This window comes from Novosphingobium sp. SG754 (assembly GCF_013149315.1).
GTDB lineage: Bacteria > Pseudomonadota > Alphaproteobacteria > Sphingomonadales > Sphingomonadaceae > Novosphingobium > Novosphingobium capsulatum.
In genome coordinates this window covers 510,526-568,196 of the sequence record NZ_JABGCC010000001.1, presented here as the reverse complement: position 1 = coordinate 568,196, position 57,671 = coordinate 510,526, and the positions used below count along the sequence as shown (strand labels likewise).

Here is a 57,671-nt window from a genome sequence, read left to right as displayed (position 1 = left end):
GGTGTTGGTCACTTCCACGCTCAAGCCCTGGCGCGTGCGCAGAATGTCTCCCGGACGGAAAGCGTTGCCGGAAATGGCATTTTCCACTGCCGGGACCAGCAGATGCAACCGCACCGGCAGGTTTTGCCCCATGATCAGTCCGGCCAGCGCCAGGGCATGGGCCGCGCCGCCCATATCCTTTTTCATCAGCGCCATGCCCGAGGCCGGCTTGATATCGAGGCCGCCGGAATCAAAGCACACGCCCTTGCCCACCACGGCCACGCGGGGATGGCTTGGGTTCCCCCATTCCAGCTCGATCAGGCGCGGGGCATGGCTGCGCGCGGCGGCGCGGCCCACCGCGTGGACCATCGGATAGTCCCGCTCTAGCACGTCGCCGGCAATCACATGGATCGTGGCGTGGTGCGCCTTGGCCAGCGCGCGGGCTTCGGCCTCCAGTTGCGCCGGGCCCATGTCTTCGGCGGGGGTATTGACCAGATCACGCACCATGGTGACCGCCGCCGCTTCGGCCAGGGCCAGCGGCAGGGCGCGCACCGCGCTGGTCAGCAGCACGCGCGGGCCGGGCTCGCTGCCCTGGCTGCGATAGCGATCGAAACGGTATTGCGCGGTGATCCACCCATGCAGCGCGGGGGCAGCATCGCCCACGCCGGCCAGGCGATAGGTGCCGGCAGGCAGCCGCTCTGCCGCGCGGGCCAGGCACCAGGTGCCGAGCTTAGCGCGATCGGCGACGCCCGCCACCGCCAGCCAGCCATCGCCATCCCCCTCGGGCACGACGGCCACCTCGCCGGCAGCGCCAGCAAAGGCTTGTGCGGTCAGCAGCGCGCGCGCCTGGCCGCTGCGGGCGCGCAACCAATCGGGCAGGCCTGCCTTGTCGACAATGTGCAGGGCAATCGCGCTCTGGTCGCGATCGGGCTGGATCAACGCGTTCTTGTCGGTCATCTTGGACCAGACCTTGGCGCAGGACGGCGCCAAGATCGAGAGGAAAATGCCGCGCGATGCCCCTTATGCCAGCCCCCCGCCACTCTGCCCTGCTGCCTGCCCTGATGACCCTGGCCATGCTTGCCGCCTGCAACCACCAACCGGCAACGCCCGCCCCGGCCAGCCAGGCCGCGCCGGCCGACACGACCACGACCACGGCCACGGCCAGCGCCACCACCAGCCACGCCAGCGCCCAGGCAACGCAATCCTCCACCGCCGGGCATGCGGTGAAGGAAAGCACCGATGCCTATGAATTCAGCTATTCCTGGCCTGCCGCGGCCGATGCCCAGCCCGCTCTGCGCGCCCGCCTGGCGGCAGACGAGGCCGCCCAGCGCGCCACGCTCAAGCACGATGCCGAGCAGGGGCAGAAGGAAGCGGCGCGCGACAAGTATCCGTTCCATGCCTTTGGCCATTGGCAGGAATGGCAGGTTGTCGCCGACTTGCCCGATTGGCTCAGCCTGTCGAGCCTGGTCGGCAACGACAGCGGCGGCGCCCATCCCAACTATGGCTATGCCGCGATCCTGTGGGACAAGCGCGTCGGCCAGGCCCGCAATGCGCTAGACCTGTTCACCGCCCGCGCCGCGCTCACCGGCGCGATCCACGCCGATTTCTGCAAGGCCCTGGACGCGCAACGCGCCAAAAAGCGCGGCGGCCATGCCAGCCTGGGCGGCGACAGCGGCTTTGACGCCTGCGTCGATCCGCTGGCGCAAACCGTGATCCTGGGATCGCGCGGCAAGAAGGCGTTCGACCGCATCGGCTTCCTGATCGCGCCCTATGAAGCCGGGCCTTATGCCGAGGGATCATACGAAGTGACGCTGCCGGTCACGCCGGCGGTGCTGGCGGCGGTGAAGCCGGAATGGCGCGGGGCGTTTGCTGTGCAATAAAGTGCGGCTCGCATCTACTGTGGTTGTTATGCCCACAAAGTAGCTGGACCCCGGATCAAGTCCGGGGTGACGATAGTCTTTATGGTGATTTTTTCTTCGTCACCCCGGACTTGATCCGGGGTCCAGCTATCTGCTTCGCCTATCCGTTGCGATCTTCCCACACAAAGCCAAGAACGAGATGCCTGCTTCGTGCCTTCGTGGCTTCGTGTGAAAATATCCTTCTAGCCGGAAGGTCCACGCCGCTAACCCACTCCCACGATCCAACCTCGCAATTTCGCGCGCGCCCCGCTATATCGTGGCGATGACCGAATATGTGACCGTTGACGACACCGAAACCGTCCTGCGCGACGGAACGATCAAGCTCCATGGCCCCGCCGGGTTCGAGGGCATGCGCAAGGCCGGGCGCCTGGCGGCCGAGATTCTCGATGCCGTGGCGCCGCTGGTGCAGCCGGGCGTGACCACCGCCGCGATCGATGATCTCGTGCGCCAGATGACGCTGGATGCCGGCGCGGTGCCGGCGACGCTGGGGTATCGCGGCTATGCGCATTCGTGCTGCATCTCGATCAACCACGTGGTGTGCCACGGCATTCCGTCGGACAAGACCTTCAAGGACGGCGACATCGTCAATATCGACGTGACGCCGCTGCTCGATGGCTGGCACGGCGATACCAGCCGGATGTATCTGGTTGGTGACGTGCCGTTGAAGGCGCGCCGCCTGGTCGACGTGACCTATGAGTGCCTGATGATCGGCATCGAGCAGGCCAAGCCTGGCGCCCGGCTGGGTGATATCGGAGCGGCGATCCAGGCCCATGCCGAAAAGCAGCGCTATGGCGTGGTGCGCGATTTCTGCGGGCACGGCCTGGGCCGCCTGTTCCACGATGCGCCCGAAGTGGTGCACGCCGCGCGCGCCGGCACCGGCCCGGTGCTCAAGCCCGGCATGTTCTTCACGATCGAGCCGATGATCAATCTGGGCAAGCCCGCCGTGAAAATCCTCGACGATGGCTGGACGGCCGTGACGCGCGACCGTTCGCTGTCTGCTCAGTTCGAACATTCGATCGGCATCACCGAAGACGGCTGCGAGATTTTCACCACCAGCCCCAAAGGCCTGCACAAGCCGCCCTACGCCGCCTGATCCGCTGCGCTGCACAGGCAGGGGCTGCCCAAAAAACAGGCAACCCCTGCCTTTTATTTAAGCACTTTTCCGTCGCATCTGCGCAACAACCCGCATGATTTTGCACAGGGTTGGGTTGCATTCTTTCTTTCCCCCTGAATTTCCCGCTTTCGCACCGGGCGGCAATGGCCTAGGGCACTGTGCTTAACAGTGGCACGATTCTTGTTAGGATCGGGTCTGCGGACACGAGGAACATGCGCCTGCCCACACTTTCGTGGTGCAGCGCGGCATCAGGTGCAGGGGTCAGGAACCGGTGAAGAAGATCGAAGCGATCATCAAACCCTTCAAGCTCGACGAAGTGAAGGAAGCGCTGCACGAAATCGGCGTTTCGGGCATCACCGTGACCGAAGCCAAGGGTTTCGGCCGCCAGAAGGGCCATACCGAGCTCTATCGCGGCGCGGAATACGTCGTCGATTTCCTGCCCAAGGTGAAGCTCGAGGTCGTCGTGGCCGACGCCCTGGTGGAGCGCGTGGTGGAAGCCGTGGCGGCTGCTGCACAGACCGGCCGCATCGGCGATGGCAAGATCTTCGTGATCCCCATCGAAAGCGCCCTGCGCATCCGCACCGGCGAACGCGACAACGACGCGATCTGAACGAATTTCGCCGCAGCGTGCGCCTGGTCTCCACCCTGGGTGGAGGGCAGACCGGCGGTGCGGCGGGTGAAGCGGGGGTGGCCTTGGGACGGGCGGCCTCCTTTTCCAACCACCCCTGAAGCCCGCGTCTTTATCCAGCGGGCAAACAGAAGGACCAGCGATGGCAAGTGCAAAGGACATCCTCGCCCGTATCAAGGAAGAGGAAATCGAGTGGGTTGATCTCCGCTTCACCGACCCCAAGGGCAAGTGGCAGCACCTCACCATGGTGTCGTCGGTCCTGGGCGAAGACGAACTGGAAGACGGCCTGATGTTCGACGGCTCGTCGATCGAAGGCTGGAAGGCCATCAACGAGTCGGACATGATCCTCAAGCCCGACCTCGACTCGGTCTATGTCGATCCGTTCTCGGCCACGCCGATGCTGATCATCAACTGCGACATCGTCGAACCGTCGACCGGCGAACTCTATTCGCGCGATCCGCGTTCGACCGCCAAGCGCGCCGAAGCCTTCCTCAAGTCGACCGGCATCGGTGACACCGTCTATGTCGGCCCGGAAGCGGAATTCTTCCTGTTCGACGACGTCAAGTTCTATGACGGCTATGACGGCAACGGCTTCAAGATCGACGACATCGAGCTGCCGACCAACTCGAACAAGGACTACGAAGCCGGCAACCTGGCGCACCGTCCGCGTGCCAAGGGTGGCTACTTCCCCGTCGCCCCGGTCGACAGCTGCGTCGACATCCGCGGCGAAATGGTTTCGACCATGCTCGAAATGGGCCTGCCCTGCGACAAGCACCACCACGAAGTGGCCGCCGCGCAGCACGAACTGGGCCTGACCTTCGGCACCCTGGTGCAGACGGCCGACCGCATGCAGATCTACAAGTACGTCGTGCAGCAGGTCGCGCAGGCCTATGGCAAGACGGCCACGTTCATGCCCAAGCCGATCATGAAGGACAACGGCTCGGGCATGCACACCCACATCTCGATCTGGGATTCGGGCAAGCCCCTGTTCGCTGGCAATGGCTATGCTGGCCTGTCGGACATGTGCCTGTACTTCATCGGTGGCGTGATCAAGCACGCCAAGGCGCTGAACGCGTTCACCAACCCCACCACCAACAGCTACAAGCGCCTGGTGCCGGGTTATGAAGCGCCGGTGCTGCTGGCCTATTCGGCCCGCAACCGTTCGGCCTCGTGCCGCATCCCCTATGGCGCCGGCGCCAAGGCCAAGCGCGTGGAATTCCGTTTCCCCGACGCGATGGCCAACCCCTACCTCGCCTATGCCGCGCTGCTGATGGCTGGCCTCGACGGGATCAAGAACAAGATCCACCCGGGCGAAGCCATGGACAAGAACCTCTACGATCTGCCGCCGGCCGAACTCGCCGCCGTGCCGACCGTGTGCGGTTCGCTGCGCGAAGCGCTGGACTCGCTGGCCGCTGACCACGACTTCCTGCTCGATGGCGGCGTGTTCACCAAGGACCAGATCGAAAGCTACATCGAACTCAAGTGGCCCGAAGTGTTCCGTTGGGAAACCACGCCTTCGGCCGTCGAATTCGACATGTACTACAGCTCGTAAGCGAGTTGGCCTTGCCGCAGCGATGCGGCAGGCACGAAAGACAGACGCCCGGACCCAAGCGGTCCGGGCGTTTTTCGTGTCCGCCATGCTGCATTGCGAAAGTTATCCACAGCCAGGATGAATGCAGGATAAACGGCCCGGCGCGAGCGGTGAAGCGTGGGAACCCCCGGTTCCAGAATCCGCCGCAAACCCTAAGGTGCAGGCCATGCTTCGCACCGCACTCACCGCCCTGGCCGCTTTCGCTTCGCTTGCTGCACTGCCGAACGTGGCCCATGCCCGGCTCCAGTGCGTGACCTATGCCCGCCAGGTTTCCGACGTTCAGCTTTCGGGCAATGCGCGCGATTGGTGGGGCAATGCGGCTGGCACTTATGCCCGCGGGCAAGAGCCCAAGGCCGGTGCCGTCCTCGCATTCCGCGCTTCACACTCCATGCCCTATGGCCACGTCGCCGTGGTCAGCAAGGTGGTCGATGCCCGCCACGTGATGATCAACCATGCCAACTGGTCGCGCCCCGGCATGGTCGAACGCGGCGTGATGGCGGTTGACGTGTCGGCCGCTGGTGACTGGTCGGAAGTGCGCGTGTGGTACGGCCCGACCCAATCGCTCGGCATGCGCCCCTCGCCCGCCTTTGGCTTCATCTATCCGCACGGCGCACCGGCCAGCGCCGCCCCGGTTACCCAGACCGCCGCGATCGAACTGGCCATGGTGGACAAGGCACAGGGCTGATCCCAACCCTACGCCGAAGCAACAAAGCCGCCCGTTTAGGGCGGTTTTTTGTTGGCCGGGGTGTTTGGGTTGGCGCGATCAAGCAGCGGGACCCCGGATCAGGTCCGGGGTGACGCTAAGTGTCTAGCGCCTATGTGAATTTCGTCACCCCGGACTTGATCCGGGGTCCCACTATTCTGCGCCAGCCACTGGCCCTTGGCACAGAAAACCGCATAGTCTGCACTCCCCCTCCGACGGACCTGCGGTCCGCCACCTCCCCCACGGTGTGAGGGAGGATCCTGGGCGTCAGATCGCCTGCTGCATGTGCTGGGCGGCGTTGCGGGCCAAAAGAGCGCAGGCCTGATCGGCCGGCAGCGCGGGCCAGAACAGGTGCCCTTGCACGAACTCGCACCCGGCGGCGTGGACCAGGCGGCGTTGCAGCTCGGTTTCCACCCCTTCGGCCACCACTTTCATGCGCAGGGTCTGCCCCAGCGCGACGATTGCCCCCAGGATCGATTGCGCATCGAGGTCGCTTTCGATGTTCTGCACGAACGAGCGATCGATCTTGATGCGGTCGAACTGGAACGAGCGCAGGTAGCTCAGCGAGGAATAGCCGATGCCGAAATCATCCAGCGCGATGCGGAAGCCCATGTCCTGAAGCGTCGTGAGCGTTTGCGCCACATGGTCGCTGCGATCGAGCATCACGCCCTCGGTCACTTCCAGGATCACCCGCTGCGGCGAGATGCCGGTTTCCTGCACCAACGCCGCGATCGTTTCGATAAAGCCCTGGGCCATGATCTGGATCGGCGAAAGATTGATCGAGATATCGGCGGCAGGCCAGTGCCGGCACTGCATGAACACACGGCGCAGCATCCAGGTGCCTAGCGGCACCATCAGCCCGGACTGTTCGGCAATCGGCACGAACACGCCCGGCCCGATATCGCCGCGCTCGGGGTGCGGCCAGCGCAACAGCGCCTCGAACCCTTCGATCTGCCACGTGGCGAGATCGACGATCGGCTGGAAGTGCGCCTCCAGTTCGTCGTTGGCGATGGCGCGGCGCAGTTCCAGCTCCAGTTCGCGCGCCAGCCGCTCGGTAGCGTCCATGCCGTTAGTATAGCAGCGATAGCGCGCGCGGCCGCCCTGCTTGGCCCGATAGAGCGCAATGTCGGCACGGCGCAGCAGTTCGGCGGCATCGTCGGTTTGCCCCGGCCCCCAGCTGATCCCGCATGAGCATGTCACGCCCAGGCTGTGCCCAGCGATGATGAACGGCTCGGCCATCAGGCCCACGATCTGACGCCCCAGCGCATTGGCCGCACCCAGCCCGCCCGTGGTGCGCCGCAGGACCACGAACTCGTCGCCGCCAAACCGTGCGATGAGGTCAGTCTGCAGCAATCCGCCGCGCAGGCGCTGCGCCACTTGGGTGACCAGTTCGTCGCCCACATGGTGCCCCATCGTGTCGTTCACGGTCTTGAACGCATCGAGATCGATATAGCCCACGAACACATCGCCCTGGCCGCCTGCCTGACGCTGGCGGTTGGCATCGGCCAGTTCCTCGCGCAGGCGTTCGGCAAAGTGCAGGCGATTGGCCAGGCCAGACATGGGATCATGCAGCGCGTTGTATTGCGCCTGGGCTTCGCTCAACTGCAGATGCTGCGTGGTGGCGCGCATACGCCGCACGATCATCACGCCACCGGCCAACACCGCCAGGAACAGGAAAATCCAGGTGGCGAGCAGCGGCGCCGTGCCGCGCCAGATGGCTGGCCCGGGCAATTGCGGCGTCCACACGAAGAAGCCCACCCGCGTGCCATCGGCGCTGAAGCGCGGCAGGGAATTGACCGTGCTCAGCGGCGGCAGCGTGCGCACGAAGTGAAAATCGGGCAGCAGCAGATCGGCCGCCAGCGCGTGCAGCACGCGATCATCGACCAGGCGCAGCGAAACGAGATAGCGCGGCTCGGTCGTGAGCAACGCATAGTTCCGATCGGGTACGATGGCCGCGGCGGTCAACAGCATCAGCCGGCCGTCATGCCAAACCAGCGACGACCCCCACCGCGAAAGCGGCGCGCCGCGCGCATCGAACGGCCACAGCGCCCCGCCCACGCGGCGAAACTGCGCCACCTGGCCATAGACGCGGCGGTTGCTGCGCGCCTGGGACAAAACCGATTCCACCTGCCAGCGCGCCTTGGCATAGGGATAGTCGGGCATCACCTGGCCGTGCCGCCAGCCGCGCACCAGCGTGCCGTTGGGTTCGACCAGCATGGTCTCTTCGGCGCCCTGGTTAGTCCACGGGAACACGCCCAGTTCGCGGTCCATCCATGGCAGATCAGTGTGCCGCACGGCATGCTGGACCGAATCATCCCACACCAGTTGCCCGGTCTGGCCGATGATTACCGTACGCACCCGCGTATCGAGATAGCGCGCGACCATCTCGCGCTCATCCTTGCGGGTAAAGGCATCGGCCACATGGATGGAATGATTGAGCGCTGCCATTAGCGCGCCCGACAGGGCCAGCAGTGCCGCGAACGTGGCACCGACAATCCAGCCCGTGCGCTGTTCCTCGCTCAACCTCGTGTCCCCCGGCCCGTGGATCTGGCGCGTCACGCACCAACCACTTGGGAAGCGTGGAGGAATATTACCAATAAATGGTTAGCGCCCGCCCCAAGCCTACGGTGAATCGCCTATTCCCGACGATTTTCAAATTCGGGAACCAGCCCTTTGGTGCACCGTTTACCAGCCACACAAGGATGCCAATCCGCGCCACCGCCACAGGCGGGGCGCCACCCGTTCCAGGAGCCCCGCCATGCTTTTGACCATCGCTCTCGTTCTGCTCGTGCTCTGGGCGCTGGGCGTCTTCGCCTTCAAGGTGACCGCCGGCGTCATCCACATTCTGCTGGTGCTCGCCCTGATCATCGGTCTGGTGCAGCTGTTTACCGGCCGCCGAACCGTCTAACAGACGCTCGTTTCCGGATAAGGCGCCGTGCATTGCCGTTTGGTGGTGCACGGCGCGAAACCCTATCCATTCTGCACAAACCCTCCGCTTGCCATCGCCGCCTGCGCTCCCTAAAAGTTAGCCTACCTAACTTATTGATTGGAGAAGCGCGATGCGCGAACGCCTTCAGCATTATATCGATGGCCAATGGGTCAACAGCCAGGGCGGCCGCCGCCACGAGGTGATCAACCCGGCGACGGAAGAACCCTGCGCCGCGATCACGCTCGGCACTGCTGCAGACGTTGACGCTGCCGTGGCCGCTGCGCGCCGCGCCTTCAAGACCTTCAGCCGGACGACTCGCGAAGAGCGCCTTGCGCTGCTCGACCGCGTCGTTGCGGAATACAAGAAGCGCATCCCCGATCTGGCCCACGCCATGGCCGAGGAAATGGGCGCGCCGTTGAGCTTTGCCAGCACGGCCCAGGTTGGCGCCGGAATCGGTGGGTTCATGGGGACCATCGCGGCCCTCAAGAACTTCCAGTTCGTGGAAGACAATGGCGCCTTCAAGGTGGCCCACGAGCCGATCGGCGTGGTCGGCCTGATCACCCCATGGAACTGGCCGCTTAACCAGATCGCGCTCAAAGTGGCGCCAGCTCTGGCCGCCGGCAACACCATGGTGCTCAAGCCTTCGGAAGAATGCCCCACCTGCGCCGCCATTCTCGCTGAAATCATGGACGCCGCCGGCGTGCCCGCAGGTGTGTTCAACCTGGTTCAGGGCGATGGCCCCGGTGTGGGCACGGCGATCAGCAGCCATCCCGATATCGACATGGTCAGCTTCACCGGCTCAACCCGCGCCGGCATCATGGTGGCCAAGGCGGCGGCTGACACGGTCAAGCGCGTGCACCAGGAACTGGGTGGCAAGTCGCCCAACCTGGTGCTGCCCGATGCCGATTTTGCCAGCCAGCTGCCGGCGACTGCCTCTGGCCCGCTGGTCAATTCGGGGCAAAGCTGCATCTCCCCCACGCGCATCCTGGTGCCGCGTGAACGCCAGGCCGAGGCCGCCGCGTTCGTCAAGGCGATGTATTCCGCCGCCAAAGTCGGCAATCCACTGGAGGAAGGCAGCCACCTCGGCCCGGTGGTCAACAAGGCGCAGCACGACAAGATCCGCGACCTGATCCAGTCGGCGATCGACGAAGGCGCCACGCTGGAATGCGGCGGCCCTGACCTGCCGGCCGAGGTCAACCGCGGCTATTACATTGCGCCCACGCTGTTTTCCAATGTCACGCCGGACATGCGCATTGCCAAGGAAGAGATCTTTGGCCCGGTGGCCACGATCATCCCCTATGACAGCCTGGACGAGGCGATCGAGATCGCCAACGACACCAGCTATGGCCTTTCGGCCTGCATCACCGGCGATCCGGCCAAGGCGGCAGACGTGGTTCCCGCCCTGCGCGCCGGCATGGTGGCGATCAACAACTGGGGCCCCACCCCCGGCGCCCCGTTCGGCGGATACAAGCAATCGGGCAATGGCCGTGAAGGCGGGCTCTATGGCCTGAAGGACTTCATGGAAATGAAGGCGATCAGCGGCTTGCCTGCGTAATCTGCATTCCGGCCAGAGCCACGCGTGATCGTGCGGCTCTGGCCATGCCAACACCGGCCGGCGATTTCAGGTGGTGGACTTGCGCAGTTCGCTACCCAGCCGGTCGATCGCCGCCTTCATCTGCTGCAAATCGCCCAAGGGCATGTCGAGCGCGGACAGCACATCGAGCGGCACGCATTCCACCTGGGCCACCACCGCTGCGCCGGCCGGGGCGAGTGCCACGCGAACCACGCGCTCATCCTCCGCGTCACGCCGGCGCACCACCAGCCCGGCAGCCTCCATCCGCTTGAGCAGCGGCGTGAGGGTGTTGGATTCCAGGAACAGGACTTCGCCCAGTTCGCCCACGGTGCGGTCTTCCGCCTGGGCCAGGGCCACCAGCACCAGGTATTGCAGATAGGTCAGGCCGTGGGGTGCCAGCAGTTGCTTGTAGAGCCGGTTGAACGCCAGTTGCGCCGCATAGACCGAAAAGCACAGCATGTTGGCAAAGGGTTTGTCAGCCGTGCCGGTGGCCAAGGGTGGTCCGCCGGCCGCCATCTGTGCCGCCAGCTCGGCAGCCGCCTGGGGGCCGGAAAGCGCGGTATCGAGCGGGTCTGACGGGGTCTGTTCCATATCGACAAGATAAATCGCGTGCGATCAAATCGCAAGTGCTTGACCTTTCCGCGCGACTCACCTATTTAGATCGCACACGATTTAATCGTTTTCGATATTAAACCGCGAAAGGAACTCTGTCATGTCGATCAAGCCGCTTTACACCGCCCATGCCAAGGCCACTGGTGGCCGCGATGGCCGCGCCACGATTGCCGAAGACGGCGTGAACAATGGCCTGGACATCACGCTGGCCACGCCCAAGGAACTGGGTGGCAATGGCGCCGGCAACAACCCCGAACAGCTGTTCGCCGCCGGCTATGCCGCCTGCTTTATCGGCGCGATGAAGTTCGCTGCCAGCCAGGACAAGGCCCTGCCCCGCGTTCCGGCTGACATCGCGGTGGATTCGGCCGTCGGCATCGGCCCGCGCAGCGATGGCGGCTTTGGCCTGACTGTGGCCCTGACCGTGCATCTGCCCGGTGTCGATCGTGCCGCAGCCGAAGCGCTGGTGGCCAAGGCTGACGAAATCTGCCCCTACAGCCACGCCACGCGCGGCAACATCGATGTGACGCTCAGCGTCGCCTGATGACGGCGAAGGCCGGCGGGGTCACCACCCCGCCGGCACGTTTGGATAGCTGTCGAGCACCGGGCCAAGCGCCGCGCGCAGCGGATCGAGCCAAGGCTCGAACCGCTTCCAGTGCTCCACCGCATCGGTATAGATCGGCTGGCGCACCTGCTCCGAACTGGCGGTGCGCACGGCGCGGCGATTTTGCCAGAACGCCAGGCAGCCCTCTTCGAACGGCACCCCCACCGCGCCCAGCAAGGCCCGCACCTCGCCCGGCGTATCGGCCACCATTGCTTCATAAATCACACGGTGCACCGCGCCGGGTATCGCGCGATCGAACGCGGCCATCTGCCGCACATAGGCGGCATAGTAGTGCCCGATCTCGCTCAGGTCATAACTGAACACCTGGCCGCGGGCGAAATACTGCTTCCACCCCGAAAAGCAGCAGCCGAGCGGATGGCGCCGCGCATCGATCACCGTCGCATTGGGCAGGATCAGGCGGATCAGCCCCACATGCTGCCAATTGTTGGGCATCTTGTCGACGAAGTAGGGACGATCGGTCTTGCGGTGGATGCGCGTGCGCTCGATATATTCCTCGCCCATCCGGCGGCAATCGTCCGGTCCAAGCGCGGCGAGCAGCGCCGCCATGTCGGCAAACTCGCCCCCTTCGCCGTCATTGGCATCCACCCGCGATTGCAGGCGATCGGCAATCAGCATCATGTCGGGCAGTTCCATCGTGCCCTCGATCTGCGAATGGCTGGCCAGGATCTGCTCCACCAGCGTCGATCCGCTGCGCGGCAGGCCCACCACGAAGATGGGATCGGCGGCCGGGCAGCCCCAGCTGGCCCGCTCTGCCAGAAACTTAGGCGTGAACAGGGCGGCATGGCGATCGACCGCGGCGGCGGTGCGCGCCGGATCATAATCCAGCACGCTGCGGCGCAGGGCATTGCCGCGCGCATAATGGGCAAAGGCGCTTTCGGCAGCGGCAGGCTCGTCGCGGCTCAGGTCTTCAAAGGCCTTGCCCAGGGCAAAGTGCATCTGCGCCACGTCTTCGGCACGCTCGTCCCCCACGGCATCGTGAGGCAGGGCCGCGCGCATCGTGGCGATATCGGCCTGTTCCAGTCGCACGGTCTTAAGGTTGGCCAGGCTCCACCACGCCTCTCCCGTTGCCGGATCGAGCGCGGCGGCGCGGCGATAGGCCTCGATCGCGGCGGCCTGGTTGCCGATGGTCTTTTCAACGTGGCCGAGATTGAGCCACACCCGTGGCCGCCCCGGATCGCGCGCCAGGATCGCCCGATAAAGATCGCGCGCGCCCTCCTGGTCACCAATGCGCACCAGCAGCGAGGCCTTGAGCATGGCATGGCCGCCATGCTCGGGATCATCGGCCACCAGGCGGCTGGCATGGTCCAGCGCCTCGGCCACATCGGGCCCCATCGCCAGGATGCGCACCAGCAATTCGCGCGCCGCCACGAAAGCGGGCGCGCGCGCCACGGCGGCACGCAGCAGCGGCAGCGCCGCCTCGATCTCTCCCTGCCGCCATAGCACCTCGCCCAGCAGGCGCAGCGCGGCAGGATCGGTGGGGATCATCGCCAGGCGCGCGCGGACATGGGTTTCCGCCTCGTCCAGCCGCCCTTCCCCCATGGCCAGGGCGGCCCGCAGCAGAACGGGGTCCTTGGCCGCGGCCTCGATACCGGCCACTTCGGCCTGGCCGGCGCCGGCTTCGTCACCGCTGGCGCGCAGCAGCGTGGCGAGCGCCTGCCAGACATGGGCCAGATCAGGCTTGAGCGCCACGGCCCGGAGCAATTGCGCCATCGCTGCGGCGTCTTCGCCCAAGGCCGCAAGCGTCAGCCCCAGTTCGGCCGCCGCAGCTGCCGCGCGCGGCTGGCTTGCCACCAGCGCGGCAAGCACGCCGCGCGCCTCGGCCAGGTGGCCCAGCACGCGCAGGGCCTGGCCTTCGAGCAGAATGGCGTGAGGGTGGCCCGGCACCGCGCGCAGGATCTCGCGCGCCTGCGCCAGCGCCAGCGCGGGCTGGCGCGCCATCAGGCGGGCCGCATGGCCCAGCGCCGCATCAACCGTTCCGCTGGCCGAACCACCCGCATCAGCAGGTGCGGTTCCCACGCCATGCCGGCCGGCCACGTCATTTGCCATCACAGATCCTGCCTTGCGGTTTTGCCCCGATCACCATGACCGGAAACATGACATGCCCGCGCGATTACGCAACTGCGAACAGCTCGTCCCCCAGACCGGCTCAATCGCCCGCACAATCTGCGATGCCAGATCGCTGAATTTTGTTGACAGCCGGCGTTTTGCTGGCACTATCCGCAACAAGATAGTGATTGAGACCGCGCCGCATCGCGGCACTATTGTGTAGAATCAACAGCTTGCAATCGCTGCACTGCAATGCCGCAGATCACTCGCGCTGTTGGCGGCATGGCGCGCCACGGCAATCGGGCGCCGCAAGGGTTTGATCGCACAGGTGCGCAAATCGGCACGGCGACTGCACAAAAAGCGGCATAATTACAACACCGCCGCCAAGATCATCACCAAACAATAATCATAAAAACAAGCGTTCGCAGGAAGACGGCAGAAAAAGAACTTCAGGCCATCAGGGGGCATGAACAATGGTGTTTGAACAACGGTCGCAGATGAGGCGTGCACTGGGTATTCTCGGCGCCTCGACCGTCCTTTCCAGCATGGCGCTGCCGGTTGCGGCCTTGGCCCAGTCGGCACCCGCGCCCGCCCCGGCCCCCGATGCGGCCGCTGCAGACAATGGCACCGGCGGCCTTGGCGAAATCGTGGTCACCGCCACGCGCAAGGCCGAAAGCGTGCAGAAGGTGCCGATCTCGATCCAGGCGCTGGGCGCGGAAAAGCTGGAACAGCACCAGGTCAGCACGTTTGCCGATTACGCCAGCATGCTGCCCTCGGTCAGCTTTTCCGGGCTCGGGCCAGGGCAGAGCGAAGTCTATTTCCGCGGCATTGCCGTGGATGGTGGCGCACTGTCGACCAGCGGCACCTATCTCGATGACGTGCCGATTTCGCAGCCGGGGCGGATGCCCGAAGTGCACATCTACGATATCGAGCGGGTCGAGGCGCTGTCGGGCCCGCAAGGTACGCTCTATGGCGCCGGCTCGCTGGCGGGCACGCTGCGCATCATCACCAACAAGGCCAAGATCGGCAAGTTCGAGGCCGGCACCGATGTCCAGGTCGATGCCTATGGCAAGGGCGCGGCCGGCGCGATGGTCGAAGGCTTCGTCAACATCCCGGTGAACGAGCACATCGCCGTGCGCATGATGGGCTTCTACGATCACGAGGGCGGCTACATCGACAACACCCACGGCACGTACACCTATCAGTTGGGCGATGATGATCCCAACACGACCTATACCGTGGACAACGCCACGCTGGTGCAGAAGAACTACAACCCGGTCGACAGCTATGGCGGACGCATCAACGCCACGATCGAGGCGGGCGACTGGAAGCTCTACCCGTCTGTCACTTACCAGTATCTCGATGCCAAGGGCTTCTTCAACTATGATCCGCGCGTCGGCGATCTGGAAGTCCATGACTACAGCCCGACCGAAAATGTCGACAAGTGGGTCCAGGCCTCGCTGACCATCCAGGGCAAGATCGGCGATTTCGACCTGGTGTCCTCATCAGGCTATTTCCGTCGCAAGATCCACAATACCAGCGACTATACCTATTACTCGGTCCACTATGACCAGCTTGGCCCCGGCTATGAAAACTATCTCAAGTTCCGCGACAAGAGCGGCAACTTCATCAACCCGACGCAGTCCTACATCGGCCGCCTGACCCAGACCAAGGTGACGCAGGAACTGCGCCTTTCAGTACCCAAGGAATGGGGCTTCGACCTGACCGTAGGCGGCTTCTTCCAGTTCCAGAAGATGGCCCAGGACGACGATTACCAGATCCCCGGCCTGAGCCAGATCGACCTCGCCACCTCATGCGCCGATGGCTGCCAGTGGAACCCGGCAATCAAGCGCGACGCGTTCTACAACCAGGATCTCAACCAGCGATTCCGCGACTATGCGGTGTTTGCCGAAGGCACCGTGCCGATCACCTCGCAGATCAAGGTGACCGGCGGCATCCGCGTATTCAAGGCCAACAACTCGGTCTATGGATTCAGCGGCGTCGCCAGCCAGGCGCTTAAACTTGGCTGCACCGTGCCGTTCCCAGCCAACCAGCGGTTTTCCTGCGTCAACAACAACAAGCCAGCCTACAACGAGACCGGCGAAACCCACAAGGTGAGCGTGACCTGGCAGGTCACGTCCGACAAGATGGTCTATGCTACCTACTCCACCGGGTTCCGCCCTGGCGGCACCAACCAGTTGCCAGAGATGGGCACTTACAAGGCCGATCGGCTGGCCAATTACGAAGTGGGCGTCAAGACCAGCTGGAACAACAAGCTGCGCTGGAACGCGGCGGTCTATTATGAAAAGTGGACCGGCGTGCAATACACCGTCATCCCGTTGGGGTATTTCGGCAACGGCGGCACGGTCAACGCTGGCGCAGCGCGGGTGTTCGGCATCGAATCCGATTTCGATCTCAAGCTCGGGCAATTCACGATCAGCGGTTCCGGGTCATACAACGATGCCAAGCTGACGCAGGATTTCTGTGTGCTCGACCCTGCCACCCTCACCCCGATCAGCGATTGCACCGGCAAGCCAGACGAGATCGCCGCCGCCAAGGGCACGCGCCTGCCGCGCCAGCCCCGCTTCAAGGGCCAGCTTTCGGCGCGGTATGAAGGCGATCTGGGCTCGCTCAACGATTTCGCGCAAGTGACCATGCACGCCCAGACGCTGTCGACCTCCAACCTCGACACCTACAAGAACAGCCTCTTGGGCAACACGCCGGGCTTCGTCAGCTTCGATTTCTCCACCGGCGTGTCGAAGGACAACTGGACGCTGACGGCCTTCATCGAAAACGTGTTCGATCGTCGTGGCGAGCTGTCCAAGAACACGTTCTGCGCGATCGAATACTGCTCGGGCTCTTCGCGCACCATGCCGATCAAGCCTCAGTATTTCGGGCTGAAATATTCCATGCGCTATTGACGCGGCGCTCTCGCCAACCGCCAGAGCACTTTCCACCCTTGCCCCCGTCGTGCCCCGGCACGGCGGGGGTCGTTTTATCTGCCGGCGCAGGTGCGACGGACAACTGGCCGTTTCGCTCTGCCCGTGGTAGCCTGGCGGGAATGACACCAGCAGACCGTGCCATCACCACCCCGCGTCCCGGTGGCTATGCCCGTGGCGCGGCCACGGCCGAAGCCATCGTCAAGGCCGCGCACAAGGTGCTGATCGAGGAAGGCGCCGCGCAGTTCACCGTGCGCCGCATCGCCGCCGAATGCGGGATGAAGGTGGGCAATGTCAGCTATCATTTCCCGCGCAAGGAAATGCTGGTCCAGCTCATGCTCGACGACATGCTGGAAAGCTATGACAAGGTACTCGACAACGAGGTGCGCCAGCCCGGCCTTACCGCGCAAGAGCGGCTGCGCCGTGTGATCGCGCTGTGCCTGGAAGATATTGCCGGCATGCGCACCACGCGCCTGTTTACCGAACTGTGGGCCATGGCCAACCACAACCCGGTGGTGGCAGAGCGGGTGGCGCAGTTCTATGCCCGCGTCCACGGGGTGATCTGCGAATATGTCAGCGTGCTGAACCCCGCGCTGTCTGCGGCCGAAACCCAGATCGTGGCGCTCTACATCAGCGCCTCGATGGAAGGGGCGACACCCTTTCTCGGCTATCGCAAGCCCTGGGCCGATCGCATGCCGGCGTTCATCGCGATCGCCGGCAAGGCGCTGGTGGAACTGGCCTGTACCATCACCCCGGACGACATTGCCGGGCTGGGCATGCCCACCCGCGATCCATGTGATGCCAGATAGCGCGAAAAGTTTTGCGGCACCTGCGAATGTCGCTTGACTGAAATAGGACATTCGTCAAAACTTGTGATCGCAATGGCATGTGGGGGCATGCCGGACTCGGGCAAACACCCGGTCCTTCGCGCCCTTGCCAATGCCGCGATCACCACGGGCTGTCACATTCGAACAGGGGCCGGCCACGATGACGTTTGCTGCCATCAAGGGGCGTTTTCTCGCAACTGCAACACTGGCCGTGGCGCTGGCCGGCGGCCTGCCTGGGGCGCTGGCGCCGTCGGCCATGGCGGCCCCGGTCGCCGCACCGATCGCGTCGGTGGAACCCGAACAGTCTGACGTGGCGCAGTTGACGCCGCCCAAAACCAGCTGGTTCTTCATCAACGGCGGGTTCACGTCCAATTCCTCGGTCATCTACGATACCGTCAGTGGCAAGCTGATCGGCCACGTCGAAACCCCGCAGTTGACCGACCTGGCGCTCGATCCTGCGGGCAAGTTCTATTACGTGTCGTCCACCTTGTGGACCAAGGGCCTGCGCGGAACGCGGCAGGACTATGTCTCGGTGTTCGACAGCGTCGATCTCAAGCTTCAGGCCGATATTGCCATGCCGGGCCGGCTGCTGGTGGGCGGCCGGATGAACAATTTCGTGGTCAGCCCCGACGGCAAGTTAGGCTATGTCTACAACATGAGCCCGGCCTCTTCGGTCAACGTGATCGATCTGACGGCGCGCAAGTTCGTCAAGACGGTGGAACTGCCCGGCTGCGCCAGCCTGGTTCCGGTGCCCGGCGTGGGCCTGTCGGCGCTGTGCTCCGATGGCTCGCTCGCCACGTTGAGCCTGGCCGGCGGGAAAAGCCAGATCACCCGCAGCGATCCGTTCTTTTCCGCCACCGACGATCCGATCTTCGACAATTTCGAAGTCGATCGCGGGCACAACCAGATCGTGATGCTGAGCTATACCGGCAAGGTCTATACCGCTACGCTGGGGGCCAAGCCGGTGATTGCCGCGCCGTTCTCTTTGCAGGAAGCCGCCGGCGTGCCGGCCGGATCGGCCGCGCCCAACCAGGTCAACTGGTATCCGGGCGGGGTGCAACAGATGGCCCTGCACCGCGCCACCGGCCAGGTCTATATCCTGATGCACATGGGCGAGTTCTGGTCGCACAAAGCCGGCGCGAGCGAAGTGTGGCAGCTCGACCTGGCCAGCCACAAGGTGGTCAAGCGCATGGCCGTGCCCGGCGAACCGCGCATGATTGCCGTGACGCAGGAAGCCGCCCCCCACCTGGTCTTTGCTGGCGAGGACGAGACGGTCTACGTCTATGATCTGGCCACCGGCAAGCAGGCGTGGAAGCTGGATCATGCCGGCAATGGCGTGATCACGGTGGCACAGCCGCAGTGATCGCGCTCGGCGCCCCGGATGCGGCCTCTGCGGCGATCGGCCTGATGGCCGTGGCGCTGACCGGGCGCATTGCCACGGTGGGCGTGGGGCTGGTGTTCCTTACTGCGGCAGCGGGCAAGCTGCGCCATCGGGTTTTGCTACCCGGCGTGATCGCCAATTACCGCCTCTTGCCGCCGGCCCTGGTGGCGCCTGTGGCCAGCGCCCTACCCGTGGCAGAACTGGTCCTGGGCGCCTGGCTGCTGTCTGGCCTGATGACGCCGCCAGCAGCCGCGCTTGCCGCGCTGCTGCTGGGCATTTTCGCCTGGGCCATGGCGGTCAACCTGCGGCGCGGGCGTGGGCATATCGATTGCGGCTGCGGCCATGCCGCGCTGCGCCAGCCGCTGGCCTGGCCGCTGGTGATGCGCAACGTGGTGCTGGCCGCGCTGCTGCTGCCGGCCCTGGCCATGGCGCCGCTGCCGGGCCAGGCCTGGCTGCTGGGCGCGGCTGGCGGGATCGTGCTGTTTCTGTTGGTGCAATTGTTCAATGCGATCGTGGCCCTGGCGGGTTCTCCGCTGGCCCCGGCGCGAAAAGGGTAGCGGGCGATGATGACGGCTCTGATCGTTTCACAAGGCATTTCCTGGGTGATCATCGCACTGCTGGTGGTGGCGCTGCTGGCCCTGGCCCGCCAGGTGGGCGTGCTGCACATGCGCGTGGCCCCGGCCGGCGCGCTGACCACGGCGGGCGGCCCCGCCGTGGGGGCGGCCAGCCAGGCCGTGGCCAGCCACACGCTCGATGGCGCGGCGATCAGCGTGGGCGGCGCGGCCCCGGGCACGCCGCTGCGCCTGCTGATGTTCGTTTCGGCCTCTTGCCCGCTGTGCAAGAACCTGATCCCCATGGCCAAGTCCTTTGCCCGCGACGAGCGCGTGGCGCTGACCTTCGTGGGCGACGATACGGTGGACGCGCAGCGCGAGATGATCGCGCGCCATGGCTTGGAAGCCTATCCGTTCGTCAATGGGCCGGAAGTGGGCCAGGCCTTTGCCGTGGGCAAGCTGCCGTTTGCCGTGCTGCTCGATGACCAGGGCGTGGTCCTGTCCAAGGGGCTGGTCAACAGCCGCGAGCACCTCGAAAGCCTGGTGATTGCCCACGAAATGGGGGTTCATTCGGTGCAGGACTATGTCGCCCGCATGCATGGCGCGGTGGCCTGACGCAAACGCTACGAGAAAAGTTCTAGGGGCAACGATCATGATCCATTTCGATGCTGACAGCCTGGGCGAAAAGGTCTTGCGGCGCTTTGCCGGCGGCACGTCGCGCCGGGGCATCCTCGCCCGGCTGGGCACCGCACTGGTGGCCGCGCCGCTATTCCCCGTGCTGCCGGTGAGCCGTGCCAATGCCGCGCCGGCCAAGCCCGATCGAGGGCCAGAGGCGAAGACCACCTTTGCCCGTGGCGCGCAGGTAACCGACAACACCAAGTGCGATTACTGGCGCTATTGCGCGATCGACGGCGCGCTGTGCACCTGCTGCGGCGGTGGGGTACACACCTGCCCGGCCGGGGCCGAACCCTCTCCGGTGTCGTGGGTAGGCACCTGCGTCAATCCCGAAGACGGCAAGTCGTACCTGATCGCCTATCGCGATTGCTGCGGCAAATCCTATTGCAACAAGTGCAATTGCGACAATGCCGATCGCGAAACGCAGATCTATGTGCCGCAGCTCAACAACGATATCATCTGGTGCTTCGGTACGCAGAGCATGGAATACCACTGCTCCACCGCCGTACTGGTCGGCGCGGCCTGAGCGCAGCGGCCATGAAGATCGCGCGTCTTTCCCTGCTGGCGGCCACGGCATTGCTCAGCGCCAGCCTCGCCACGCGGCTGAGCGCGGCGCACGATGCCGCGCCCGCCCCCGCTATGGCGCAACCGGTGATGGAAGATCCCAACCAGGCGCGGGTGGATTATATCGAGAATTGCGGCGGCTGCCACGGCGTGAACGGCAGCACGGTGCCGGCGCAGCTGCCCGAACTGCTGGGCCGCGTCGGCTGGTTCATGTGCACGCCCGATAGCCGTGCCTATCTGCTGCGCCTGCCCAACGTCGCGCACAGCCGCATCCGCGACAATGCCGAGCTGGCCGATCTGATGAACTATGTGGTCTTCGTGCTGGGCGGGCATAGCGTGCCGGCCGGCACCCGTCCGTTTACCGCCGATGAAGTGGGCCGCGAGCGCCAGCATGCGCTGTCCAACGCCTCGCTCACCGCAGAGCGGCTGCGCCATGCCACGACTGCGGTAAAGCAGTGCCATGCCCCGCAGGATATCAAGCTGCTCTATCCTGGCTACAATCCCGCGACGGCGCACTGACCCGCGCCGATCGGCGCGGGGCCGATGCCCGTCAGCGACGCAGGCGACTGTCGTAGACCAGCTTGCCACCCACGAACGTCATATCCACCTTGCCCTTGAGCAGGGCTTCGGGTGGTGCGGTCAGCGGATCGAACGGCAGCACGATCATGTCGGCCAGCTTGCCCGGTTCCAGCGTGCCCTTCTGGCTTTCTTCCCAAGACAGATAGGCGCCATTGGCGGTGTACATGCGAATCGCCTCGGCACGTGAAACAGCTTCTTCCGCGTCGTGCACCACGCCGCTGGGTCCCTTGCGGGTGATCGCGGCATAGAGGCCGACGAGCGGCCCCACCCGCAGGTTGTCGCTGCCAAAGGCCATGAACAGGCCGAATTTCTTTACCGGCGTGGCCACCGCATTGTTATGCGCCAGGCGCCAATCGTCCAGCACCTGGGTGTAGCGGTCTTCCAGGTTGTAGAGAAAATTGGGCTGCTGGGCGATCATCACCTTGTCGCGCGCCATGGTCTGCATCGTGGCATCGGGCGGCATGATCGTAAAATGATCGGTGAACCAGCGGTGGTCAGCCGGCATCTTGCCCTGCGCCGCCAGGCGTTTGAGCGCCATGTCATAGGCGTTGACGGTCTGCACGATGGCCGCGTCGCCAATGCAGTGCAGGCCCATCTGCCAGCCGGCCGCGGCCGCGGTATCGACCATCTCCTGAAGCTGCGCGTCGGTGAAGCGGCCCTTGCCGCGAAAGCCAGGCTGCCCCTTGTAATCGGCCAGCAGCCACGCGGTGGGGCCGGTAAAGCCGCCGTCCACCGCGTTCTCGCCAATCGCGCCCAGGCGCACATGATTGTCACCATAACCGGTGTGATGCGGGAAGGCCTTGAGCCGCGCGGCGCCGGGATAGCTGATGTACATGGTCACGCGCGGCAGGCGGTCACCCATTTCCGCATAGAGTTCGCGCGCGCGGCGAAAGGTCATTCCCGCGCCCAGCAGGTCCAGCCCCTGCTCGCCGGGCGCCGGGCCGCCCGCACCATAGGGCTCGTCGTCGATCGATCCGCTGGCATCGTGGAAACTGGTTATGCCCAGCGCCAGGATGGAGCGGAGCCAGGTGACCGTTGCCGGCTTCATCACGTCCCAGCCGGGCTGGGGGATCAGGCGCAGCACCGCGCCATAGCTTTCGCGGATGATACCGTTGGGCTCGCCACTGGCATCATGCTCGATCAGCCCACCGGCGGGATCAGGCGTGTTGCGGTCGATCCCCGCCAGCTTCAGCGCCAGGCTGTTGGCCACGGCCGAATGCGATCCGGCGCGCACCAGCAGCACGGGATTGTCAGGCACGGCCGCATCGAGATCGGCACGGGTTATGTTGCGCTTTTCCGCCAGGTTGGCTTCCTGCCAGCCATAGCCGGTGATCCATTGCCCTGGCCCCAGCGCGCGGGCCTTGTCGCGCAGCATGGCCTGCACCTGTGCCATGCTGGTGGCGCTGGCCACGGCAATGTCGCTGGGCTTGATCGGCGCGGGATGCAGATGCGTATCGATGAAGCCGGGCATCAGAGTGCGGCCTTTGAGATCGACCACATCGCGCGCCGCAAAGCGCTTGAGCAGCCCTTCCCCGCCCACCGCAACAATACGATCGCCGCGCACCACCACAGCCGACGCCACGGCAAAACGCTTGTCCACCGTCAGCACCTGGCCATTGTGCAGGATCAGGTCTGCCATCTGGCGCGCCTGCGCCCCACTGGCGCCGCACAGCACCAGTGCCAATCCCGCCACGCCTGCCTGCCACGCCTTGCGCATTGCCTTGCCCCCCGGTTCGCCTGAAAGAGGCTAGCAAATTGTGATCTCAGTGCAACGGGCTTTGCGTCGGCGCATCGGGTGCCTAAGATCGCTGGATGACCGCGCCTTCGCTGAACCCGCTCTATGCCACCATGCCCACCACGATTTTCGAGGCGATGTCGGCCCTCGCGCGGGAGCATGGCGCGATCAACCTCGGCCAGGGCTTTCCCGATGGCCCGCCGCCGCTCGCCCTGGCGCAAGCCGCCGCGCGGGCCATGGCGGAACGATCGCAGCAATATCCCCCGATGGCCGGCGTGCCCGAACTGCGCGATGCGGTCGCCGCGTTCTATGCCCGGCGGCAGGGCCTGGCCCTGGGCCGCGAGCATGCCATCGTTACGTCGGGCGCGACGGAGGCGGTGGCGGCGGCGATCCTTGCCACTGTCCGCGCGGGAGACGAGGTGCTCGTGCTGGCGCCGGCCTATGACGCCTATGCCCCGCTGGTGCGCCGCGCTGGCGGGGTGCCGGTGTTCGTGGGCCTGGCGCCGCCCGATTGGGCCATGCCGATCGATGCGGTGCGCGCCGCGGTCACGCCGCGCACCCGCGCGCTGATCCTCAACGATCCGCTCAATCCCACCGGTACGGTGACCAGCGCGGCAGAGCGGACGGCGCTGGCGCAGCTCTGCGTTTCCGCCAACCTGATCGCCATCTGTGACGAGGTGTGGGAGGTGGTGCGGTTCGATGGCCTGCGCCATGCCTCGCTGATGGCAGAGCCGGGCATGGCCGCGCGCACGATCAAGGTGGGATCGGCCGGCAAGATCTTTGGCGCCACGGGGTGGAAGGTGGGCTGGCTCGTGGCCGATCCGGCACTGGCCACGGTGGTTGCGCGCGCGCACCAGTTCCTGACGTTTACCACGCCGCCGATGCTGCAATGGGCCGTGGCAGAAGGGCTGACCGATGATGCGCTGATCGATGCCCAGGTGGCCGATTGGGCGGCATCGCGCCAGGCGCTGCTGGAAGCGCTGGCCCACCATGGCTTTGCCACCCTGCCCGGCAGCGCCACCTGGTTTTCGTGCATTGATCTGGCGCAGAGCGGCGTGCCCCTGGATGATCGCACCTTCGCCACGCGCGCCGTCGCCGAAGCGGGCGTGGCAACCATTCCGCTTTCCGCGCTGTGGGAAGGCCCGCCCGCGCCGCGCCATATCGTGCGGCTGTGCCACTGCAAGCCGCCGCCCATGCTGCGCGCCGCCGTGGGAAAGCTCGCCGCGTGGCGCGATGGTTTGTGACAGGTTGAACCGCTCGTCCCGCCTGTCAAACCATCCGCAAAATTCCCTCTTGCGCGACTCGAAAGACAGGCGCAGCATCCCTTTATCGACAGGAAAACGTGCCGCCGATCAGCTGGTACAAGCCGATGATTTACGGCGCTATTTTCTTGAAGTGCAAGCCTTTTGCCAAACGGAACACCGGCCATGTCCGCTCGTGCCTTCACGGCATGGTGAGCGGGTGTGACGGCGCCCGCGAGGGGGCTTGCGGCAATGGTTTTGTGCGCAGCAATTCCGCCTTGGCTGGTGTCTGGACACGCGGCCTGGAACTGTTTCGCAACCACCATATGCCTGTCCTTTGCCCCGGCGGGGTCCGTCCTGTGCGTTCTTGATCGGCGCGCGTGGGAGCGGTGCTTCGAGGCAAAGGCCACGCCCGTGATGCCGCCCGCAAGCGGCGTTGCGCAGCAGGTCAGGCCTCGCTCTTCCCCGAGCGGGCGATACGGACCGTGCACGGGAGCTTTGGCGCCGCCTGGCCATGCCGGACGCCGCCAACGGCCCAGGGGCTTCGTGCCCTGGAAGGCCCCCGCCCTCGGCCCGTCGGCCATGGCCGAACACAACGCCGGTTAAACGGCCACAGGCGCATTGGGGGCCGGCAGCGATGCCGGCCCCCGTTTTCTGTGGCTTGCCGTTTCCTTGGACAGCGGCGCCGCCATGCCCTACCGCGCGGCCATGGCCGAAAAGTTCGAACGTCATCGCCAGCCCTGGACTCCTGCTGAACTCCAGAAGCTTCACACCCTCGCCAAAAAGGGCATGGGCCTCAAATCCATTGCCAAGGCGCTCACCCGCACCGAGGAATCGGTCAAGGACCGGGCCAAGGCCGATGGCCTGAGCATTGCCAAGCTGCGTTGACAAGCTTGGGTTCAGGCAGTCCAATCAATACGGTGGGCCGTCGCAACCGCACCCTGTTTGCAAGGAAACCGTTCATGAATGCACGTGCTGCCAGCGTTATTCTGGGTCTTGGTGCCATGCTGATCGGCATGAGCCAGACGCCCGCTTTGGCCGAGGCTGATCCCGGCAAGAAGGCCTGCGTGCAGGAAGCGCGGCGGCTGTGCCCGGCCGAGATGAAATCGTTGAGCCGCAAGAAGGTGGAAGCCTGCATGATCGCCAAGATCAATGAGACTTCCCCCGTGTGCCACGCCGCGATGCTGCGCATCCGCGCAGAACGCCAGGCGGCCGCTAAGCGCTGATTCCGGCGTTGCCGTAGAGCGCGCTGTTCTCCGCCCTGATCCGCACCGTCAGCATGGCGGCGTTGAGCACGGTAAACAGCAGCGCCACCCACACCAGGCCAAACGTTAACGGCAACACCGCGATTTCGGCGGTCACCACCATATAGTTGGGGTGGCGCACGAAACGGAACGGCCCACGCTTTACCAGCGGTGCGTCACGCGTGACGATAATGCGCGTGGTCCAGCGCGGGCCCAGCGTGGCCAGCACCCACACCCGCATCAGCTGCAGCACGGCAAATACCGCCAGCAGCGGCAGAAAGATCGGGCGGTCACCCACCGTGAACCACAAGACCGCCAGCCATGCGGTGTGCATGGCAACCATCACCGGATAGTGATTGGCGCCCACTTCGCGCGCCCCGGCCGCCATCAGCCGCGCGGTGTTGCGCCGCGCGATCACCAGCTCGCTCAGGCGTTGCAGCGTGACAAAGGCCATGATGGCATAGGCCGCGTTCATGCCGCACACCGCAGCGTGAGCGACGACGCAGTAAACCCCGGCCCCAGCGCGCTCATCACGCAAAGCGGCGGCAGCCCCTCTTGCCGATAGCGATCCAGCACGAACAGCACCGTTGGTGCAGACATATTGCCGTGATCCCGCAAAACCTCGCGCTCCTTGACCAGTGCGCCCTGGTTCAGAGCAAGGGCGCTTTCCAATGCATCGACCACCTTGGCCCCGCCGGGATGGCAGATGAAGCGGTCAACGTCCTCGATCCGCAAGCCTTGCGGGGCAAGCATCTCCTCCATCGCCTGGCGCATTTCCTGCCGGGCAAAGGCGGGAATGGCCCGGTTGAGCACGACGCCCAGGCCGGTTGGCTCTGCCTGCCAGCCCATGATGTCGAGCGTATCGGGCCAGGTCTTTTCGGCGCTGGCGGTAATCTGCGCAAAGCCGCCCTCGCCGCTGCGCAGCACGCCGGCCGCCGCGCCATCGCCGAACAGCGCGGTCGACACGATATCGGCCTTGTCCGCCCGGTCGGTGCGCAAGGCCATGCTGCACAGCTCCACCGTGACGAACAGCACGTGCGATCCGGGCGTGGCGCGGGCGAGCTTGCTTGCCAGGCCCAGCCCGGTTGTGCCGCCGGCGCAGCCCAGGCCGAACACCGGCACGCGCACTACATCGGTGCGGAACAGCATCCGTGCCATAGCGCGCGCCTCCAGGCTGGGGGTGGCGATGCCGGTGGACGACACGGTAACGATGGTATCCACCTGGTCGGCGCGCAGATCGGCCTGGGCCAGCGCCTGCTCCGCCGCCGCAACCCACAGATCGAGCGCCACCTCGAGATAGACCGCGCTTCGTTCGGCAAAGCTGCGTTCCTGGCGATACCAGGCCACCGGCCGCGCCAGTTGGCGGGTGTGGACGCCAGCGTTGGTATAGACCGCAGCCAGCCGCTCGAAATCGGCGAAATGCCCGCCAATGAGCGTACGCGCCGTGGCGATCGCCTCTTCCTGGGGCAGGATATTCGGGGGAGTTTGGGTGGCAAGCGAGAGAATTGAAACGGGCAGCATCTACGGTATCGCCTGCAAGACCGGCGAACCGGTGAAAAAGGTGCAGCCCGAAACGATTTTGACGAGAGCGAGTTCCTTGCCTGCGATAGGACAAGGGCGATTTCGCACAGGAGAATCGATGGCTGGACGCATGGTTGGCACGGACGCCCCGAGCCTAGGCGAAAGAGACGGCGCAAGCTATCGCGAATGGATAGGCTTTATCCTGATGTGCCTGGGCATGTTCATGGCCATCCTCGATATTCAGATCGTCGCCACTTCGCTGCCCGCCATCCAGGCGGCGATCGGCATCGCGCCCGATCGCATGGTGTGGGTGCAGACCGCCTATCTCACCGCCGAAATCGTCGCGATCCCGTTGACCGGGTTTCTTACCGCGCGGCTCGGCATGCGCTGGCTGTTCGTGGCAGCGGCCTGCCTGTTCACACTGGCATCGGCAGGGTGCGCGGCCAGTAGCGGCTTTGCCCAGCTGATCGCCTGGCGCGTGGTCCAGGGTTTTGCCGGGGGAACGCTGATCCCGGCGGTGTTCGCCGCCGTGTTCCTGCTGTTTCCGCCGCGCAGCCAGGGCCTTGCCACCACGATCGCCGGCGTGGCGGCGGTGCTGGCGCCCACCATCGGCCCGATCGTGGGCGGGTGGATCACCCAGTCCTATTCCTGGCACTGGCTGTTTCGCGTCAACATCGTGCCCGGCATCGTTGCCAGCCTGGGGGTGTTGCTGTTCCTGCGCGGCAAGCAGACCGGCCGCCAGGCTGGCCGGCCGATAGACGCGCTGGCGCTGGTGCTGCTCGCCGCCGCGCTGGTGGCGCTGCAACTCGGCCTCAAGGACGCGCCGTCGCGCGGCTGGGCAGACCTGCGCGTGGTCGCGCTGCTTTGCGCGTCGGGCATCAGCGCGATCGGCTTTGTCTGGCGCACGGTGACATCCTCTGCCCCGCTGGTGGAACTGCGCTGCTTTGCCGATCGCAACTTCACCATCGGCTGCCTGCTCAGCTTCGTGCTCGGCTTCGGGCTGTTCGGCTCCACCTATCTCATGCCCTTCTTCCTGGGCCTGGTGCGCGAACACGGCCCGCTGCGCATTGGCGAGATCATGCTGGTAACCGGCTGCACCCAGCTGCTGGTCGCGCCGATCGCCGTCTATGCCGAACGCCGGATGGACCCGCGCCTGCTCACCGGTTTCGGCTTCGTGCTGTTCGCCATCGGCCTGCTGCTCAGCACCAGGCAGACTGAGCAGACCGATTTTCAGGCGATGATTCTGCCCCAGATCGTGCGTGGCGCCGCCATCATGTTCTGCCTGCTGCCGCCAACCCGCATGGCATTGGGGCGGCTGCCCGATCGGCTCGTGGCCGATGCCAGTGGGCTGTTCAACATGATGCGCAATCTGGGCGGTGCGGTTGGCCTGGCGTTGATCGACACCACGATCTTCAGCCGCGCCGCCACCGCCGGCAACCACATCGCCGACCAGTTGCGCGCCGGCGACGTAGCCACCGCCGTGCGCATCGGCATTCCGCGCGACGCTTTCCTGGAACAGCGCGGCCAACCGCTCGACGATTTCACCACCGAGATGGTGCGGCCCCTGGTGGAAAAGGCCGCGCTCGTTCCCGCCGTCAATGCCGCGTGGCTGCTATGCGGCGTGCTGGTCGCGCTCGCGGTCCTGGCGCTGTGGTTCGTGCGCCGGGACGCGGCGCTGCGCGACTGACACGGCTGGTCTGGTGAAGAGTGACGTCGCAGGCTAAGGGCGCTGTCGCAGCGGTGCGGCCAGGGCGTGCCAGCCCGCGTGCCCGCATCTCGGCAGACCGTCAGGATTTTGAAGCAGCATGAATTACCGCCATTCCTTCCATGCGGGCAACAGCGCCGATGTCGTCAAGCATGCCCTGCTGATCGCGCTGGTGCGGGCCTTGCAGCAAAAAGACGGCGCGCTGACCCTGATCGACACCCATGCCGGCTGCGGGATTTACGACCTGCGCGGCGATGCGGCCCAGCGCACCGGCGAAGCGACGCAGGGTGTGATGCGGGCCTTTGCCGACCAGAACCCCCTGCTGGACGACTATCGCGCCGCCGTGCAGGCCGTGAACGAGGGCGCCGAGCCACAGCTCTATCCCGGTTCGCCACGGTTTCTGGCGCAGCTACTGCGGCCGCAGGATCTGCTGATCCTGAACGAAAAACACCCCGACGATGCCTATGCCCTGCGCGGCGCAATGCGCGATACGCCCGCCGCCGTGCATCAGCGTGATGCCTATGAGCTATGGCTGGCGATGGTGCCGCCACGCACGGCGCGTGGGCTGGTGGTGGTCGATCCGCCCTATGAACAGACCGACGAACGCGCGCGGATCGTCACGACGCTTGCCGCAGCCCATCGCAAATGGGCCCATGGCGTGACGGTGATCTGGTACCCGCTCAAGGACCGCGCCGCGCATGTCCGGTGGAAAGAACAGCTGCGCAAGCTGCGCATCCCGAAACTGCTGACCATCGAACATTGGCTCTATGATGCCGACCAGCCGGGCATCTACAACGGCGCCGGGCTGTTCATCGTCAACCCGCCCTACGCCTTTACCCAGGCACTGCCGCCCATGCTCGAAGCGCTGCGCGCCGCGCTGGCGCCAGAGGGGCACCGGGGCGAGCTTGCCACCGCCTGGCTGGGCGCGTGATCGGGCGGCCTGCGGCGTAGCCCCTCCCCGCACGGCGGCGAGGGGCTTGGCGCTCATCGCTTGAGCAACGGCGCCAGATAGTGGCCGGTGAAGCTCGCCTTGTTCTTGGCGACCTGTTCCGGCGTGCCCACGGCCACCACTTCGCCACCGCGCACGCCGCCTTCGGGGCCCATGTCGATGATCCAGTCGGCGGTCTTGATCACATCCAGATTGTGTTCGATCACCACCACGCTGTTGCCCTGCTCCACCAGGCGGTGCAGCACTTCCAAAAGCTTGCGCACGTCTTCGAAGTGCAGGCCCGTGGTGGGCTCATCGAGGATGTAGAGCGTCTTGCCGGTGGAGCGGCGGGCCAGTTCCTTGGCCAGCTTCACGCGCTGCGCTTCGCCGCCCGATAGCGTGGTGGCCTGCTGCCCCACCTTGACATAGCCCAGGCCCACTTCGCCCAGCATAGCCATGCGATCGCGAATCGGGGGCACGGCCTTGAAGAACTCCACCGCGTCTTCGATCGTCATGTCGAGCACGTCGGCGATCGAGTGGCCCTTGAACTTCACCTCCAGCGTCTCGCGGTTGTAGCGCTTGCCGCCGCATTCCTCGCACGTCACGTAAACGTCGGGCAGGAAGTGCATCTCGATCTTGATCAGGCCATCGCCCTGGCACGCCTCGCAGCGTCCGCCCTTGACGTTGAAGCTGAACCGCCCGGCCTTGTAGCCGCGCGCCTGCGCCTCGGGCAGGCCGGCAAACCAGTCACGGATCAGGGTGAACGAACCGGTATAGGTCGCCGGATTGGAGCGCGGGGTGCGGCCAATCGGCGACTGGTCGATCTCGATCACCTTGTCGCAATGTTCCAGGCCCTTGATCGCGTCATGCGCGCCGGCCACCACGCGCGCGCCATTGAGCACACGGGCAGCACCGGCCTGCAGCGTATCGATGGTGAGGCTGGACTTGCCCGAGCCGGACACGCCCGTGACGCAGCAGAACGTGCCGAGCGGAATCTTGGCCGTCACGTTCTTGAGATTGTTGGCCCGCGCGCCTTCCACCACCAGGGACAGGCCATTGCCCTTGCGGCGCTTCTTGGGCACCTCGATCCGGCGCGCGCCGGTCAGGTATTGCCCGGTCAGGCTGTCGGGATTGGCCAGGATATCCTCGAGCGTACCCTGGGCAACGATCTCGCCGCCGTGGACGCCCGCGCCGGGGCCGAGATCGACGACATAGTCCGCCGCGCGGATCGCATCCTCGTCATGCTCTACCACGATCACCGTGTTGCCCAGGTCACGCAGCCGCTTCAAGGTTTCGAGCAGGCGGTCGTTGTCGCGCTGGTGCAGGCCGATCGAGGGTTCATCGAGCACGTAGAGCACGCCCGACAGGCCCGAACCGATCTGGCTGGCCAGGCGGATGCGCTGCGATTCCCCGCCCGACAGCGTGCCCGAGGTGCGATCGAGGTTGAGGTAATCGAGCCCGACATTGTTGAGGAAGCCGAGGCGTTCGTTGATTTCCTTGAGGATCGCCTTGGCAATCTGGCTCTGCTGGCTGGTCAGCTTGCTATCGAGCGTGGCGAACCATTCCAGTGCATCGCTGACCGACAGGCGCGTGCTGGCAGAAATGTCGTTGCCCGCCACTTTCACGCTCAACGCCTCGGGCTTCAACCGCGCGCCGTTGCAGGTTTCGCAGGGTTGCGCGGTCTGGAACTTGCCCAGTTCCTCGCGCATCCAGGCGCTTTCGGTTTGCAGCATGCGGCGATTGAGATTGCCGATCACGCCTTCGAACGCCTTGGAAACGGTGTAGCTCTTCTTGCCGTCGATGAAGGTCAGCGGCACGGCCTTGCCCGCGGTGCCATGCAGGATCACGATCTTCACCTCGCCCGACAGCTTGTCCCACGGGGTATTGAGGCTGAAGCCGAAGTGATCGGCCAGGCTGGCCAGCACCTGCATGTAATAGGGGCTGGGCGGATTGGACTTGGCCCAGGGCACGATGGCGCCCTGCTTGAGGCTCAAATGCTCGTTCGGCACGACCAGTTGCGGGTCGAACAGCAGCTTTTCGCCCAGCCCGTCACACGCCGGGCAGGCCCCCTGCGGCGCGTTGAACGAGAACAGCCGAGGTTCGAGCGCATCGAGCGTGAAGCCCGAGACCGGGCAGGCAAACTTTTCCGACAGGACAATGCGGTTGTCGGGCAAGCCGGCGCCCTTGAGCTGGCCTTTAGCAGTGCCCTTCTTGGCCTTTTCCGGCGCTGTCTCGCCATTCAATTCGGCCACGGTCGTATCGGCCAGGTCGATAAAGACCAGCCCATCGGCCAGCTTGAGCGCCTGCTCGAAACTGTCGGCCAGGCGCGTCTGGATGCCGTCCTTCACCGCGATGCGGTCGACCACCACCTCGATATCGTGCTTGTACTTCTTGTCGAGCGCGGGGGCGTCTTCGATGGCGTAGAGTTCACCATCAATGCGCACACGGGTGTAGCCCGCCTTCTGCCACTCGGCGAGTTCCTTGCGGTATTCGCCCTTGCGGCCGCGCACCACCGGCGCCAGCAGATAGGCGCGCGTGCCCTCGGGCAGGGCCATCACGCGATCGACCATCTGGCTGACGGTCTGCGCGCTGATCGGCAGGCCAGTGGCCGGCGAATAAGGCACGCCGATCCGAGCCCAGAGCAGGCGCATGTAGTCATAGATTTCGGTGACCGTCGCCACGGTCGAACGCGGGTTGCGGCTGGTGGTCTTCTGCTCGATCGAAATGGCCGGCGAGAGGCCGTCGATGTGCTCCACATCGGGCTTCTGCATCATTTCCAGGAACTGGCGCGCATAGGCCGACAGCGATTCGACATAGCGCCGCTGCCCTTCGGCATAGATCGTGTCGAACGCCAGGCTGGACTTGCCCGAACCCGACAGGCCGGTGATCACCACCAGGCTGTCACGCGGCAGATCGACATCGATCCCCTTCAGGTTGTGCTCGCGCGCGCCGCGCACGGAAAGGGTGGTCAGCGCGGAGCGAGCGGCGCCGGGCGCACGTGTGGGGGCGGTCGACATGAAGGGCAATGTTCCAGATTTGTTCGATTCACGCAAGCCTGTCGCAGCGCAGCAAGAACCGCGCAAGATGGCTCGGTGGGCAAGGGCGATTGCCCCCTGATGTGGGGAGCCGATCAGCCGATCGCAAGCGCGCGGGTGCGCCCATCGCCCACCCAGCGTGCCTTGACGCCCCAGACCCCGGCTAGCACGCCTTCGGCCAGCGCCAGGTGCGGCGCGCCATTGGCGGCCACGGTGCCACGGTCGAGCACGATGACGTGATCGGCATGGTTCATCGCCAGGGCAAGATCGTGCAGCACCACCACCACGCCCACGCCTTGCCCTGCCAGGCGGCGGAAATGGGCGAGCAGCGCCTGCTGGTGCGCCAGGTCGAGGGCGGCCAGCGGCTCGTCTGCCAGGATCCAGCGCGGCTGCCCGGCCAGGACCCGCGCCAGCAGCGCACGGGCCCGCTCCCCGCCCGACAGCGTGCCCACCTCGCGCCCGGCAAGGCCGGTAAGGTCAAGCGCCTGCAACGCTGCCATGGTTGCGGCCGCGTCTATCCGCATCGGTGTGCGGTGCGGCAGGCGGCCGAGCCGCACCAGCGTTTCCACCGTCACGTTCCACGCCACCTCGCCCGCCTGCGGCAGATAGCCGATGGCGATCGCCCGCTCCCGCGCGGTCAGTTCGGCCAGGCGATGCTGCCCCAAAGACACGTGCCCGCCATCGGGCTCTTCCAGGCCAGCAAGCGCGGAGAGCAGCGTGGACTTGCCCGCCCCGTTGGGCCCGCAGATCGCGGTCAGGCGCCCAGGCGAAAGCCCCACGCGCACATCGCGCAGGCGGCCCACCATGGTGACGGCATCGGCAACAAGATCCATGGCCCCGGTGCCTCTCAAGCCAGGCCGCGCCGCAGGCGCAGCAAAAGATGCAGGAAGAACGGTGCGCCCAGCAGGCTGAGCGCGATGCCCAGGCGCAGCTCGCCGCCCGCCAGCGGCAGGCAACGGCACAGCGTATCGGCCAGCAAAAGTAACAGGGCCCCGGCCAGCGCGCTGGGAAGCAGCAGGCTGGATGGGCGGCGATCGGTGAACGGGCGCACGATATGCGGCACCATCAGCCCGACAAAGCCGATGACCCCGGCCGCCGAAACCCCGGCACCCACAACCAGGCCCACGCCCACCACCATCAATCCGCGCAAGGCCACCGGATCGAGGCCCATCGAGCGGGCCGCCAGTTCGCCCAGGGTGAGCGCATCGAGCGCCGGCCCGGCACGCCACAGCAGCACCAGCCCCAGCGCGGTGAGCGGCGCGGCCAGCGCCACATCGTGCCAGCTGCGATCGGTCAGCGCGCCCATCAGCCAGGTGACAATCTCGGTCAGGGCAAAGGGATTGGGCGCCAGGCTGATCGCCAGGCTGGTCAATGCGCCAGCCAGGCTGGACAGCATCATGCCGGCCAGCGTGAACAGCGCCACGCCCCCGGCCAGGCCCGTGCGCGGGCCCGACGCGATCAGCGCCAGCAGCACCATGCCCCCGGCCGCGCCCGCCAAGGCCATCGCCGGCAGCGCGAAAGGCTGCACCGCAAAGCCGGTAAACAGCGACAGCACCGCACCTAGCGCGGCGAGCGGCGCCACCCCGAACAGGCCGGGATCGGCCAGGGGATTGCGCAGATAGCCCTGCATCGCTGCACCCGCCGCGCCCAGTCCGGCCCCGACGATCACCGCCAGCACCGCGCGCGGCAGGCGCAGTTGCGCCAGGATCACCGTGGCATTGGCACCGGCCGGATCGAACGGATTGATCCACACCTGCCCGGCCAGCAGGCACAGCGGAAACAGCACGAGCAGCAAGCCACCCAGCACCAGGGGCAAGGCAGCACGGTTCATGGCATCGCTTCCAGCTCTTGGCGCACCGCCACCATGCGGTTCAGGAACCGGGGAATGGTTGGGCCGCCGCAATAGATCAGGTTGGGGGAAATCGGCACGCGCGCGGTGTGGCGCAGCGCCGCGAGCGCGGGATGGAACAGCAGGCGGTCTTCCTGCGGCGCGGCCTGATCGGCCAGGGTGCCGCGCGGGGTGCCCACGGCCATGATCACGCGCGGCGGATCGGCCAGCATGCGCTCCAGCGACAGGCGTTCGGATTGGCCCAGGCCGCGTTGCGCACTGAAATTGGCAAAGCCGGCACGCATCATCAGGTCTGATGCCAGGGTATTCTGGCCCGGCACCAGGCCGCCCGGTTCCCACAGCACGGCCGTGATCGGCGCCGTGCCCGGCGGCGGCGCCGCGGCGGCGACTGCGCGGTCGATCCGCGCGATCAGCGCGGCGCCGCGCGCCGGCTGCCCGGCCCAGCCGGCCAGGCTGCGCACCTGGGCGCGCGCGGCATCGAGCGATTCGGCAATGCCCACCGTTTCCACGCGCAGGCCCAGCCCGCGCAACGCCGCCAGCGTGGCCGGATCGGCATAGGTGCTGGTCACCACCACATCGGGGTGCAGCGCCAGCACGCTTTCTACCGCGCCATCGGTGGTGGCAAAGCGCATGGCCTGCGCCACGTCCATCGAGGTTTGTGCCGGATCGCGGCTGTAGGAAGACAGCGCCAGGATCTGCGCGGGATCGGCCACTTCTGCCAGGATCGCATCGCTGCAAGGGTTGAGCGACACGATCCGGGGCAGACGATCGGTGGCCTGCGGATCGGCGGGAGCCACCTGCGCGCACCCGCCCAGCATCAGCGCCAGCGCCACGGCACCACGCTCCATGCGCCGGCAGAGCAAGGCAATGTCAGGCACGATGCGGCCGCTCACGGCAAAGCCATTCCTCCAACCGGCGCCACGCCATCAGTACCGCAGGCGAACGCCACCGAACACGGAACGACCCAGCGCGCCATAGCCCGCTGCCGTCACCAGCGGCCGATCGAACACGTTTTCCACCCGGCCGAAAAGTTCGGCCTGATGAAGGATCGGCAGACTGGCGCGCACGGTGGTGACGCTACCGCCCGCCAACTTGATCGAATTGGCCGCGTTGTCAAAACTTTCCGACTGGAAGCGCAGGTCTGCGGCCAGGGCCAGGCCAGCCCAGGGCGTGGTCCAGTCGAGCGAGGTGGTCAGCGCGTGGCGCGGGCGGCGAGCAAGGTCGTTGCCGAACGTGGCGGCGCCAGGCGTGCGGTCGGTCGCCTCGGTATAGGCATAGGCGATCGTGCCCTTGACCTGGCTGCTGAGCGCGGCGCCCACATCGAGCTCGACGCCTTGCGCGCGCGCCTTGCCGACGTTGTCATAGACGCCATAGGCGTGGCCCTGGCACAGCGCGCTTTCGACCATGAAGCACGAGACATAGGCGATGAGGTTGCGGGTATCGCGGCGGAACAGAGTGACCCCGGCATGGAAGCCGCCATCCTGGCTGGCATAGACCACGCCCAGGTCATAGCTGCGGCTGCGTTCGGGATCGAGCGCGGCATTGCCGTAATCGGGCGAGAGCAGCTGATAGAGCGTGGGCGCGCGGAAACCTTCGCCATAGCTGGCATTGAGGCGCAGCCCGCGCACTACTTCCACCGTGCCGTTGGCCCCCAGGCTGACATTGCTGCCGAACTGGCTCTGTTCGTCATAGCGCACGCCGGCCGCCAGGCTGGCCTTGGCGGTGTACCAGCCAAGCATGGCATGGCCGCTGGTCAGATGCGCGTTCTGGCGCGTGTCATAGGTGCTGTCGAACCGGGTCCATTCGCGATCCGCCCCGAAATCGAGCGCGAAATCGGCCGGCAGGCTATAGCGGCCGTTCAATTCCACCCGCTCGCTGCGACCATTGTAGCCATATTCGAACGCGTTGTCGGCCCCGCCGGTGTAATAGCGGCGGCGTGTGTCTGACAGGGCATAGCCAGCATCGAGCGTCAGCGGGCCGCCGGCATAGTGCAGCCCGGCGCGGCCGAAGAACTGCCGCGTGGTGGTGTATTCCGGGGTATCGGCAAAGACATAGTCGGGCGCGGGATAGCCATCGATCTGGGTCTTGCCATCGGCATAGCGGGCATTGGCGACCAGCGACAGCGTATCGGTGAGGTTTACCCGCGCCTTGCCGCCCACGCGCCACTGGTCATAGCCGTCGGGCTCGGTCCCGCTGGCAGCGGCCGAAATGCCATCGGTGGTGGCATAGCCGCCATCGATCGAGAAGGCATAGCGATCGCGCTTCACGCCGGCGACAGCATCGGCATCATAGCTGCGGCGCGAGCCGGCCTCGGCCGAGGCTTCGACGCCATCGATTTCACGCGTGGTCACCGCGATCACCCCGCCAATGGCAGAGCTGCCCCAGACCACCGAGTTGGAGCCGCGCAGCACTTCGATCCGCTCGATCCCGCCACTCGTCAGCGTGCCGAAGTCAAACCCGCCCGATGGCGCCGAGGGATCTTCCACGCGCACGCCATCGACCAGCACCAGGGTGTGCTGCCCTTCCCCGCCGCGCAGGCGCACGGCGGTTTGCGCACCCAGACCCCCGGTGCGCGACCAGGTCAGGCCCGGCACGCGATCGAGCACGCGGGTCAGGTCAACGCCCTGCACCGCCTCGATCGTCTGCAACGGCAACACGGTGATGGCCTGGCCGGTCTGGTCGAGCGACAGGTCGTTGCCGGTGGCCAGCACGGTGATCTGCGCGCCATCGGCGGCGGGGGCTTCATCGGCATAGGCAGGGGCGGCCAGCATCACGGCAGTGGCGAGCGCAACAAGCGATGTCTTCACGGTTCTTTTCCTCCCGGCCCATGGACAGTCTTGCCGTCCATGGCGCGAGGGTCCGCCGGGCCCTGGCGGAAGACTCGTCACGCTTGCGCCCGGTACACCCCGCCCGGCCGCGGAACGACCACACACCGGCAGGTTTCCTGGCTCATCCGAAGTCAACGCGACACGCCGGCCTTCCCAGCCCGCCAAGGGGCCAGTGGCGCGCAAGGGCGCGGCGCTCGTCCGGAAACAGTTGCGGGGGCAGCGCCGGCTGGTTCCGGCTTCCCTCTTAGCCCGCATGGTTGCGGGCACCGGTGGCGTCAGGCGGGGCGGATAGCGACACCTGCACCAAGGGGCAAGCCCGCAGCCGTGATTAACCAAGGGGTAGCAGGCTGTGCCTTATCGGGACGAGGACGATTCCTCCCGTGCATGGTTGCAGTGCAACGCGTAACGCACCATGGCGCAGACCAAGCCTGCCCTGTTTCACGCCCTATGCCAGACCCGATTCCCTTCACCGGCGCCACGCCCACCCTTCCGCCCGAGGCGCTGATGCCGCCGCCGGGGCCGGAAGAGCGCGTCGCCCTGGCCGGGCAGCGGCAGGCCGATGGCGCACGGCTCGCCACGCTTAGTCTGCCCCCCGTCCGACCGCGGGATTTTGCCGCACGCATCCGCCGGCGTGACATGACCTCGTGGCGCCATCAGCACCGCGCGCCCTCGCGCCTGGCCGAGCGGGCCGCCGGCATTGCCGCGATCGGCGCGCTGGGCCTGGTGCTCGGCGCCATCGGCTGGGGTTCGCCCGGCAGCGATGCGGCCGCCGCACAGGATCGCAACGGCGGGCTGCAACCGTTCGAGCGGGCGGGTGAAAGCTTTCCCGGCTCGGCGTTCTACTATGTTTCGGCGCAAGACAGCGGCCTGCTTGCCCCGCAGGACGCCGCACGCGCCTGGGACCGGCAGGTGGCCGCCATCCGCAGCGACGCCGACGATGGCACCACCACCGCGCCCTGGTCTGCCAATCCGGCAGCGCGGCCACTGTTTGCCACCGGCAGCGGCGAAGACCGCTGGCGCGCGCTGCAATGCCTGACCACCGCGATCTATTACGAAGCCGCGTCCGAACCCGATGCCGGGCAGCGCGCGGTGGCGCAGGTCGTGCTCAACCGCGTGGCGCACCCGGCCTTTCCCAAGACGGTTTGCGGCGTGGTGTTCCAAGGATCGGAACGCCCCGGCTGCCAGTTCAGCTTTGCCTGCGACGGCGCGATGGCGCGCCGTCCGGTGCAACAGTTCTGGGACCGCGCCCGGCGCGTGGCAGCCGATGCCCTGGCGGGCAACGTGTTTGCCCCGGTGGGCCTGGCCACGCATTACCATACCAGCGCGGTCCATCCGCTATGGTCAGACAAGCTGGCCTTCATCGGCACGATCGGCGCGCATCGCTTCTATCGCTGGGCTGGATCGGCCGGGCAGCCCGCCGCCTTCAACGCCAGCTATCGCGGTGGCGAGCCGCTGGCCGCGCCCCATCCGCGCAGCTGGGTGCCGGCCGCGGCCGACGTGGTCGATCCGGTGACGCTGGAAAAGGCGTTTGAGGAAGGCCGCATCAGCGCGCTCGAACACACCGGTGCTTCGGCCGGCGCCACGACGGGCACGGCCACCGGGGGCCTGGGCGAATCGCCCCAGCGTGCGATCCCTGCCAGCGCCGCGCCGCAACTGGCAGCGCCCCTGCCCGGCGCGCCCAATCCGCAGGTTCGCCCCGAAGCGCGGGAAACCTATGAAAACGCCGGAAAATGGATTGCCCAGCCGCATGGCTGAAGGCTGATTGAACCCGGCCAGGCGCTGCATCGGCACGCTTGGCCGCGTCGGCGGGAACATCAATGTCCCGTTTACCGTCTCATCTCACGCCCTGTTAGCGCAACGCCCCGTAGAAGGACGGCAGAGCCGCCAGGAAGTTTACCCCGAAATCGGCTTTGAACACGAAAAAAGCCGAACTTTCGGTGTCGCGATGAAGAACGGAGACCACCCGCGCATGCTGCGTTTCGCCCCTCGCTATGGCATGATCTCGCCCTGTCTCCGCCGGCCCGCCGGCCGCGTGCCGCGCCCTGCCAACGACAATCCGGCCTGGTCGCTCCAGGCAGCCCAGGACTATCCATCGCCGGTACGCGCCATGGCCGGGCGCCTCGCTGATCGACTGGCCGAAGACGCCCTGCTGGCCGAAGCGCTGCGCCTGTTTGCCAGCCATGGCCATGCCGCCGCCGGGCAAGCTGCCCGCGCCGCAACCCGCGCGGCGATGGCCGGGGACGCGGAACAGGCGGATTGGTGGGCGCAGGTGTGCCACACGCTCGATCGCCGCAAGGCCATTGCCCTGCGCCGGGAACTTGCCGGGCTCGGATGAATTTCACGCAGCAAGCCGAGAAGGCTGCGCCCATCGCCGGCACGCCTGAAAAACCCGGCGGCCGCACCGTTCTGAAACGCGGCAAAGGGCTCGCCTGTCGCATTCGTATGAACGGTAGATTTACCACTTAACGCTATTGCGAACTGATATCAAAGAAACCCGCAGATGCGGGGTTTTTTGCGGTTGCAATCCCTCTCGGGCAGGCCTACGTGCCCCTCCACTTGCCGGCAACCCTTCCCGTCTCGCGGGCGCGGGGGGACCTCCATCCGGGGGCTTGAGTCGGCAACGCTTGAACGCTTGTCCCGCGACGACTCCGGGAAAGGACCGTAAAGCACATGGCACGCAAGAAGATCGCGCTCATTGGCGCGGGTAACATCGGTGGCACTCTGGCGCATCTGGCCGCGCAGAAGGAACTGGGCGACATCGTCCTGTTCGACGTGGTGGAAGGCGTTCCGCAGGGCAAGGCCCTCGATCTCTCGCAGTGCGGCCCGGTCGAAGGCTTTGACGCCAAGATCATCGGCACCAACGATTACAAGGACATCGCTGGCGCAGACGTCATCATCGTGACGGCTGGCGTGGCGCGCAAGCCCGGCATGAGCCGCGATGACCTGCTCGGCATCAACCTCAAGGTGATGAAGTCGGTCGGCGAAGGCATTCGCGACAACGCGCCCGACGCCTTCGTGATCTGCATCACCAACCCGCTCGACGCGATGGTCTGGGCGCTGCGCGAATTCTCCGGCCTGCCCGCCAACAAGGTGGTCGGCATGGCTGGCGTGCTCGACTCGGCACGCTTCAGCACGTTCCTCGCCTGGGAATTCGGCGTTTCGGTGCGCGACGTGAACTCGTTCGTGCTCGGCGGCCACGGCGACACCATGGTTCCGGTCGTGGAATATTCCACCGTCGCCGGCATCCCCGTCACCGACCTGATCAAGATGGGCGCTTCCACCCAGGAAAAGATCGACGCGATCGTGGCCCGCACCCGTTCGGGCGGCGGCGAAATCGTCGGCCTGCTCAAGACCGGTTCGGCGTTCTATGCCCCGGCAGCCTCGGGCATCGCCATGGCCGAAGCGTACCTCAACGACCAGAAGCGCATCCTGCCCTGCGCCGCCCATGTCGACGGCGCCTATGGCGTTGACGGCCTCTATGTCGGCGTGCCGGTGGTGATCGGCGCCGGCGGCGTGGAAAAGGTCATCGAAATCAACCTCGATGAAACCGCCAAGGCCAACCTCCAGGTCTCGGTCGACGCGGTCAAGGAACTGCTGGTGGCGTGCAAGGGCATCGATCCCTCGCTCGCCTGATGGCAGCATGGTTCGCGGCCGTCCTTTCCCGGGCGGCCGCGGCACCTTCTACCGGACTGTTTTTCAGGCCGGCAAAAGCGATAAGACCCTTTGCGAAGGGCGCTGACCAGACGCCATTAAGGATACCTGGCCCATTGCGCGCAAGGCATGCGCAGGGCGGCCGGTCCGGCCATGGCGGCGGGAAAGCGATGACAGTCACAGGCAGGCTGCGCCGGTATGCACTCTGCCCACAACCTTTTTCCGAAGCCCCTCCCCTCCCCGGGGGCACAGGAGTGAATTGACCATGGCACAGGACGTGCACGAGTACGAAGTTGATCCTTCACAGGATGCGCCGCAGCAGGGTCCGTCCTGGCAGTCCAAGCGCTGGCCGATTACCGACGCGCTCGCCGGCGATGATCTGACCCGTGCGCTCGATCCCATGACCATCAAGGTCGAGGTCGCCAAGGCCGCCAAGAAGGCCGGCGCCGCGCTGGACGAAGCCGCGCTGGAACAGGCGGCCAACGACAGCCTGCGCGTGATGCTGCTGGTGCGCACCTATCGCGTGCGCGGCCACCTGGCGGCAGACCTTGATCCGCTGGGCCTGTCCAAGCAGTACCTGCCGGCCGACCTCAGCCCCGAATACCACGGCTTCCTGCCCAAGGACATGGATCGCAAGATCTATCTGGGCGGCACGCTGGGCCTGCAATGGGGCACCGTGCGCGAAGTGGTCGAGATCCTGCGCAAGAACTATTGCGGCAAGGTCGGCCTGGAATACATGCACATCTCCGACGTGGAGGAGCGCAAGTTCCTGCAGGACCGCATCGAAGGCGGCGACAAGTCGATCGACTTCACGCCCGAGGGCAAGAAGGCGATTCTGTCGGCCGTGGTGCGCGGCGAGCAGTACGAGAAGTTCCTCGGCAAGAAGTATGTCGGCACCAAGCGCTTTGGCCTGGACGGCGGCGAGTCGATGATCCCCGCGCTCGAAGCGGTGATCAAGTACGGCGGCCAGCGCGGGGTGAAGGAAATCATCTATGGCATGGCCCACCGCGGCCGCCTGAACATCCTCGCCAACGTGATGGCCAAGCCCTATCGCGTGATCTTCCACGAATTCTCGGGCGGCAGCGCCAACCCCGAAGACGTGGGCGGTTCGGGCGACGTGAAGTATCACCTGGGCACCAGCACCGACCGCGAGTTCGACGGCACCAAGGTGCACATGAGCCTGCTGCCCAACCCGTCGCACCTGGAAACGGTGGACCCCATCGTGCTGGGCAAGACGCTGGCCCAGCAGCAGTTCCGCGATGACGTGGGCCCGGGCAAGCACAAGCAGGTGCTGCCGGTGCTGATCCACGGCGACGCCGCCTTTGCCGGCCAGGGCATCGTCTGGGAATGCTTCGGCTTTTCCGGCGTGCAGGGCTACAACACCGGCGGTTGCATCCACTTCATCATCAACAACCAGATCGGCTTCACCACCAGCCCGCAGTTCTCGCGCGGCTCGCCCTACCCCTCTGACGTGGCCAAGGGCGTCCAGGCGCCGATCATCCACGTCAACGGCGATGATCCCGAAGCGGTGACCTTCGCGTGCAAGCTGGCGATCGACTATCGCCAGCAGTTCGGCCGCGACATCGTGATCGACATGTGGTGCTACCGCCGCTTCGGCCACAACGAAGGCGACGAGCCCTCGTTCACGCAGCCGCTGATGTACGCCAAGATCAAGAAGCATCCGGCCGTCTCGACGCTCTATGCCGAGCGCCTGGCCGCCGAGGGCGTGATCGACAAGGGCTGGAAGGGTGACGTGGAAGACCACTTCACCGCCACGCTCGAAAACGAGTTCGAAGCCGCCAAGAGCTACAAGGCCAACGAGGCCGACTGGTTCGGCGGACGCTGGGCAGGCCTCAACAAGCCGGCCGACCCGGTGACGGCGCGCCGCAACGTGGCCACCGGCATCGAACAGAAGCTGTTCGACAGCCTGGGCCGCACGCTGACCTCGGTTCCCGAAAGCCTGACCGTCCACAAGACGCTGGGCCGCGTGCTCGATGCCAAGCGTGAGATGTTCAACACCGGCAACGGGTTCGACTGGGCCACGGCCGAAGCGCTCGCCTATGGCAGCCTGGTCACCGAAGGCTACAACGTGCGCCTTTCGGGCCAGGATTGCGGCCGCGGCACGTTCAGCCAGCGCCACGCGGTGTGGGTCGACCAGACCGACGAGCACAAGTACGTGCCGCTGGCGACGCTGCCCCACGGCCGCTTCGAAGTGCTCGACAGCCCGCTGTCGGAATATGGCGTGCTCGGCTTCGAATACGGCTATGCCAGCGCCGATCCCAAGACGCTGGTGCTGTGGGAAGCGCAGTTCGGTGACTTTGCCAACGGCGCCCAGATCGTGATCGACCAGTACGTCGCCGCATCGGAAGCCAAGTGGCTGCGCGCCAACGGCCTCGTCATGCTGCTGCCGCACGGCTATGAAGGCCAGGGTCCGGAACACTCCTCGGCCCGCCTTGAACGCTATCTCCAGCTCTGCGCGGAAGACAACCTGCAGGTGTGCAACATCACCAGCCCGGCCAACTACTTCCACGTGCTGCGCCGGCAGATGCACCGCTCGTTCCGCAAGCCGCTGATCATCATGACGCCCAAGTCGCTGCTGCGCCACCCGCTGGCCAAGTCGACCGCGGCCGATTTCTTGGGCGAAGCGCAGTTCAAGCGCATCCTGTCCGATCCTTCGGCACCGGAAGACCGCGACACCCGCCGCGTGGTGCTGTGCTCGGGCAAGGTCGCCTATGACCTGATCGAGGCACGCGATGCGGCCGGCATCACCGATACCCAGATCATCCGGATCGAGCAGCTCTATCCCTTCCCGGGTGAGCCGCTGGCCCTGCGCCTGTCGCGCATGACCAATCTGGAAGACGTGGTGTGGTGCCAGGAAGAGCCGAAGAACAACGGTTCGTGGTTCTTTGCCGAGCCGCTGATCGAGGAATCGCTCAAGGCTGCCAAGGGCAAGGTCACGCGCCCCCGCTATGCCGGCCGTTCCGCCTCGGCCTCGCCCGCCACGGGCCTGGCCAAGCGCCACAATGCCGAGCAGGCCGCCCTGGTGGCCGATGCGCTGGCGCTGTCGGTGCGCGAGGAAATCCGCCGCAAGAAGAAGGCCTGACCGGCCGTTTCGTCCACCTGAATTCTCCCCAAGGAACACCAAGTCATGTCCATCGAAGTCAAGGTTCCGACGCTCGGTGAAAGCGTCAGCGAAGCGACGGTCGGCCAGTGGCTGAAGAAGCCCGGCGAAGCGGTGGCTCTGGACGAGCCCATCGTCAGCCTCGAAACCGACAAGGTTGCCGTCGAAGTGCCCTCGCCCGTTGCCGGCGTGCTGGGCCAGATCCTGGTTGCCGAAGGCGAAACCGTCACGGTTGGCGCGCTGCTCGGCACCGTGGAAGACGGCGTTGCCGCAGCCGGCAACGTGCCGGTTGCCCCGCGCGAGGAAAAGCCCGTGCCGCCCGCGTCCGACACAGTGGCTCCGGCCGCCGCGCCGGCCCCGGCTGCTGCTGCGGCTGTCCCTGCTTCGGCCCCTGCTGGTGACGATGCCGGCGCTGCCGCGCTGTCGCCGGCGGTGCGCCGCGCGGTGCTGGAGCACGGCATCGATCCTTCCACCGTCAAGGGCACCGGCAAGGACGGCCGCCTGACCAAGGAAGACGTGCTCGCCGCAGCCCAGGCCAAGGCCGCCTCGCCCGCTCCCGCCGCCACGGCCGCCGTGCCTGCGGCCGTTGCTGCCCCGGGCCGCAACGAGGAACGCGTCAAGATGACGCGCCTGCGCCAGACCATCGCCAAGCGCCTCAAGAGCGCGCAGGAAAACGCTGCCCTGCTCACCACGTTCAACGACGTGGACATGTCGGCGGTGATGGCCGCGCGCGAAAAGTACAAGGACGTGTTCGAGAAGAAGCACGGCGTGAAGCTGGGCTTCATGTCGTTCTTCGCCAAGGCTTCGTGCCTGGCGCTCAAGGACATTCCGGCCGTCAACGCCCAGATCCAGGGCGATGAAATCGTCTATCACGACTATGTCGATATCTCGGTGGCCGTGTCGGCGCCGAACGGCCTGGTCGTTCCGGTGGTGCGCGACGCTGACAAGCTCTCGTTCGCCGGCATCGAAAAGGCGATCGGCGATTTCGGCAAGAAGGCCCGCGAAGGCGCGCTGACCATGGAAGACATGAAGGGCGGCACCTTCACCATCTCCAACGGCGGTGTGTTCGGTGGCCTGATGTCCACCCCGATCATCAACCCGCCGCAGTCGGCCGTGCTCGGCCTGCACCGCATCGAGGACCGCCCCGTGGTGCGCAACGGCGAGATCGTGATCCGCCCGATGATGTACATCGCCCTGTCGTATGACCACCGCATCATCGACGGTCGCGAGGCGGTTACCGCGCTCAAGACTATCAAGGAAGCGATCGAAGATCCCACCCGCCTGCTGATCGATCTCTGATCGGCACTGCACGGCGCGCCCGGTGACCACCGCCGGGCGCGCCAGCGTGCATCCACGCGAACTTGTGTGATAAGTCGCGCCAGTCCCGCCACCGTTTTCGGGAACGCGCGAACAGGAGGCCGCAATGGCTGAATATGATTATGATGTCCTGGTGATCGGCGCTGGCCCGGGCGGCTATGTCGCGGCGATCCGCGCGGCCCAGTTGGGCCTCAAGACTGCCTGTGCCGAAGGGCGCGAAACGCTGGGCGGCACCTGCCTCAACGTGGGCTGCATCCCGTCGAAGGCGCTGCTGCACGGCTCGGAAAAGTTCGAGGAAGCCGTCAACGGCACCTTTGCCAAATATGGCATCAAGACCGGCCCGGTGGAACTGGACCTCTCTGCCATGCAGGCGCAGAAGCTCGACTCCGTCAAGGGCCTGACCGGCGGCATCGAATTCCTGTTCAAGAAGAACAAGATCACCTGGCTCAAGGGCTATGCCACGTTCGAAGACGCGCACAGCGTCACCGTGGCCGGGCAAAAGGTTTCGGCCAAGCACATCGTCATCGCCACCGGTTCGTCGGTCACCCCACTGCCGGGCGTGACCGTGGACAATGACGCGGGCGTGGTGGTCGATTCGACCGGTGCCCTCGCGCTCGACCGCGTGCCCGAACACCTGGTGGTGATCGGCGGCGGCGTGATCGGCCTGGAACTGGGCTCGGTCTGGCGCCGCCTGGGTGCCAAGGTCACTGTGGTGGAATACCTTGACCAGCTGCTGCCCGGCATGGACGGCGACGTGCGCAAGGAAGCCGCCAAGATCTTCAAGAAGCAGGGCATGGCGCTCAAGCTCTCGACCAAGGTCACCGGCGTGGCCGTCGAAGGCGGCAAGGCGACGCTCACCGTCGAGCCTTCGGCCGGCGGCGCTGCCGAAACGATCGAAGCCGATTGCGTGCTGGTGGCGATCGGCCGCCGGCCCAACACCAATGGCCTCGGCCTCGACAAGATCGGCCTGGAGCTGAACGGTCGCGGCCAGATTGAAACCGACCACGATTTCCGCACCAAGGTGGACGGCGTCTGGGCTATCGGTGACGTGATCCCCGGCCCGATGCTGGCACACAAGGCCGAGGACGAAGGCATTGCCGTTGCGGAAAACATCGCGGGCCTGACGGGCATCGTCAACCACGACGTGATCCCCGGCGTGGTCTATACCTTCCCCGAATTTGCCGGCGTGGGCCTGACGCAGGAAGCCGCGCTGGAAAAGGCCGGCGGCGACCAGTCGAAGATCAAGGTCAGCAAGTTCCCCATGCTGGCCAACAGCCGCGCCAAGACCAATCACGAGCCCGATGGCTTCGTGAAGGTCATTGCCGATGCGCAGACCGACCGCGTGCTGGGCGTGTGGGCGATCGCCTCGGTGGCCGGCACGATGATCGCCGAAGCCGCGCTGGCGCTGGAATTCGGTGCCACCTCGGAAGACATCGCCTATACCTGCCACGCGCACCCGACCCATTCGGAAGCGCTCAAGGAAGCGGCAATGGGTATCCGCGAAAAGCCGATCCACATCTGATCGCCTTTTGGCACAACCGATGAAACAAGGCCGCGCCGGGGCAACCGAGCGCGGCCTTTTTCATGGGCGAACGGGCGCCATCATGGCGCCGGGAACTTTGCCCCCGCCTGGCGCGTAATGCGCCCAAACGGGGCAACTGCACATGACACTTTCGCGTAAGGTCGGCAGCGCAGCAGCGCTGACCGCGTCGATCCTGCTGGCCGGCTGCCACCACAGCCCGGTGACAGAGGCGCCACCGCGCGCCAACGATGCCATCGCCGTGCCGCCCCAGGCCTCTACCATCGCCGTGCCGATCGTCGCCCGGCTGGACGAACTGAGCGCCGCGCTCGAACGCGAGGTGCCGCGCCAGCTGTGGTCGATCGACAAGCCGGGGCAGGATTGCCTCGCCTCGCAGCGGGTCAAGGTGCTGGGGGTCAAGCTCAAGACGCCGCGCGTCGAATGCCGCATCGTGGGCGATGTGGTGCGCGGGCCGATCACGCTGGCGGGCCAGGGCCAGGATCTGGTGGTCACGCTGCCGCTGCATGCCACGCTGCGCGCAAAGGATATTGCCGGCGTGTTCAAGCAGGAAACCGCCACCGGTGATGCCGTGGTGCGCGCCCATGTGCGGCTGTCGCTGGCCAACGACTGGAAGCCGCGCGCCACGCTCGATATCCACTATGACTGGACCAATGCCCCCGGCATCGATTTCCTGGGCCAGCGCATCACCTTTACCGACAAGGCTGATGCCAAGCTCAAGGACGTGGTCGCGCGGCTGGAGCGGACGCTACCACAGGAATTGGACAAGCTGCATCTCGACCGCGAGATCGGCAAGGCCTGGGCCAGCGCGTTCACCTCGCTGGAACTCAACCACGCCAATCCCCCGGTGTGGATGCGGGTCACGCCGCATGACTTGCGCTATGGCGGCTATGCCGTGGAAGGGCGGCGCCTGGTGCTGCGCCTGGGCATGCATGCGCAGACCGAAACCTTTGTCGGCAACCGGCCGCCCGATCCGGCCGTCACGCCGCTGCCGCCCGTGCGCAAGCTGGAAACCACGCCGGGGCGGATGCTGTTCGTCATCCCGGTGATTGCCGACTATCGCGAACTGGAGCCGGTGATCGCCCGCGCGCTGGTCAAGCGTTCGGCCCGCCCGTTCGACGTGCCGGGCCTGGGGCCGATCACCGCCCGCTTTGGGAAGGTGACATGCTATGGCACGCGCGGCGGCAAGGTGGCGGTGGGTGTGCAGTTTGCCGTCGATGCCGCGCCCCACACTGCACATGGCACCGTGTGGCTGACCGGCACTCCGGTTAACGCGCCCAATTCGCGCAAGGTCGGCTTTGCCGATCTGGCGGTTTCCGGCGTGACTGACAGCACCGGCACCGATGTCCTGCTCGGCCTCGCCAATGCGCCGGGCCTGTCCGAAACGATCGCGGCCGCGCTCGCCCAGAATTTCGAGAACGACTATGCCAAGCTGATGGGCAAGATCGACCGCGCGCTGACCGAAAAGCGCACCGGCGATTTCATCATCCGCGCGCGGATCGAGGATGTGCACACGGGCCAGCTCAAGGCAGCCGGCCAGGGGCTGTATCTGCCGGTCGAAGGCACCGGAACCGCCACGGTCAGCCTCGACATGCGCTGACCACCAAGGCAAGGGTGGTGCCATGCCCCTGGTTCCACCCCTGCCCACCTCGCTGCCCCACGCCGTGGCCCCCGCCCTGCCCGCCGTGATCGGCTTTGCCGATCTGGCCGGCATCGCCGTGTTTGCGCTGTCGGGCGCGCTGGTGGCCGCGCGCATGCGGCAGACCTTGGTGACCATGTGCTTTTTCGCGGTGATCACCGGGGTGGGCGGCGGTTCGGTGCGCGATCTGCTGATCGGGGCGCCAGTGTTCTGGGTGCACGATCGCTGGGTAGCGCTGGTGTGCCTGGGCATGGCGGTATTGTGCTGGCTCACGCCGCATCGCTGGTGGCGCGGCGCCGCGCTGGAATGGGCCGATGCGGTGGGCCTGGGCGCCTATGCCGTCTTGGGCACGACCAAGGCGCTGGCCTATGGCATTCCGCCGGTGCCGGCCTTCATGATGGGGGTGATCACCGGTTGCGTGGGCGGCGTGATCCGCGATTGCGTGGCCGGGCGCCCGTCGATCATCATGCGCCCCGAACTCTATGTGACAGCCGCCGCGCTCGCCGCCGCGCTGTGTTCGGCGGGGCAGGCGCTGCACCTGCCCAAGGGCTGGGTCTGGGCGGTATCGGCGCTGGCCGGCTTTGCCCTGCGCGCTGCGGCGATCCGCTGGAAACTGGCGATCCCGGCCTATGGTGGGGGCAAGAAGGCTGACCTCGGTGAGCAGCTTCCACCACCCCCCGCCCCCCTCCTCTGAAGAGGAGGGGGAGAACGGACGCTCGGCTCCCCTCCTCTTCAGAGGAGGGGCTGGGGGTGGTGCGAGGCTACGCGCGCCGTTCGATTGTGCGTTGCAGCGCAGCATGAATTGGGGCAACCTCCACAGCCATGATCAAGGCGGGCCTCCATCACCTCACGCGCTATTCCTATGCCAAGCCGGTTCGATTGGGGCCGCAGGTGATCCGATTGCGGCCGGCGGCGCATAGCCGCACCGCAGTCCCCAATTACTCCTTGAAGATCAGCCCGGCCAATCACTTCATCAACTGGCAGCAAGACCCCTACGGCAACTGGCTGGCACGGATCGTTTTTCCCGATCCGATCGATCATTTCGAGATTGCTGTCGATCTGTTGGCCGATCTGGTCGTGATCAACCCGTTCGACTTCTTTGTCGAAGACTATGCCGAAACCTATCCCTTTGCTTATGCAGAGGAATTTCAGACAGACCTAGCCGCCTACCGCGAGATCGAGGCGCAGGGCCCGCTGTTCGAGGAGATCCTCACCCAGTTCACCGGGTACGAGGGCCGCACCATCGACTTCCTGGTGGCGATCAACCAGGCGGTGAACCAGCGCATCGGCTATGTCATCCGCATGGAACCGGGGGTGCAGGCTCCGGAAGAAACCCTGGACGTGGGCACTGGATCGTGCCGCGATTCCGCCTGGCTGCTGGTGCAGCTGCTGCGCCGCCTGGGCTTTGCCGCGCGCTTTGTCTCGGGCTATTCGATCCAGCTGACGCCTGATGTCGCGGCGGTGGATGGCCCGGCCGGCGTGCCGCAGGACGTGTGCGATCTCCACGCCTGGACCGAAGTCTATCTGCCCGGTGCCGGCTGGATCGGGCTGGATGCCACCTGGGGTCTGTTTGCTGGCGAAGGGCACATCCCGCTGTGCGCCACGCCGCATTATCGCACCGCCGCCCCGATCGAGGGCGTGGTGCTGGAGCCGGTCCATTCCGATTTCCATTTCGAGATGGAGGTTTCCCGCCTGGCCGAAGCGGTGCGCATCACCAAGCCGTTCACCGATGCCCGCTGGGACGCGCTCGACGCGCTGGGCCAACAGGTGGATGCCGATCTTGCCGCGCAAGACGTGCGTCTGACCATCGGTGGCGAGCCAACCTTCGTGGCCGACGGTGATTTCGAAGCACCGGAGTGGAACAGCAGCGCGGTGGGGCCAACCAAGGCGTGGTATGCCGACCAGCTGATCCGCAAGCTGCGCGGCCATTTCGCGCCGGGATCGCTGCTGCACCATGGCCAGGGCAAGTGGTATCCGGGGGAAAGCCTGCCGCGCTGGGGCTATTCGATCTATTGGCGCAAGGATGGCGTGCCGATCTGGCGCGACGAGAACCTGATCGCGCCCGACCGGCCGACGCCCGATGCCATCGCCACAGTTGACGCCGATGACGCCGCGCTATTCCTGCGCGAAACCGCGACTGTGCTTGGCGTGGCGCCCGAAAACGTCGCCCCGGTCTATGAAGATGCGCTCGAATGGATCGTGCGCGAGGCTGAACTGCCCGAAAATACCGAGCCCACCGATCCCAAGCTGAACGATCCCGAAGTGCGCCAGCGCTTTGTCCGCACGTTCCAGCGCGGCTTGACCAAGCCGGTGGGCCATGTCCTGCCGATTCAGCGCCAACAACCGTGGCAGGCCCGCCGTGCCCATGGGCTGCGGCAGTGGTATTCGGAAAAGTGGAAGCTGCGCCGCGGCGCCCTGTTTGCCGTGCCCGGCGACAGCGCGCTGGGCTATCGCCTGCCGCTCAATTCGCTGCCGCACGTGCCGCCAGCCGCCTATCCCTATATCCACCCGCGCGACACGGCCGAGCCGCGCGAGCCGCTGGCCGATTTTCGGGCCCAGGCGATCGAACGGGCGGTGCAAACGCGCGATGCGGCAACGCCAGACACCATGTCGCACGAGGACCGCAGCCGCGAGGCGCGCGCCCAGGGCCATGACCTGCACAGCGCCAGCCCGGGCCGGCAGACCCGCGTGGAACAGACCATCGCGATCGAAGGCGCGGTGCGCACGGCGATCTCGGTGGAGCCCAAGGGCGATCACCTGTGCGTGTTCATCCCGCCGGTCGAAACGCTGGAAGACTATCTCGACCTGATCGCCAGCGTCGAGGCGGTGGCCGAGGAAACGCGCCTGCCGGTACGCATCGAAGGCTATCCCCCTCCGCCCGATCCGCGCCTGATGGTGCTCAAGGTCACGCCCGATCCCGGCGTGATCGAGGTGAATATCCAGCCCGCCGCATCGTGGGCAGAATCGGTGGAGGTCACCGAAACACTTTACCAATGCGCACGCGAGGTGGGGCTGACAGCCGACAAGTTCATGGTCGACGGGCGCGCCATCGGCACCGGCGGAGGCAATCACATCGTGCTGGGTGGCCCCACGCTGCTCGACAGTCCGTTCATCCGCCGGCCCGACCTGCTCAAGTCTTTCGTGATCTATTGGCAGCGGCATCCCAGCCTCAGCTATCTGTTTTCGGGCATGTTCATCGGCCCCACCTGCCAGGCGCCGCGCATCGACGAGGCGCGGCACGACGGGCTCTATGAACTGGAAATCGCGCTGGCCCAGGTGCCCGGCCCCGATCAGCCGCAACCGCTGGCCTGGGTGGTCGATCGCCTGTTCCGCAACCTGCTGGTCGATGTGACCGGCAACACCCACCGCACCGAAATCTGCATCGACAAGCTGTTTTCGCCTGATGGCCCCACCGGGCGGCTGGGCCTGGTGGAATTTCGCGGGTTCGAGATGCCGCCAGACGCGCGCATGTCGCTGGCCCAGCAACTGCTGCTGCGCGCGCTATGCGCGTGGTTCTGGCGCCAACCCATTGATGGCCCGCTGGTGCGCTGGGGCACGCAGCTGCATGACAAGTTCATGCTGCCCCACTTCGTCTGGGCCGATTTCCTCGATGTGCTGGCTGATCTGCGCGGCGCGGGCTATGATTTCGATCCCGTGTGGTTCGAGGCGCAGCGCCAGTTCCGCTTTCCCGTGCACGGCGAAGTGGAAGGCGGGGGTGTGCACCTGGAAGTGAGCCACGCGCTGGAACCGTGGAACGTGCTGGGCGAAACCGGTGCGATCGGCGGCACCGTGCGCTATGTCGACAGTTCGACCGAACGCTTGCAGGTGCGCGCCAGCGGCCTGGTGCCGGGGCGCCATGTCATCACCTGCAATGGCCGCCGCGTGCCACTCAACTTTACCGGCACGCCGGGAGAGGCGGTGGGCGGCGTGCGCTACAAGGCCTGGCTGCCGGCCAACTGCCTGCATCCCATGCTGGCACCCCATGCCCCGCTGACGTTCGATATCTTCGATACCTGGAACCAGCGGTCGCTGGGCGGCTGCGTCTATCATGTGGCCCATCCGGGTGGGCGCAATTACGATTCGGTACCGGTCAACGGCTATGAAGCGCAGGCGCGGCGCCAGGCGCGGTTCCAGGATCATGGCCATTCGCCTGGCCACCTGCCCGTGCCGCCGGCGGAAATGCCCGGGGAATTTCCCATGACGCTCGATCTGCGCCGCCCCGCCGGTCTGGCCTGAACCCATGGCAGCCCAGACCATGGCGGCCAAACCCGGTCCCGGCCCGGTGCCGGGCCTGGCCGCCTATCCGGTGGATGTGGGTGCGGGCGATCTCTATCGCGATGCCGCGCCCGATGTGGCCCAGACCTGGCAACGCGCGGCGCAAAGCCTGCTGGCGCTGCGCGAAGAGGCCGGGGTGGCCGTGCAGGAACTGGTCGGGCGCCAGATCCTGGACCTGGGCATGTCGTTCCGCCTGACGGGTGAGGATGACGAGCGCGATTGGCCGCTTTCGCCCATGCCGCTGATCGTCGGCGCGCAGGAATGGGCCGAGGTGGAGCGCGGCCTGGTGCAGCGCGCGCGCCTGCTCGAAGCGGTGGTCGATGATATCTATGGCGAAGGGCGCCTGGTCGCCGATGGCCACCTGCCCGCTGCACTGATTGCTGGCAGCCGCTATTTCGCACGCTCGATGGTGGGCGTGGCGCCGCGCAGCGGGCCGCATATCCACGTCTATGCCGTCGATCTGGCGCGCGGGCCGCGCGGGCAATGGCGCGTGCTGGGCGATCGGCTGCGGCTGGCCAACGGCATTGGCTATGCTTTGGAAAACCGCCTGGCGCTCTCGCGCGTCACCGGCGGGCTGCTCACCGACATGCGCGCGCGGCGCCTGGCGCAGTTCTTTTCCGATCTGCGCGGTGGCATTGCCCGCGAATGCCAGCGCGAAAATCCGCGCATCGCCCTGCTCACCCCCGGCCGCTTCAACCAGTCCTATCCCGAACAAGCACACCTGGCGCGCTATCTCGGCTTTCCATTGGTGGAAGGGCGCGACCTGACGGTCAGCGATGATCGCGTCTATGTGCGCACCATCGCCGGGCCCAAGCGGGTGGATGCGGTGTGGCGCTGGATCGATACCAACGCGCTCGATCCGCTGCGCTTTGACGCGCGATCGGAAATCGGCGTGCCCGATCTGTTCGAGGCGCTGGATCGCGGCGGCCTGACCCTGGCCAACTGGCCCGGCGCCGAAGTGCTGGAGGCGCCGGCCTTTGCCGCCTTCATGCCGCGCCTGTTCTCGGTGCTGCTGGGCGAAGAGCCGATCCTGCCCAATGTCGCCACCTGGTGGTGCGGCCAGCCGCGCGAGGCGCAGGACGTGGCCGCGCGCCTCGACCAGTTGATGATCACTCCCGCGTTCGGCACCGGGGTGGAAGGCCTGCCCCATGGCCGCGCAGTGGCCGGGCGCAGCCTCGACAAGGCGCAGCGTCACGCTCTGCTCGCCGCCATGGCGCGTAGGCCGGTGGACTATTGCGGCCAGGAAATCGTCACCCTGTCGACCACGCCGGCGCTAATCGGCGAGGCATTCGTGCCGCGCGCCTTTACCGTCCGCGCGTTCGTGGCGCGCAATGCGGCGGGCGAGTGGACAGTGATGCCCGGCGGCTTTGCCCGGCTCTCCTCCTCGGGCGAAATGGTCAACACGATGATGGGCGAAGGCGATATTTCCGCCGATGTCTGCGTGGTGGATACCAAGGCCGATGCCGCTGCCGTCAACGCCACGCCCTCGGTGCTGGGCGCGCCGCCCCCGGTGCGGCGCGGTGGCGGCATCCTGGCAAGCCAGGCGGCCGACAACCTGTTCTGGTTCGGCCGCTATGTCGAGCGCGCCGAAGCCACGGTGCGGATCATCCGCGCGGTGCTGGGCAATTCGATCGAGGTGGATGCCGCCGCCGGCCACAGCCCCGAGGTGATCGCGCGGCTGGTTGATCTGATGGTAACCTGGGGCGCCCTCTCGCGCGAAGAGGCCGATTTGCCGATGCCCCAGGCCTGCGCCGCGGCGCTGTCAGACACGGCGATGAACGGCTCTGTCGGCGCGTTGTTTGCCGCGATCCGTGCCACGGCCCTCACCCTGCGCGATCGCTTCACCACCGATTTCTGGCGCATTGCCAGCCGCCCCCTGCCGCCGGTGGACGGCCATCGCGCCGGCGCGTTGCTGCGCACCGCGCGCGAGTTGATCGAGCGGCTTTCGGCGCTGTCGGGCCTGCTGGCGGAAAACTTCACGCTTGGCCCCTCGCGCCATTTCCTCGACATGGGCCGCCGCCTGGAACGCGCTGTGGCGCTGTGCCAGACGCTGCGCGCGCTGTCAGCCCGGATCGACACGCCAGAGGCGCTGGGCGTGCTGCTCGATCTGTCAGACAGCCAGATCACCTATCGCGCGCGTTATCTTGCCGCGCCGAGCACGGCGCCGGTGCTCGATCTGCTGCTGCTCGATCCCACCAACCCGCGCTCCCTGGCGTTTCAGGCGCAGGCACTGGTCAGCCATATCGAGGCGCTGCCCGCGCTGCGCGAAGACAACCTGCCCGAAGCCCCGCTGCTGGAAGCGCGCGCGATCCTGGCGCCGCTGTCGAGCCTGCCGGTGGAAGCGTGGAACCTGGCGCGGCTGGCCGAGGCGGAACAGCGCCTGCTGACGCTGTCCGACACCATCTCCACCCGCTACTTCCTGCAGTTCGAAAAGGCTGGCGGTGGCGCCAGCAGCAGCTTGCTCGCATGATCTACGATATCCGCCACAAGACCCGCGTGGATTATGCCGCCCCAGTGCGGCTCGCCCGGTTCAACCTGCGCCTGCGCCCCGCGCCCTGGCCCACGCAATCCGTCAGCGATTTCCGCCTGGCCGTGGCGCCCGTGCCGTGGTCGATGGAGGAAGAAGCCGGGCCGTTCCTGGTCAACCGCAGCCGCCTGTTCATTCGCGAGCCGCTCGATGCGCTGGAAGTGGAAAGCAGCTTCCGCGTGGAAGTGCGCGCGCCCGATCCCGAACTGGCGTTGGCCAAGACACCCAGCGTGGCCGAAATCGGCGCGCGGGCGGCCGCCCATCGCGATCTTTCCGCGCTGGGCCCGGCAAGCTACATCTATCCCTCGTCGATGACCCCGCTTTCGCCCGAGATCGTGGGCTGGGCCGGCCCGATCCTGGCCGGCGCGCGCAGCGTGATGGATGCGGGGCTGGCCCTGATGCACGCCATCCACGATGAATTCACCTATGATGGCAGCGCCACCACGGCGGAAACCCCGCCGCTCGACGCTTTCCGGGCGCGCCATGGGGTGTGCCAGGATTTTGCCCACGTGATGATCGTGGCGGCGCGAGGCCACGGGCTGCCGGCGGCCTATGTCAGCGGCTATCTGCGCACCCTGCCCCCGCCGGGCCAGCCGCGCCTGGTAGGCGCCGATGCGACTCACGCCTGGGCCGCGCTGTGGTGCGGCGATACGCTGGGCTGGGTGGGGTTTGATCCCACCAACGCGATGCTGGCCTCAACCGACCACGTGTTTACCGCGATGGGCCGCGACTATGCCGATGTCGCGCCGATGGACGGCGTGTTCCACGGCGGCGGCGGGCAGACCGTGGCCGTATCGGTGGACGTGGCGCCGGTGACAGAGCCGGTCGGCTGACGACCTCGATCAGGCCGGAACGCCGGTGCCCTGTGCCAGGAACGGCCGCGCCTCGGCCACCTGGCCTTCGAATGCGCCGATCGCGTCGCTGCGCGCCAGGGTCAGGCCCACCTCGTCCAACCCGTTGATCAGGCAGTGCTTGCGGAACGCGTCGATCTCGAACGTGAAGCGGTCCTGGAACGGCGTGGTTACGGACTGCGCATCAAGGTCGATCGCGATCGGATCGGTCTGCGCCACTTCGAGCAGGCGATCGACCTGTTCCTGCGGCATCACAACGGTAAGGATGCCGTTCTTGAACGCGTTGCCGGAAAAGATATCGGAAAACGACGGCGCGATGACCGCCTTGATGCCCAGGTCGAGCAGCGCCCAGGCGGCATGTTCACGGCTGGAACCACAGCCAAAATTGTCGCCCGCGATCAGGATCGGCGCGCCCTTGAACGTCTCGCTGTCGAACAGGTTGTCAGGGTCTGCGCGCAGCGTTTCGAATGCGCCACGGCCGAGCCCCTCGCGACTGATCGTCTTGAGCCACTTGGCCGGGATGATCACGTCGGTGTCGATGTTCTTGCGGCCGAACGGAATGGCGCGGCCTTCGATGTGGTTTACCGGTTCCATGCCCCCGCTATAGCCGCCGCCACGCCCTGCGCAACGGCGGAAATAGCCTGTGCAGGCAGGAAACGATCAGCCCCACCTGCTGTCGTTCGGTCTTGGGGCCTCAATCGGTTTCGGGGGCATCGCCCAGCGGGGTCTTGTCGGCCACCTTCTGGGCGCGTTCCTTGCGGCGGTTGGTATAGAGCAGCGCCGCCGCCAGTGCCGCAGACCCGACGGCCGCCGCTCCTGCCAGGACAGCCGTTCCGGCCCAGTTTTCCTTCTTGGACACGCCTTCCTCCTTCTTATGGGCTGCAAGAATTGGCCCGCTTGCCGCACAATGCAACGCTCAATCGAGGAATTTCCGCAGAGAATTCCATTCCAGCTGCTTTTGCGCGAGTGTCACCGCACAATAGGCCGGGCTGCTTGACGGCAGTTGAATGAATGAAATTTCAGCAAGATCGGCCATTTGCGCACGGCCATGACGCGCCGCCGTCGCCCCGTTGAAGCCGATCGCGCGCAAGGCCGGCAGGCGGGCGGCCAACTGCGCCAGTGGGGCCAGTTGCGCCGCCTTGATCGCGGTATCGAGGCTGCCCCGGCGCGTGGCGCTGGCGACGGTGTCCCACAGGCCGATGCCCGTGCTGCGCAGCACATCCAGCCTCTCGGGATAATCCAGCGTGACCAGATCGCGCCCGATCACCCCACCCACCAGCCGCCAGAACTGGTTCTTGGGATGCGCATAATACCGCCCAGCGGCCAGCGACGCCTCCCCCGGCAGGCTGCCGCAGACCAGCACGCGGGTCTGCGCATCAACCACCGGGGCAAAGGCGGATTTGCGCGAGTCGTTCAAACCGGTGCGGTCACACCA

47 protein-coding genes and 1 riboswitch (2 of these 48 only partly in view) are annotated in these 57,671 nt (G+C 66.2%); of the genes, 31 read left to right on the top strand and 16 right to left on the bottom strand.

The genetic code is table 11. From position 1 onward, the window contains the following. Positions 1–936 carry the 5' portion of a M17 family metallopeptidase gene (locus tag FHW97_RS02590; RefSeq protein ID WP_171797899.1) on the bottom strand. Its footprint begins 462 nt before the window's first position, so 936 of the gene's 1,398 nt are visible here — the first part of the coding sequence; the start codon lies at positions 934–936; its stop codon lies beyond the left edge, outside the window. A 56-nt stretch (positions 937–992) separates the two neighbouring features. On the opposite strand from FHW97_RS02590, the gene FHW97_RS02585 reads away from it, so the two are divergent. The 5 genes from FHW97_RS02585 to FHW97_RS02565 all read left to right on the top strand — a co-directional run bounded on the left by FHW97_RS02585 (position 993) and on the right by FHW97_RS02565 (position 5,916). Beyond that, positions 993–1,859, top strand: a complete 867-nt coding sequence (locus FHW97_RS02585; protein ID WP_253941528.1) for a PdaC/SigV domain-containing protein — start codon at positions 993–995, stop codon at positions 1,857–1,859. Positions 1,860–2,160: 301 nt separating this feature from the next. Continuing rightward, on the top strand, positions 2,161–2,991 hold the full coding sequence (gene map, locus FHW97_RS02580) for a type I methionyl aminopeptidase (RefSeq protein ID WP_169049900.1): 831 nt from the start codon (positions 2,161–2,163) through the stop codon (positions 2,989–2,991). A 292-nt stretch (positions 2,992–3,283) separates the two neighbouring features. Beyond that, positions 3,284–3,622 carry a P-II family nitrogen regulator gene (locus tag FHW97_RS02575; RefSeq protein ID WP_022676151.1) on the top strand — a complete coding sequence of 113 codons (339 nt, stop codon included), beginning with the start codon at positions 3,284–3,286 and terminating at the stop codon, positions 3,620–3,622. A 160-nt stretch (positions 3,623–3,782) separates the two neighbouring features. Continuing rightward, on the top strand, positions 3,783–5,192 hold the full coding sequence (gene glnA / locus FHW97_RS02570) for a type I glutamate--ammonia ligase (RefSeq protein ID WP_022676152.1): 1,410 nt from the start codon (positions 3,783–3,785) through the stop codon (positions 5,190–5,192). Positions 5,193–5,397: 205 nt separating this feature from the next. Next, positions 5,398–5,916, top strand: a complete 519-nt coding sequence (locus FHW97_RS02565; RefSeq protein WP_022676153.1) for a CHAP domain-containing protein — start codon at positions 5,398–5,400, stop codon at positions 5,914–5,916. A gap of 285 nt (positions 5,917–6,201) precedes the next feature. On the opposite strand, the gene FHW97_RS02560 is transcribed toward FHW97_RS02565, so the two are convergent. After that, positions 6,202–8,493, bottom strand: a complete 2,292-nt coding sequence (locus tag FHW97_RS02560; protein ID WP_054130602.1) for a bifunctional diguanylate cyclase/phosphodiesterase — start codon at positions 8,491–8,493, stop codon at positions 6,202–6,204. 199 nt (positions 8,494–8,692) lie between these two features. Here FHW97_RS02560 and FHW97_RS02555 point away from each other — a divergent pair, with 199 nt between their 5' ends. Next, on the top strand, positions 8,693–8,842 hold the full coding sequence (locus FHW97_RS02555; RefSeq protein ID WP_022676155.1) for a lmo0937 family membrane protein: 150 nt from the start codon (positions 8,693–8,695) through the stop codon (positions 8,840–8,842). A 151-nt stretch (positions 8,843–8,993) separates the two neighbouring features. Continuing rightward, a complete protein-coding gene (locus FHW97_RS02550; protein WP_054130603.1) occupies positions 8,994–10,418 on the top strand; it encodes an aldehyde dehydrogenase family protein in 1,425 nt (474 codons plus the stop codon). A 66-nt stretch (positions 10,419–10,484) separates the two neighbouring features. On the opposite strand, the gene FHW97_RS02545 is transcribed toward FHW97_RS02550, so the two are convergent. Next, positions 10,485–10,952 (bottom strand): MarR family winged helix-turn-helix transcriptional regulator, encoded by a 468-nt coding sequence (locus FHW97_RS02545; RefSeq protein ID WP_107716013.1) that lies wholly within the window; start codon positions 10,950–10,952, stop codon positions 10,485–10,487. Between the two features lie 196 nt (positions 10,953–11,148). Here FHW97_RS02545 and FHW97_RS02540 point away from each other — a divergent pair, with 196 nt between their 5' ends. Next, complete coding sequence (locus tag FHW97_RS02540; RefSeq protein ID WP_022676158.1) at positions 11,149–11,589, top strand: organic hydroperoxide resistance protein; 441 nt, start codon at positions 11,149–11,151, stop codon at positions 11,587–11,589. 21 nt (positions 11,590–11,610) lie between these two features. On the opposite strand, the gene FHW97_RS02535 is transcribed toward FHW97_RS02540, so the two are convergent. Beyond that, the gene (locus FHW97_RS02535) at positions 11,611–13,716 is read right to left on the bottom strand and encodes a tetratricopeptide repeat-containing sulfotransferase family protein (protein WP_171797898.1); all 2,106 of its coding nucleotides are present in this window, start codon (positions 13,714–13,716) and stop codon (positions 11,611–11,613) included. A gap of 497 nt (positions 13,717–14,213) precedes the next feature. Here FHW97_RS02535 and FHW97_RS02530 point away from each other — a divergent pair, with 497 nt between their 5' ends. The 7 genes from FHW97_RS02530 to FHW97_RS02500 all read left to right on the top strand — a co-directional run bounded on the left by FHW97_RS02530 (position 14,214) and on the right by FHW97_RS02500 (position 21,172). After that, on the top strand, positions 14,214–16,637 hold the full coding sequence (locus FHW97_RS02530) for a TonB-dependent receptor (RefSeq protein WP_171797897.1): 2,424 nt from the start codon (positions 14,214–14,216) through the stop codon (positions 16,635–16,637). A gap of 140 nt (positions 16,638–16,777) precedes the next feature. Then, the gene (locus tag FHW97_RS02525) at positions 16,778–17,464 is read left to right on the top strand and encodes a TetR/AcrR family transcriptional regulator (RefSeq protein WP_107715886.1); all 687 of its coding nucleotides are present in this window, start codon (positions 16,778–16,780) and stop codon (positions 17,462–17,464) included. A gap of 178 nt (positions 17,465–17,642) precedes the next feature. Beyond that, complete coding sequence (locus tag FHW97_RS02520) at positions 17,643–18,845, top strand: amine dehydrogenase large subunit (protein ID WP_107715887.1); 1,203 nt, start codon at positions 17,643–17,645, stop codon at positions 18,843–18,845. After that, complete coding sequence (locus tag FHW97_RS02515; protein WP_370525285.1) at positions 18,842–19,420, top strand: MauE/DoxX family redox-associated membrane protein; 579 nt, start codon at positions 18,842–18,844, stop codon at positions 19,418–19,420. The genes FHW97_RS02520 and FHW97_RS02515 overlap by 4 nt, the downstream gene beginning before the upstream one ends. A gap of 6 nt (positions 19,421–19,426) precedes the next feature. Beyond that, a complete protein-coding gene (locus tag FHW97_RS02510) occupies positions 19,427–20,029 on the top strand; it encodes a hypothetical protein (protein WP_062786331.1) in 603 nt (200 codons plus the stop codon). Between the two features lie 37 nt (positions 20,030–20,066). Then, complete coding sequence (locus FHW97_RS02505; protein ID WP_022676185.1) at positions 20,067–20,615, top strand: methylamine dehydrogenase light chain; 549 nt, start codon at positions 20,067–20,069, stop codon at positions 20,613–20,615. Between the two features lie 11 nt (positions 20,616–20,626). After that, positions 20,627–21,172, top strand: a complete 546-nt coding sequence (locus tag FHW97_RS02500; RefSeq protein WP_171797896.1) for a cytochrome C — start codon at positions 20,627–20,629, stop codon at positions 21,170–21,172. A gap of 31 nt (positions 21,173–21,203) precedes the next feature. On the opposite strand, the gene FHW97_RS02495 is transcribed toward FHW97_RS02500, so the two are convergent. Further along, complete coding sequence (locus tag FHW97_RS02495) at positions 21,204–22,949, bottom strand: amidohydrolase (protein ID WP_171797895.1); 1,746 nt, start codon at positions 22,947–22,949, stop codon at positions 21,204–21,206. 95 nt (positions 22,950–23,044) lie between these two features. On the opposite strand from FHW97_RS02495, the gene FHW97_RS02490 reads away from it, so the two are divergent. From FHW97_RS02490 to FHW97_RS02480, 3 genes are all read left to right on the top strand, one after another. Next, complete coding sequence (locus FHW97_RS02490) at positions 23,045–24,211, top strand: aminotransferase class I/II-fold pyridoxal phosphate-dependent enzyme (protein ID WP_171797894.1); 1,167 nt, start codon at positions 23,045–23,047, stop codon at positions 24,209–24,211. 705 nt (positions 24,212–24,916) lie between these two features. Continuing rightward, positions 24,917–25,096: an SANT/Myb-like DNA-binding domain-containing protein gene (locus FHW97_RS02485; protein ID WP_054130888.1), complete on the top strand. Its 180-nt coding sequence runs from the start codon at positions 24,917–24,919 to the stop codon at positions 25,094–25,096. Between the two features lie 74 nt (positions 25,097–25,170). Next, complete coding sequence (locus tag FHW97_RS02480) at positions 25,171–25,434, top strand: hypothetical protein (RefSeq protein ID WP_028657822.1); 264 nt, start codon at positions 25,171–25,173, stop codon at positions 25,432–25,434. On the opposite strand, the gene FHW97_RS02475 is transcribed toward FHW97_RS02480, so the two are convergent. Together FHW97_RS02475 and FHW97_RS02470 are read right to left on the bottom strand one after the other, a co-directional pair. Beyond that, on the bottom strand, positions 25,424–25,927 hold the full coding sequence (locus FHW97_RS02475) for an isoprenylcysteine carboxyl methyltransferase family protein (protein ID WP_169041089.1): 504 nt from the start codon (positions 25,925–25,927) through the stop codon (positions 25,424–25,426). The two genes, FHW97_RS02480 and FHW97_RS02475, sit on opposite strands and share 11 nt — an antisense overlap. Next, complete coding sequence (locus FHW97_RS02470) at positions 25,924–26,973, bottom strand: type III polyketide synthase (protein WP_171797893.1); 1,050 nt, start codon at positions 26,971–26,973, stop codon at positions 25,924–25,926. Before FHW97_RS02470 ends, FHW97_RS02475 begins: the two co-directional genes overlap by 4 nt. Positions 26,974–27,091: 118 nt before the next feature. Between FHW97_RS02470 and FHW97_RS02465 the strand changes: the two genes are divergently transcribed. After that, the gene (locus FHW97_RS02465; RefSeq protein ID WP_082349711.1) at positions 27,092–28,660 is read left to right on the top strand and encodes a DHA2 family efflux MFS transporter permease subunit; all 1,569 of its coding nucleotides are present in this window, start codon (positions 27,092–27,094) and stop codon (positions 28,658–28,660) included. 118 nt (positions 28,661–28,778) lie between these two features. Beyond that, positions 28,779–29,609: a 23S rRNA (adenine(2030)-N(6))-methyltransferase RlmJ gene (locus FHW97_RS02460; protein WP_169041087.1), complete on the top strand. Its 831-nt coding sequence runs from the start codon at positions 28,779–28,781 to the stop codon at positions 29,607–29,609. Between the two features lie 53 nt (positions 29,610–29,662). Here the strand turns inward: FHW97_RS02460 and uvrA are convergent, their stop codons facing one another. From uvrA to FHW97_RS02435, 5 genes are all read right to left on the bottom strand, one after another. Continuing rightward, entirely contained in the window at positions 29,663–32,623 is a 2,961-nt protein-coding gene (gene uvrA, locus FHW97_RS02455; protein WP_171797892.1) for an excinuclease ABC subunit UvrA, read from the bottom strand. A gap of 113 nt (positions 32,624–32,736) precedes the next feature. Continuing rightward, complete coding sequence (locus tag FHW97_RS02450) at positions 32,737–33,474, bottom strand: ABC transporter ATP-binding protein (protein WP_169049747.1); 738 nt, start codon at positions 33,472–33,474, stop codon at positions 32,737–32,739. A gap of 14 nt (positions 33,475–33,488) precedes the next feature. Continuing rightward, complete coding sequence (locus FHW97_RS02445; protein ID WP_168351631.1) at positions 33,489–34,472, bottom strand: iron ABC transporter permease; 984 nt, start codon at positions 34,470–34,472, stop codon at positions 33,489–33,491. Beyond that, complete coding sequence (locus tag FHW97_RS02440) at positions 34,469–35,383, bottom strand: ABC transporter substrate-binding protein (protein ID WP_370525287.1); 915 nt, start codon at positions 35,381–35,383, stop codon at positions 34,469–34,471. The genes FHW97_RS02445 and FHW97_RS02440 overlap by 4 nt, the downstream gene beginning before the upstream one ends. Positions 35,384–35,416: 33 nt before the next feature. Further along, positions 35,417–37,297 carry a TonB-dependent receptor domain-containing protein gene (locus FHW97_RS02435; protein WP_171797891.1) on the bottom strand — a complete coding sequence of 627 codons (1,881 nt, stop codon included), beginning with the start codon at positions 37,295–37,297 and terminating at the stop codon, positions 35,417–35,419. Between the two features lie 109 nt (positions 37,298–37,406). Continuing rightward, positions 37,407–37,604: riboswitch (cobalamin riboswitch) on the bottom strand. Positions 37,605–37,765: 161 nt separating this feature from the next. Between FHW97_RS02435 and FHW97_RS02430 the strand changes: the two genes are divergently transcribed. The 11 genes from FHW97_RS02430 (at position 37,766) to FHW97_RS02380 (ending at position 56,218) form a co-directional block, all read left to right on the top strand. After that, positions 37,766–39,073, top strand: a complete 1,308-nt coding sequence (locus FHW97_RS02430; RefSeq protein WP_253941527.1) for a cell wall hydrolase — start codon at positions 37,766–37,768, stop codon at positions 39,071–39,073. Positions 39,074–39,263: 190 nt separating this feature from the next. Further along, on the top strand, positions 39,264–39,653 hold the full coding sequence (locus tag FHW97_RS02425; protein ID WP_231627520.1) for a hypothetical protein: 390 nt from the start codon (positions 39,264–39,266) through the stop codon (positions 39,651–39,653). 335 nt (positions 39,654–39,988) lie between these two features. After that, a complete protein-coding gene (gene mdh, locus FHW97_RS02420; protein WP_022675965.1) occupies positions 39,989–40,951 on the top strand; it encodes a malate dehydrogenase in 963 nt (320 codons plus the stop codon). A 283-nt stretch (positions 40,952–41,234) separates the two neighbouring features. Further along, a complete protein-coding gene (locus FHW97_RS02415; protein ID WP_062786295.1) occupies positions 41,235–44,072 on the top strand; it encodes a 2-oxoglutarate dehydrogenase E1 component in 2,838 nt (945 codons plus the stop codon). Between the two features lie 45 nt (positions 44,073–44,117). Beyond that, positions 44,118–45,389, top strand: a complete 1,272-nt coding sequence (gene odhB / locus FHW97_RS02410) for a 2-oxoglutarate dehydrogenase complex dihydrolipoyllysine-residue succinyltransferase (RefSeq protein WP_054130621.1) — start codon at positions 44,118–44,120, stop codon at positions 45,387–45,389. A gap of 124 nt (positions 45,390–45,513) precedes the next feature. Continuing rightward, on the top strand, positions 45,514–46,929 hold the full coding sequence (gene lpdA, locus FHW97_RS02405; protein ID WP_171797890.1) for a dihydrolipoyl dehydrogenase: 1,416 nt from the start codon (positions 45,514–45,516) through the stop codon (positions 46,927–46,929). A gap of 142 nt (positions 46,930–47,071) precedes the next feature. Beyond that, complete coding sequence (locus FHW97_RS02400) at positions 47,072–48,544, top strand: DUF4403 family protein (protein ID WP_171797889.1); 1,473 nt, start codon at positions 47,072–47,074, stop codon at positions 48,542–48,544. A 22-nt stretch (positions 48,545–48,566) separates the two neighbouring features. Then, positions 48,567–49,277 (top strand): trimeric intracellular cation channel family protein, encoded by a 711-nt coding sequence (locus FHW97_RS02395; protein WP_171797888.1) that lies wholly within the window; start codon positions 48,567–48,569, stop codon positions 49,275–49,277. Positions 49,278–49,405: 128 nt separating this feature from the next. Further along, positions 49,406–52,819: a DUF2126 domain-containing protein gene (locus tag FHW97_RS02390; RefSeq protein WP_171797887.1), complete on the top strand. Its 3,414-nt coding sequence runs from the start codon at positions 49,406–49,408 to the stop codon at positions 52,817–52,819. Positions 52,820–52,823: 4 nt separating this feature from the next. Beyond that, on the top strand, positions 52,824–55,328 hold the full coding sequence (locus tag FHW97_RS02385) for a circularly permuted type 2 ATP-grasp protein (protein ID WP_253941526.1): 2,505 nt from the start codon (positions 52,824–52,826) through the stop codon (positions 55,326–55,328). Continuing rightward, positions 55,325–56,218 (top strand): transglutaminase family protein, encoded by an 894-nt coding sequence (locus FHW97_RS02380; protein WP_171797886.1) that lies wholly within the window; start codon positions 55,325–55,327, stop codon positions 56,216–56,218. The genes FHW97_RS02385 and FHW97_RS02380 overlap by 4 nt, the downstream gene beginning before the upstream one ends. A 9-nt stretch (positions 56,219–56,227) precedes the next feature. Here the strand turns inward: FHW97_RS02380 and leuD are convergent, their stop codons facing one another. The 4 genes from leuD to leuC all read right to left on the bottom strand — a co-directional run. After that, entirely contained in the window at positions 56,228–56,830 is a 603-nt protein-coding gene (leuD, locus tag FHW97_RS02375; RefSeq protein WP_062786282.1) for a 3-isopropylmalate dehydratase small subunit, read from the bottom strand. Between the two features lie 100 nt (positions 56,831–56,930). Next, positions 56,931–57,095: a hypothetical protein gene (locus FHW97_RS02370; RefSeq protein WP_022677102.1), complete on the bottom strand. Its 165-nt coding sequence runs from the start codon at positions 57,093–57,095 to the stop codon at positions 56,931–56,933. 57 nt (positions 57,096–57,152) lie between these two features. Continuing rightward, positions 57,153–57,653: a DNA-deoxyinosine glycosylase gene (locus tag FHW97_RS02365; RefSeq protein ID WP_022677103.1), complete on the bottom strand. Its 501-nt coding sequence runs from the start codon at positions 57,651–57,653 to the stop codon at positions 57,153–57,155. Between the two features lie 10 nt (positions 57,654–57,663). Next, positions 57,664–57,671, bottom strand: partial view of a 3-isopropylmalate dehydratase large subunit gene (leuC, locus tag FHW97_RS02360; RefSeq protein WP_022677104.1) — the 3' end only. Its footprint extends 1,423 nt past the window's final position; 8 of the gene's 1,431 nt are visible here — the last part of the coding sequence; its start codon lies off the right edge, out of view — the gene reads right to left on this strand; the stop codon is at positions 57,664–57,666.

Coding starts and splice junctions, on each gene's coding strand:
- FHW97_RS02585 (WP_253941528.1), top strand. CDS start 993: ATGCCCCTTATGCCAGCCCCCCGCCACTCTGCCCTGCTGCCTGCCCTG.
- map (WP_169049900.1), top strand. CDS start 2,161: ATGACCGAATATGTGACCGTTGACGACACCGAAACCGTCCTGCGCGAC.
- glnA (WP_022676152.1), top strand. CDS start 3,783: ATGGCAAGTGCAAAGGACATCCTCGCCCGTATCAAGGAAGAGGAAATC.
- FHW97_RS02565 (WP_022676153.1), top strand. CDS start 5,398: ATGCTTCGCACCGCACTCACCGCCCTGGCCGCTTTCGCTTCGCTTGCT.
- FHW97_RS02555 (WP_022676155.1), top strand. CDS start 8,693: ATGCTTTTGACCATCGCTCTCGTTCTGCTCGTGCTCTGGGCGCTGGGC.
- FHW97_RS02550 (WP_054130603.1), top strand. CDS start 8,994: ATGCGCGAACGCCTTCAGCATTATATCGATGGCCAATGGGTCAACAGC.
- FHW97_RS02545 (WP_107716013.1), bottom strand. CDS start 10,952: ATGGCGGCCGGCGGACCACCCTTGGCCACCGGCACGGCTGACAAACCC.
- FHW97_RS02540 (WP_022676158.1), top strand. CDS start 11,149: ATGTCGATCAAGCCGCTTTACACCGCCCATGCCAAGGCCACTGGTGGC.
- FHW97_RS02535 (WP_171797898.1), bottom strand. CDS start 13,716: ATGGCAAATGACGTGGCCGGCCGGCATGGCGTGGGAACCGCACCTGCT.
- FHW97_RS02530 (WP_171797897.1), top strand. CDS start 14,214: ATGAGGCGTGCACTGGGTATTCTCGGCGCCTCGACCGTCCTTTCCAGC.
- FHW97_RS02525 (WP_107715886.1), top strand. CDS start 16,778: ATGACACCAGCAGACCGTGCCATCACCACCCCGCGTCCCGGTGGCTAT.
- FHW97_RS02520 (WP_107715887.1), top strand. CDS start 17,643: ATGACGTTTGCTGCCATCAAGGGGCGTTTTCTCGCAACTGCAACACTG.
- FHW97_RS02510 (WP_062786331.1), top strand. CDS start 19,427: ATGATGACGGCTCTGATCGTTTCACAAGGCATTTCCTGGGTGATCATC.
- FHW97_RS02505 (WP_022676185.1), top strand. CDS start 20,067: ATGATCCATTTCGATGCTGACAGCCTGGGCGAAAAGGTCTTGCGGCGC.
- FHW97_RS02500 (WP_171797896.1), top strand. CDS start 20,627: ATGAAGATCGCGCGTCTTTCCCTGCTGGCGGCCACGGCATTGCTCAGC.
- FHW97_RS02495 (WP_171797895.1), bottom strand. CDS start 22,949: ATGCGCAAGGCGTGGCAGGCAGGCGTGGCGGGATTGGCACTGGTGCTG.
- FHW97_RS02490 (WP_171797894.1), top strand. CDS start 23,045: ATGACCGCGCCTTCGCTGAACCCGCTCTATGCCACCATGCCCACCACG.
- FHW97_RS02485 (WP_054130888.1), top strand. CDS start 24,917: ATGGCCGAAAAGTTCGAACGTCATCGCCAGCCCTGGACTCCTGCTGAA.
- FHW97_RS02480 (WP_028657822.1), top strand. CDS start 25,171: ATGAATGCACGTGCTGCCAGCGTTATTCTGGGTCTTGGTGCCATGCTG.
- FHW97_RS02475 (WP_169041089.1), bottom strand. CDS start 25,927: ATGAACGCGGCCTATGCCATCATGGCCTTTGTCACGCTGCAACGCCTG.
- FHW97_RS02470 (WP_171797893.1), bottom strand. CDS start 26,973: ATGCTGCCCGTTTCAATTCTCTCGCTTGCCACCCAAACTCCCCCGAAT.
- FHW97_RS02465 (WP_082349711.1), top strand. CDS start 27,092: ATGGCTGGACGCATGGTTGGCACGGACGCCCCGAGCCTAGGCGAAAGA.
- FHW97_RS02460 (WP_169041087.1), top strand. CDS start 28,779: ATGAATTACCGCCATTCCTTCCATGCGGGCAACAGCGCCGATGTCGTC.
- uvrA (WP_171797892.1), bottom strand. CDS start 32,623: ATGTCGACCGCCCCCACACGTGCGCCCGGCGCCGCTCGCTCCGCGCTG.
- FHW97_RS02450 (WP_169049747.1), bottom strand. CDS start 33,474: ATGGATCTTGTTGCCGATGCCGTCACCATGGTGGGCCGCCTGCGCGAT.
- FHW97_RS02445 (WP_168351631.1), bottom strand. CDS start 34,472: ATGAACCGTGCTGCCTTGCCCCTGGTGCTGGGTGGCTTGCTGCTCGTG.
- FHW97_RS02430 (WP_253941527.1), top strand. CDS start 37,766: ATGCCAGACCCGATTCCCTTCACCGGCGCCACGCCCACCCTTCCGCCC.
- FHW97_RS02425 (WP_231627520.1), top strand. CDS start 39,264: ATGAAGAACGGAGACCACCCGCGCATGCTGCGTTTCGCCCCTCGCTAT.
- mdh (WP_022675965.1), top strand. CDS start 39,989: ATGGCACGCAAGAAGATCGCGCTCATTGGCGCGGGTAACATCGGTGGC.
- FHW97_RS02415 (WP_062786295.1), top strand. CDS start 41,235: ATGGCACAGGACGTGCACGAGTACGAAGTTGATCCTTCACAGGATGCG.
- odhB (WP_054130621.1), top strand. CDS start 44,118: ATGTCCATCGAAGTCAAGGTTCCGACGCTCGGTGAAAGCGTCAGCGAA.
- lpdA (WP_171797890.1), top strand. CDS start 45,514: ATGGCTGAATATGATTATGATGTCCTGGTGATCGGCGCTGGCCCGGGC.
- FHW97_RS02400 (WP_171797889.1), top strand. CDS start 47,072: ATGACACTTTCGCGTAAGGTCGGCAGCGCAGCAGCGCTGACCGCGTCG.
- FHW97_RS02395 (WP_171797888.1), top strand. CDS start 48,567: ATGCCCCTGGTTCCACCCCTGCCCACCTCGCTGCCCCACGCCGTGGCC.
- FHW97_RS02390 (WP_171797887.1), top strand. CDS start 49,406: ATGATCAAGGCGGGCCTCCATCACCTCACGCGCTATTCCTATGCCAAG.
- FHW97_RS02385 (WP_253941526.1), top strand. CDS start 52,824: ATGGCAGCCCAGACCATGGCGGCCAAACCCGGTCCCGGCCCGGTGCCG.
- FHW97_RS02380 (WP_171797886.1), top strand. CDS start 55,325: ATGATCTACGATATCCGCCACAAGACCCGCGTGGATTATGCCGCCCCA.
- leuD (WP_062786282.1), bottom strand. CDS start 56,830: ATGGAACCGGTAAACCACATCGAAGGCCGCGCCATTCCGTTCGGCCGC.